At 66.6% G+C, this 55,399-nt stretch carries 54 protein-coding genes (2 of these 54 only partly in view); 22 read left to right on the forward strand and 32 right to left on the reverse strand.

Annotated features, from left to right (window positions below):
• Nucleotides 1–357, forward strand: partial view of an acetyl-CoA C-acetyltransferase gene (locus ACW179_RS16025; RefSeq protein ID WP_492060459.1) — the final stretch only. It extends 882 nt beyond the left edge of the window; the window shows 357 of its 1,239 coding nt (coding positions 883–1,239); the start codon falls outside the window, past its left edge; the stop codon is at nt 355–357.
• 98 nt (nt 358–455) lie between these two features.
• Here ACW179_RS16025 and cobA read toward each other — a convergent pair whose 3' ends face one another.
• The 13 genes from cobA to ACW179_RS16090 form a co-directional block, all read right to left on the reverse strand.
• Nucleotides 456–1,232: a uroporphyrinogen-III C-methyltransferase gene (gene cobA / locus ACW179_RS16030; RefSeq protein WP_492060460.1), complete on the reverse strand. Its 777-nt coding sequence runs from the start codon at nt 1,230–1,232 to the stop codon at nt 456–458.
• Nucleotides 1,222–3,912: a nitrate reductase gene (locus tag ACW179_RS16035; RefSeq protein ID WP_492060461.1), complete on the reverse strand. Its 2,691-nt coding sequence runs from the start codon at nt 3,910–3,912 to the stop codon at nt 1,222–1,224. The genes cobA and ACW179_RS16035 overlap by 11 nt, the downstream gene beginning before the upstream one ends.
• Nucleotides 3,913–3,916: 4 nt before the next feature.
• On the reverse strand, nt 3,917–4,270 hold the full coding sequence (gene nirD, locus ACW179_RS16040; RefSeq protein ID WP_492060462.1) for a nitrite reductase small subunit NirD: 354 nt from the start codon (nt 4,268–4,270) through the stop codon (nt 3,917–3,919).
• On the reverse strand, nt 4,267–6,753 hold the full coding sequence (nirB, locus tag ACW179_RS16045; protein ID WP_492060463.1) for a nitrite reductase large subunit NirB: 2,487 nt from the start codon (nt 6,751–6,753) through the stop codon (nt 4,267–4,269). The genes nirD and nirB overlap by 4 nt, the downstream gene beginning before the upstream one ends.
• Nucleotides 6,754–6,755: 2 nt before the next feature.
• A complete protein-coding gene (locus tag ACW179_RS16050; protein ID WP_492060464.1) occupies nt 6,756–7,541 on the reverse strand; it encodes an ABC transporter ATP-binding protein in 786 nt (261 codons plus the stop codon).
• 12 nt (nt 7,542–7,553) lie between these two features.
• Nucleotides 7,554–8,468: a nitrate ABC transporter permease gene (gene ntrB / locus ACW179_RS16055; RefSeq protein WP_492060465.1), complete on the reverse strand. Its 915-nt coding sequence runs from the start codon at nt 8,466–8,468 to the stop codon at nt 7,554–7,556.
• Nucleotides 8,469–8,482: 14 nt separating this feature from the next.
• Nucleotides 8,483–9,796: a CmpA/NrtA family ABC transporter substrate-binding protein gene (locus ACW179_RS16060; RefSeq protein WP_492060466.1), complete on the reverse strand. Its 1,314-nt coding sequence runs from the start codon at nt 9,794–9,796 to the stop codon at nt 8,483–8,485.
• Nucleotides 9,797–9,815: 19 nt separating this feature from the next.
• Entirely contained in the window at nt 9,816–11,234 is a 1,419-nt protein-coding gene (locus ACW179_RS16065; RefSeq protein ID WP_492060467.1) for an alginate export family protein, read from the reverse strand.
• A gap of 316 nt (nt 11,235–11,550) precedes the next feature.
• A complete protein-coding gene (locus tag ACW179_RS16070; protein ID WP_492060468.1) occupies nt 11,551–12,705 on the reverse strand; it encodes a CmpA/NrtA family ABC transporter substrate-binding protein in 1,155 nt (384 codons plus the stop codon).
• Complete coding sequence (locus ACW179_RS16075; RefSeq protein WP_492060469.1) at nt 12,702–13,280, reverse strand: ANTAR domain-containing response regulator; 579 nt, start codon at nt 13,278–13,280, stop codon at nt 12,702–12,704. The genes ACW179_RS16070 and ACW179_RS16075 overlap by 4 nt, the downstream gene beginning before the upstream one ends.
• A 106-nt stretch (nt 13,281–13,386) precedes the next feature.
• Nucleotides 13,387–14,319, reverse strand: a complete 933-nt coding sequence (locus ACW179_RS16080; RefSeq protein ID WP_492060470.1) for a hypothetical protein — start codon at nt 14,317–14,319, stop codon at nt 13,387–13,389.
• Nucleotides 14,316–15,233 (reverse strand): diacylglycerol/lipid kinase family protein, encoded by a 918-nt coding sequence (locus ACW179_RS16085; protein WP_492060471.1) that lies wholly within the window; start codon nt 15,231–15,233, stop codon nt 14,316–14,318. Before ACW179_RS16085 ends, ACW179_RS16080 begins: the two co-directional genes overlap by 4 nt.
• On the reverse strand, nt 15,230–16,279 hold the full coding sequence (locus ACW179_RS16090) for a CDP-alcohol phosphatidyltransferase family protein (RefSeq protein ID WP_492064336.1): 1,050 nt from the start codon (nt 16,277–16,279) through the stop codon (nt 15,230–15,232). The genes ACW179_RS16085 and ACW179_RS16090 overlap by 4 nt, the downstream gene beginning before the upstream one ends.
• A 158-nt stretch (nt 16,280–16,437) precedes the next feature.
• Between ACW179_RS16090 and ACW179_RS16095 the strand changes: the two genes are divergently transcribed.
• Nucleotides 16,438–17,331, forward strand: coding sequence for a metallophosphoesterase family protein (locus tag ACW179_RS16095; RefSeq protein WP_492060472.1), 894 nt, complete (start codon nt 16,438–16,440; stop codon nt 17,329–17,331).
• Nucleotides 17,332–17,338: 7 nt separating this feature from the next.
• Here ACW179_RS16095 and ACW179_RS16100 read toward each other — a convergent pair whose 3' ends face one another.
• Nucleotides 17,339–17,809 carry a DUF2141 domain-containing protein gene (locus ACW179_RS16100; protein WP_492060473.1) on the reverse strand — a complete coding sequence of 157 codons (471 nt, stop codon included), beginning with the start codon at nt 17,807–17,809 and terminating at the stop codon, nt 17,339–17,341.
• A 62-nt stretch (nt 17,810–17,871) separates the two neighbouring features.
• Here ACW179_RS16100 and ACW179_RS16105 point away from each other — a divergent pair, with 62 nt between their 5' ends.
• The 5 genes from ACW179_RS16105 to ACW179_RS16125 are packed head-to-tail and all read left to right on the forward strand — an operon-like array spanning nt 17,872 to nt 22,472.
• Nucleotides 17,872–18,309, forward strand: a complete 438-nt coding sequence (locus ACW179_RS16105; protein WP_492060474.1) for an HIT family protein — start codon at nt 17,872–17,874, stop codon at nt 18,307–18,309.
• On the forward strand, nt 18,294–19,514 hold the full coding sequence (locus ACW179_RS16110) for an LptF/LptG family permease (protein ID WP_492060475.1): 1,221 nt from the start codon (nt 18,294–18,296) through the stop codon (nt 19,512–19,514). Before ACW179_RS16105 ends, ACW179_RS16110 begins: the two co-directional genes overlap by 16 nt.
• A complete protein-coding gene (locus tag ACW179_RS16115; RefSeq protein ID WP_492060476.1) occupies nt 19,511–20,575 on the forward strand; it encodes an LptF/LptG family permease in 1,065 nt (354 codons plus the stop codon). The genes ACW179_RS16110 and ACW179_RS16115 overlap by 4 nt, the downstream gene beginning before the upstream one ends.
• On the forward strand, nt 20,575–21,720 hold the full coding sequence (locus ACW179_RS16120; protein ID WP_492060477.1) for a dATP pyrophosphohydrolase: 1,146 nt from the start codon (nt 20,575–20,577) through the stop codon (nt 21,718–21,720). The genes ACW179_RS16115 and ACW179_RS16120 overlap by 1 nt, the downstream gene beginning before the upstream one ends.
• Nucleotides 21,717–22,472 (forward strand): nucleotidyltransferase family protein, encoded by a 756-nt coding sequence (locus ACW179_RS16125; protein WP_492060478.1) that lies wholly within the window; start codon nt 21,717–21,719, stop codon nt 22,470–22,472. Before ACW179_RS16120 ends, ACW179_RS16125 begins: the two co-directional genes overlap by 4 nt.
• A gap of 119 nt (nt 22,473–22,591) precedes the next feature.
• On the opposite strand, the gene ACW179_RS16130 is transcribed toward ACW179_RS16125, so the two are convergent.
• Both ACW179_RS16130 and arsH read right to left on the reverse strand, forming a co-directional pair.
• On the reverse strand, nt 22,592–23,347 hold the full coding sequence (locus tag ACW179_RS16130) for a phosphocholine cytidylyltransferase family protein (protein WP_492064337.1): 756 nt from the start codon (nt 23,345–23,347) through the stop codon (nt 22,592–22,594).
• Between the two features lie 96 nt (nt 23,348–23,443).
• Complete coding sequence (gene arsH / locus ACW179_RS16135) at nt 23,444–24,163, reverse strand: arsenical resistance protein ArsH (RefSeq protein ID WP_492060479.1); 720 nt, start codon at nt 24,161–24,163, stop codon at nt 23,444–23,446.
• Between the two features lie 67 nt (nt 24,164–24,230).
• On the opposite strand from arsH, the gene ACW179_RS16140 reads away from it, so the two are divergent.
• The 5 genes from ACW179_RS16140 to ACW179_RS16160 all read left to right on the forward strand — a co-directional run bounded on the left by ACW179_RS16140 (nt 24,231) and on the right by ACW179_RS16160 (nt 27,369).
• Nucleotides 24,231–24,599 (forward strand): ArsR/SmtB family transcription factor, encoded by a 369-nt coding sequence (locus tag ACW179_RS16140; RefSeq protein ID WP_492060480.1) that lies wholly within the window; start codon nt 24,231–24,233, stop codon nt 24,597–24,599.
• Complete coding sequence (locus ACW179_RS16145; RefSeq protein WP_492060481.1) at nt 24,596–25,114, forward strand: arsenate reductase ArsC; 519 nt, start codon at nt 24,596–24,598, stop codon at nt 25,112–25,114. The genes ACW179_RS16140 and ACW179_RS16145 overlap by 4 nt, the downstream gene beginning before the upstream one ends.
• 4 nt (nt 25,115–25,118) lie before the next feature.
• Nucleotides 25,119–25,802: an aquaporin gene (locus ACW179_RS16150; protein WP_492060482.1), complete on the forward strand. Its 684-nt coding sequence runs from the start codon at nt 25,119–25,121 to the stop codon at nt 25,800–25,802.
• Nucleotides 25,789–26,205 carry an arsenate reductase (glutaredoxin) gene (arsC, locus tag ACW179_RS16155; protein ID WP_492060483.1) on the forward strand — a complete coding sequence of 139 codons (417 nt, stop codon included), beginning with the start codon at nt 25,789–25,791 and terminating at the stop codon, nt 26,203–26,205. The genes ACW179_RS16150 and arsC overlap by 14 nt, the downstream gene beginning before the upstream one ends.
• A 123-nt stretch (nt 26,206–26,328) precedes the next feature.
• A complete protein-coding gene (locus ACW179_RS16160; protein ID WP_492060484.1) occupies nt 26,329–27,369 on the forward strand; it encodes a substrate-binding domain-containing protein in 1,041 nt (346 codons plus the stop codon).
• A 200-nt stretch (nt 27,370–27,569) separates the two neighbouring features.
• On the opposite strand, the gene ACW179_RS16165 is transcribed toward ACW179_RS16160, so the two are convergent.
• The 3 genes from ACW179_RS16165 to ACW179_RS16175 all read right to left on the reverse strand — a co-directional run bounded on the left by ACW179_RS16165 (nt 27,570) and on the right by ACW179_RS16175 (nt 30,201).
• Nucleotides 27,570–27,914: a hypothetical protein gene (locus ACW179_RS16165; RefSeq protein ID WP_492060485.1), complete on the reverse strand. Its 345-nt coding sequence runs from the start codon at nt 27,912–27,914 to the stop codon at nt 27,570–27,572.
• 123 nt (nt 27,915–28,037) lie between these two features.
• The gene (mepK, locus tag ACW179_RS16170) at nt 28,038–28,658 is read right to left on the reverse strand and encodes a peptidoglycan L,D-endopeptidase MepK (protein WP_492060486.1); all 621 of its coding nucleotides are present in this window, start codon (nt 28,656–28,658) and stop codon (nt 28,038–28,040) included.
• A 55-nt stretch (nt 28,659–28,713) separates the two neighbouring features.
• Nucleotides 28,714–30,201 carry a L,D-transpeptidase family protein gene (locus ACW179_RS16175; RefSeq protein ID WP_492060487.1) on the reverse strand — a complete coding sequence of 496 codons (1,488 nt, stop codon included), beginning with the start codon at nt 30,199–30,201 and terminating at the stop codon, nt 28,714–28,716.
• Between the two features lie 244 nt (nt 30,202–30,445).
• Here ACW179_RS16175 and ACW179_RS16180 point away from each other — a divergent pair, with 244 nt between their 5' ends.
• The 3 genes from ACW179_RS16180 to ACW179_RS16190 all read left to right on the forward strand — a co-directional run bounded on the left by ACW179_RS16180 (nt 30,446) and on the right by ACW179_RS16190 (nt 34,544).
• The gene (locus ACW179_RS16180; protein WP_492060488.1) at nt 30,446–32,242 is read left to right on the forward strand and encodes a glycoside hydrolase family 15 protein; all 1,797 of its coding nucleotides are present in this window, start codon (nt 30,446–30,448) and stop codon (nt 32,240–32,242) included.
• 89 nt (nt 32,243–32,331) lie between these two features.
• Nucleotides 32,332–33,099, forward strand: a complete 768-nt coding sequence (gene otsB, locus ACW179_RS16185; protein WP_492060489.1) for a trehalose-phosphatase — start codon at nt 32,332–32,334, stop codon at nt 33,097–33,099.
• Complete coding sequence (locus ACW179_RS16190) at nt 33,096–34,544, forward strand: alpha,alpha-trehalose-phosphate synthase (UDP-forming) (RefSeq protein WP_492060490.1); 1,449 nt, start codon at nt 33,096–33,098, stop codon at nt 34,542–34,544. The genes otsB and ACW179_RS16190 overlap by 4 nt, the downstream gene beginning before the upstream one ends.
• A gap of 12 nt (nt 34,545–34,556) precedes the next feature.
• Here the strand turns inward: ACW179_RS16190 and ACW179_RS16195 are convergent, their stop codons facing one another.
• Together ACW179_RS16195 and ACW179_RS16200 are read right to left on the reverse strand one after the other, a co-directional pair.
• The gene (locus ACW179_RS16195; protein WP_492060491.1) at nt 34,557–35,240 is read right to left on the reverse strand and encodes an HTTM domain-containing protein; all 684 of its coding nucleotides are present in this window, start codon (nt 35,238–35,240) and stop codon (nt 34,557–34,559) included.
• Nucleotides 35,237–35,668: a hypothetical protein gene (locus tag ACW179_RS16200; RefSeq protein ID WP_492060492.1), complete on the reverse strand. Its 432-nt coding sequence runs from the start codon at nt 35,666–35,668 to the stop codon at nt 35,237–35,239. The genes ACW179_RS16195 and ACW179_RS16200 overlap by 4 nt, the downstream gene beginning before the upstream one ends.
• Nucleotides 35,669–35,939: 271 nt before the next feature.
• Between ACW179_RS16200 and ACW179_RS16205 the strand changes: the two genes are divergently transcribed.
• Nucleotides 35,940–36,437, forward strand: a complete 498-nt coding sequence (locus ACW179_RS16205; RefSeq protein WP_492060493.1) for a hypothetical protein — start codon at nt 35,940–35,942, stop codon at nt 36,435–36,437.
• Between the two features lie 9 nt (nt 36,438–36,446).
• Here ACW179_RS16205 and ACW179_RS16210 read toward each other — a convergent pair whose 3' ends face one another.
• Entirely contained in the window at nt 36,447–37,343 is an 897-nt protein-coding gene (locus tag ACW179_RS16210; RefSeq protein ID WP_492060494.1) for a M56 family metallopeptidase, read from the reverse strand.
• Nucleotides 37,333–37,701 (reverse strand): BlaI/MecI/CopY family transcriptional regulator, encoded by a 369-nt coding sequence (locus ACW179_RS16215; protein WP_492060495.1) that lies wholly within the window; start codon nt 37,699–37,701, stop codon nt 37,333–37,335. The genes ACW179_RS16210 and ACW179_RS16215 overlap by 11 nt, the downstream gene beginning before the upstream one ends.
• Before the next feature lie 157 nt (nt 37,702–37,858).
• Here ACW179_RS16215 and ACW179_RS16220 point away from each other — a divergent pair, with 157 nt between their 5' ends.
• The 3 genes from ACW179_RS16220 (at nt 37,859) to ACW179_RS16230 (ending at nt 41,154) form a co-directional block, all read left to right on the forward strand.
• Nucleotides 37,859–38,683 carry a 2-keto-4-pentenoate hydratase gene (locus ACW179_RS16220; protein WP_492060496.1) on the forward strand — a complete coding sequence of 275 codons (825 nt, stop codon included), beginning with the start codon at nt 37,859–37,861 and terminating at the stop codon, nt 38,681–38,683.
• A 30-nt stretch (nt 38,684–38,713) separates the two neighbouring features.
• Nucleotides 38,714–39,988, forward strand: a complete 1,275-nt coding sequence (locus ACW179_RS16225; protein WP_492060498.1) for an MFS transporter — start codon at nt 38,714–38,716, stop codon at nt 39,986–39,988.
• 128 nt (nt 39,989–40,116) lie between these two features.
• Entirely contained in the window at nt 40,117–41,154 is a 1,038-nt protein-coding gene (locus tag ACW179_RS16230) for an oxidoreductase (protein ID WP_492060499.1), read from the forward strand.
• Nucleotides 41,155–41,253: 99 nt separating this feature from the next.
• Here ACW179_RS16230 and ACW179_RS16235 read toward each other — a convergent pair whose 3' ends face one another.
• Nucleotides 41,254–41,565: a PilZ domain-containing protein gene (locus tag ACW179_RS16235; RefSeq protein WP_492060500.1), complete on the reverse strand. Its 312-nt coding sequence runs from the start codon at nt 41,563–41,565 to the stop codon at nt 41,254–41,256.
• A 130-nt stretch (nt 41,566–41,695) separates the two neighbouring features.
• Here ACW179_RS16235 and ACW179_RS16240 point away from each other — a divergent pair, with 130 nt between their 5' ends.
• Nucleotides 41,696–42,922 (forward strand): PQQ-dependent sugar dehydrogenase, encoded by a 1,227-nt coding sequence (locus ACW179_RS16240; RefSeq protein ID WP_492060501.1) that lies wholly within the window; start codon nt 41,696–41,698, stop codon nt 42,920–42,922.
• Nucleotides 42,923–43,088: 166 nt separating this feature from the next.
• On the opposite strand, the gene ACW179_RS16245 is transcribed toward ACW179_RS16240, so the two are convergent.
• Nucleotides 43,089–44,213, reverse strand: coding sequence for an IS481 family transposase (locus ACW179_RS16245; protein ID WP_492059470.1), 1,125 nt, complete (start codon nt 44,211–44,213; stop codon nt 43,089–43,091).
• A 249-nt stretch (nt 44,214–44,462) separates the two neighbouring features.
• Here ACW179_RS16245 and ACW179_RS16250 point away from each other — a divergent pair, with 249 nt between their 5' ends.
• Entirely contained in the window at nt 44,463–45,002 is a 540-nt protein-coding gene (locus ACW179_RS16250; protein WP_492060502.1) for a hypothetical protein, read from the forward strand.
• Nucleotides 45,003–45,666: 664 nt separating this feature from the next.
• Nucleotides 45,667–45,963: a hypothetical protein gene (locus tag ACW179_RS16255; protein ID WP_492060503.1), complete on the forward strand. Its 297-nt coding sequence runs from the start codon at nt 45,667–45,669 to the stop codon at nt 45,961–45,963.
• On the opposite strand, the gene ACW179_RS16260 is transcribed toward ACW179_RS16255, so the two are convergent.
• The 7 genes from ACW179_RS16260 to ACW179_RS16290 all read right to left on the reverse strand — a co-directional run.
• The gene (locus ACW179_RS16260) at nt 45,960–47,066 is read right to left on the reverse strand and encodes a PfkB family carbohydrate kinase (protein ID WP_492060504.1); all 1,107 of its coding nucleotides are present in this window, start codon (nt 47,064–47,066) and stop codon (nt 45,960–45,962) included. The genes ACW179_RS16255 and ACW179_RS16260 overlap by 4 nt on opposite strands.
• Nucleotides 47,067–47,741 (reverse strand): bifunctional 4-hydroxy-2-oxoglutarate aldolase/2-dehydro-3-deoxy-phosphogluconate aldolase, encoded by a 675-nt coding sequence (locus tag ACW179_RS16265; RefSeq protein WP_492060505.1) that lies wholly within the window; start codon nt 47,739–47,741, stop codon nt 47,067–47,069.
• Nucleotides 47,742–48,196: 455 nt separating this feature from the next.
• Entirely contained in the window at nt 48,197–50,923 is a 2,727-nt protein-coding gene (gene ppc / locus ACW179_RS16270; protein ID WP_492060506.1) for a phosphoenolpyruvate carboxylase, read from the reverse strand.
• Nucleotides 50,924–51,093: 170 nt separating this feature from the next.
• Nucleotides 51,094–51,864, reverse strand: a complete 771-nt coding sequence (kduD, locus tag ACW179_RS16275; protein WP_492060507.1) for a 2-dehydro-3-deoxy-D-gluconate 5-dehydrogenase KduD — start codon at nt 51,862–51,864, stop codon at nt 51,094–51,096.
• 147 nt (nt 51,865–52,011) lie between these two features.
• A complete protein-coding gene (gene kduI / locus ACW179_RS16280; RefSeq protein ID WP_492060508.1) occupies nt 52,012–52,860 on the reverse strand; it encodes a 5-dehydro-4-deoxy-D-glucuronate isomerase in 849 nt (282 codons plus the stop codon).
• Nucleotides 52,861–52,878: 18 nt separating this feature from the next.
• Entirely contained in the window at nt 52,879–54,333 is a 1,455-nt protein-coding gene (gene uxaC, locus ACW179_RS16285; RefSeq protein WP_492060509.1) for a glucuronate isomerase, read from the reverse strand.
• 111 nt (nt 54,334–54,444) lie between these two features.
• Nucleotides 54,445–55,399: the 3' portion of a LacI family DNA-binding transcriptional regulator gene (locus ACW179_RS16290; RefSeq protein WP_492060510.1), read on the reverse strand. Its footprint extends 128 nt past the window's final position; only the last 955 of its 1,083 coding nucleotides appear in the window; its start codon lies off the right edge, out of view; the stop codon is at nt 54,445–54,447.

The raw sequence follows: 55,399 nt of genomic DNA on the forward strand, positions 1-55,399 counted from the left end.
GTGCTGGCCATGGCCAATATCGGCGACAGCCCGACCCTGATGCTGAACGCCCCTGTTCCTGCCGCCCGCAAGGTCCTGGCCAAGGCAGGGCTGACCGTGGACGACATCGACCTGTGGGAAATCAACGAGGCCTTCGCTGTGGTGGCCGAGAAGTTCATCCGCGACCTCAAGCTCGACCGCGACAAGGTCAACGTCAATGGCGGGGCCATGGCCCTGGGTCATCCGATCGGGGCCACTGGCTCGATCCTGATCGGCACGATCCTGGATGAACTGGAACGTCGCGACCTCAAGCGAGGCCTCGTCACCATGTGCGCCGCCGGCGGCATGGCCCCGGCGATCATCATCGAGCGGATCTAAAGCATCGCGCGGAAAAGTGGCCGCCGGTTTTCCGTAAAAGCGATGCGCAAACAAAAAGCTAGAGCAAGGCGTGTGATGCCTGCATCGCGCACCTTGCTCTAGGCGCGAAGGACCAGCGCCACGTCGTCGCTGTCGATCTCGACGGCGGTGGCGCGGCCGGCCACCTCACCGATCACGATCAGCACCGGCCCGTCACCCTTGTCGGCCAGGCGGGCCGGAAGCGTCTCCAGCGTACCGCGATAGAGGCGGGCGTCGGTGCCGCCGGCCTTCTCGATCGCAATGGCGGGGGTCGCGGGCGACCGGCCTGCGGCTATGGAGTGCGCGCAAAGCTCGCCCACCACTTCAGAGCCCATATAGACCGCCAGGGTCGCCTGCGGATCAGCCGCCGCGCTCCAGTCGCCGCAGAGGGCACCGGCCTCCAGGCGGGCGGTGGTGAAGACCACGCGGCGCGCCGCGCCCCGATGGGTCAGGGGAAAGTTGAACTGGGCGGCGGCGGCGCAGGCAGCCGTGACCCCGGGCACGACCTCGGTCGAGACTCCGTGCAGGGCCAGATAGTCCACCTCTTCCCCCACCCGGCCAAAAACAGACGGATCACCGCTCTTGAGCCGCACCACCCGCAGGCCCTTGCGGGCCAGACGCAGGGTCAGCCGGTTGATGGCGTCCTGCTGCATGCTGGGCCGGCCAGAGCGCTTGCCGGTTTCGATGCGGATGCAGCCAGGCGGTGCCAGGGCGATGGCCTCGACCGAGATCAGGGCGTCGTACAGCAGGGCCTGGGCGCTCTCGACCGCGCGAACAGCGCGCAGGGTCATCAGATCGACGGGGCCGGGCCCCGCCCCCACCAGCAGGACATGGCCGGCTTTCGGTTCATGCGGCATCGACCGTCTCCCTGGCGAGTCTGGCGCTCTGTGCGATCATCCGGGCGATTTCGGGCCGGCAGGACCCGCAATTGGTCCCGGCCCCGGTCGCTGTGCCCACGGCGTCAGGATCGCCGGCGCCGGCGGTGATGGCGGCCTGAACGGCCCTGGTGCCCACCTTCAGGCAGGCGCAGACCGTGGGCCCCTTGTCGATCAGCGCGCCGGGCGGGCGGCCAAACAGCAGGGCCGAGCGGGCCTCTGCGCTCAGCACCGGCATGGCGAACAGGTCGGCCAGCCACTCGCGCTGCGGCAGCCGACCGCTGGCGGTCATGAACAGCACCGCCACCAGCTTGCCGTCACGCACCCAGGCCTCGCGGCGCGAGCCGGAGCCGGCGTCCTCATAAGCCACGAGTTCGCCGACCAGCCCCCTGGACAGGGCCTTGCGGACCGCTTCGCGCTGGGCCTGATCGCCGCGCCCGGCGAACTCGTGCTGCTGGCAGGCCTCCTGCGGAATCCGGCGCCAGACAAGCTCCTGGCCGTCTGGCGCTGCAAGGATGGCGCGCGACAGGAAGAACCCTTTCCAGGTCTCGCGATAGGCGCGGATGCGGGCAGGAGTGTGCTTGAACTCCGGCTGGCCCGAGACAGGATCGATATTGGGCGCAATCAGCGAATTGGAGCGCCCCGACGGCGCAAAGGCGTCGGTCCAGTGCATGGGCATGAACAGGCCGCCGGGACGCTGCCGATCGGTGACCTTGGCCAGGACGACGGCCTCGCCCCGCGTGGTCAGCACACGCGTCAAGGCGCCGTCCTTGACGCCTGCGGCCTCTGCGTCAGCCGGGTGCATCTCGACGAAGGGCTCGGAGGCGTGGCGGCACAGGTCAGCGGCCAGGCCCGTGCGGGTCATGGTGTGCCACTGGTCACGGATGCGGCCGGTGTTGAGCGATAGCGGATAGGCGTCACTGACCGCTTCGGCCGGCCCCATGGGACGGGTCGGGACCATGCGCGCGCGGCCGTCAGGCGTCTGGAAGCGGGCGTCGACGAACAGGCGCGGCGTGCCCTTTCCGTCCGCCTTGACCGGCCATTGCACCGGCTTGAGGTCCGCATAGCCGTCTGTGCCCAGCTGGGTCAGGCCAGACAGGTTCAACAGGCGGCTCTGGTTCTCATAGGCCGTCAGGCGGGCCCATTCGCGGAACACACTGGCCGCGCTGGACCAGCCAAAGCCGTCGAACCCCATGGCAACGGCGACATCGGCGATGATCTTCCAGTCGGCGCGCGCCTGGCCCGGCGCGCGAAACAGGGCCCGCTGGCGCGTGATGCTGCGCTCGGAATTGGTGACCGTGCCGTCCTTCTCACCCCAGGCCAGGGCCGGCAGCTTCACGTGGGCGAAGGCGGTGGTGTCGGTGTCGGCGATGCAGTCCGACACCACCACGAAGGGGCACCTGGCCAGGGCCTCGCGCACCCGGCTCGCGTCCGGCATCGAAACCGCCGGATTGGTGGCCATCACCCAGATCGCCTTGATGCGGCCGTCGTGCACGGCCTCGAACATGTCGACGGCCTTCAGGCCGGGCTTGCGGGTCGTGCCTGGCGCGCCCCAGAAGCGGGCCACGCGATCTCTGTCGGCGGGCTCGAAGTCCATATGGCCGGCCAGGGTGTTGGCCATGCCACCGGTCTCGCGTCCGCCCATGGCGTTGGGCTGGCCGGTGATCGAAAACGGACAGGCACCCGGCTTGCCGATGCGGCCCGTCGCCAGGTGCACATTGAGGATCGACAGGCCCTTGGCCACGCCCTGGGCCGACTGGTTGGCGCCCATCGAGAACAGGCTGACCGTCCTGGGGTTCGCCGCGAACAGGTCGTAAAAGGCCAGCAGGTCTTTGAGCGCGATGCCGCAGTCAGCGGCTACGGCGGCGGGCGATTGGTCCAGCTCGGCCAGGGCCGCCTCGACAGCATCAAAGCCGCTGACATGCCGGGCCATATAGCCCCGGTCGATGGCGTGGCGGCGGATCAGGTCGGCCAGCAGTCCGTTCCACAGCCGCACGTCGCTCTGCGGCGCGATGGCCAGATGCAGGTCAGCACCCTGCGCGGTGTCGGTGCGGCGCGGATCGATGACCACATGCTTCTGGCCGCGCGCCCTGGCCGCCTCCATGCGACGAAAGAGGACGGGGTGGGTCCAGGCGGCGTTGTGACCGCTGAACACCACCAGGTCGGCGAGATCCAGATCCTCATAACAGCCCGGCACCAGATCCGCGCCGAAAGCCTGCTTGTGAGCCGAGACGGCCGAGGCCATGCAGAGGCGGCTGTTGGTGTCGATATTGCCCGAACCGATGAAGCCCTTCATCAGCTTGTTGGCGACGTAATAGTCCTCGGTCAGAAGCTGGCCCGAAACATAGAAGGCGACGCTGTCCGGCCCGTGCCTGGCGATGGTGTCGGCAAAGCGCTTGGCCACAAGGGCGGTGGCCTCCGTCCAACTGGCGACGCGACCGCCGATGGTCGGTTCCAGCAGCCGGCCCTGTAGCCCCACGGTTGCGCCCAAAGCCGTGCCCTTGGAGCAAAGCCGGCCCAGATTGGCCGGGTGCTGGGCATCGCCGACGACCGACACCGCCCGCCCCTCGCCCTGGGCGCCGACGGCGGCGGTGACGCCGCAGCCGACGCCGCAGTAGGGACAGGCGGTCTTGATGGTCAGCGCGCCCGAGCCGTCGGCCATGCGATCAGCTTCCGGCCGTCGGGGCCGCCAGCAGCACCCGGCCGTCGCGAATGCTGACCGGAACGGTCGGCGCGCAGCCCTTGCCGGCATCGGCCCCGGTCAGTTCGCCCGACGCCAGGTCGATGACCATGGCGTGCAGCGGACAGGTCACCGAATGGCCATGGACGATACCCTGGCTGAGCGGACCGTGTTTGTGCGGGCAGCGGTCGATCAGCGCGAAGACCTTGCCGTCGCCGGTGCGGAACACGGCCACGTCGCCCTGGGCGGTGGAGACGCGGCGGGCACCGCGCTCGGGGATGTCGTCCACGGCCCCGATATCGTGCCAGGCGTGTTCGATATGCAGCGGGTGAACGGTCATTGCGCAGCCATCCCCATCGGCAGTTGCGCCATCGGCCTGAACTCCTGGGCCTCGACGCCGCCAGTGGCCCGCTGCGCCCACGGATCGATCTGGGCGGTCTCCTGCGAGATCATGAAGCGCGAATGCAGCGCCACGCGGTTGGCCTCGTCGTCGACCACGGCCGCCTTGATGGCGTCCAGGCCGATGCGGGCCATCCATTTGTAGATCCGCTCCAGATACCAGCCGTCCTCACGATAGAACTGCAGGACAGCGGCGATGACTTCCATCGCTTCAGATTCGGTCGCGACGTGTGTCATCACCTGGGTGCCCTGGATGTGCAGACCGGCGGCTCCGCCCAGATGAATCTCGTAGCCGCTGTCGACGCAGATCACGCCGATGTCCTTGCAGGTGGCCTCGGCGCAATTGCGCGGGCAGCCGGAGACCGCCAGCTTGACCTTGGCCGGTGCCCATGACCCCCACAGCGCCTTTTCCAGCTTGATGCCCAGGCCCGTGGAATCCTGGGTTCCGAACCGGCACCAGTCGGTGCCCACGCAGGTCTTCACCGTGCGCAGGCCCTTGGCATAGGCGTGGCCGCTGACCATGCCGGCGGCGTTGAGATCGGCCCAGACGGCCGGCAGGTCATCCTTCTTGACACCCAACAGGTCGATGCGCTGACCGCCCGTGACCTTGACCGCCGGGATGGAGAACTTGTCGGCGACATCGGCGATGGCGCGCAGTTCGTCAGGCGTGGTCATGCCGCCCCACATGCGCGGAACGACGCTATAGGTGCCGTCCTTCTGGATGTTGGCGTGAACACGTTCGTTGATGTAGCGCGACTGGGCGTCGTCCTTGTAGGCACCGGGCCAGGCGCACAGCAGGTAGTAGTTAAGGGCCGGCCGGCACGAGGCGCAGCCGTCGGGCGTGGTCCATTCCAGGGCCTGGAACACCGCCGGCATCGACCTCAGCCCCTCGGCGACAAGGGTCTTGCGGACGATGTCATGGCCATGGTGCGTGCATTTGCACATCGGCTTGGGACCGGTCTGGGCCTTGAAGTCATCGCCCAGGGTCAGTTTCAGCACCTGCTCGACCAGCGGCGTACACGAGCCGCACGAGGCCGAGGCCTTGGTCACCGCCCGCACGTCGTCGAGGCTGGTCAGCCCTTGCCCCGTGATGGCCGAAACAATCGAACCCTTGCAGACACCGTTGCAGCCGCAGATTTCCTGCGTATCGGGCATGGCCGCAACGGCCGCATTAGGGTCCAGGCCAGACAGCCCCTCCGTGATGGCCTGGCCGAAGATGAGAGTGTCACGGATTTCCGCCACATCCGTCCCGGCCCGCATCAGGTCGAAGTACCAGCCGCCGTCGGCGGCGTCGCCAAACAGCACGCTGCCGACGACCTTGCCGTCCTCGATGACGACCCGCTTGTAGACGCCGCGTCCGGCGTCACGGAACACGATGTCCTCACAGCCCTCGCCGCCGGCGAACTTGCCGGCCGAGAACACATCAACTCCTGAGACCTTCAGGCGGGTCGAAAGCACCGAGCCCTCATAGCCGCCCTCGCCGTCGGTCAGGCTTTGGGCCAGGGCCCGGCACATCTCCCAGATCGGGGCCACCAGGCCATAGCACTGACCCCGGTGCTCGACGCATTCTCCCACGGCGAAGACGGCGGGGTCCGATGTGGCCAGGCCGTCATCAACCACCACACCGCGGTTGACGGCCAGGCCGGCGGCGCGGGCCAGCGAGGAATTGGGGCGGATGCCAACCGCCATGACCAGCAGGTCACAAGGCAGGACGCGACCATCCTTCAGCTTCAGGCCGGCCACCTGGCCGTCTTCGCCGACGATCTCTTCGGAGTGGGCACCCAGGACGGTCTCGACGCCGCGCTCCAGCAGGGCCTCGCGCAGCAGGAAGCCGGCGCTTTCGTCCAGTTGGCGCTCCATCAGCACGTCCATCAGGTGGACGACAGTGGCACCCATACCCCGGCGAGCCAGGCCATAGGCGGCTTCCAGCCCCAGCAGGCCGCCGCCGATCACCACGGCGCGCGCGCCGGGCTTGGCCGAGGCGGCGACCATAGCCTCGACATCGTCGAGATCGCGGAAGGTCACCACGCCCTTCAGATCCGATCCCGGCAGGGGCAGTCGGAAGGGATCAGAGCCCGTCGCCAGGATCAGCTTGTCGTAGCCCAGCTCAAAACCGTCCTCGGCCTGGACAGTCCTGCCCTCCAGATCGATGCGGGTGACGGCGCGGCCCGCATGCAGGGCGATGCCGTTGTCGCGGTACCAGGCCTCGTCATTGATCACGATTTCGGCGAACGACTTCTCGCCCGCCAACACCGGCGACAGCATGATGCGGTTGTAGTTGACGCGGGGCTCGGTTCCGAAGATCGCGATCTCGTAGCGATCCGGATCGCGCTTGAGAACTTCCTCGACCGCCCGGCAGCCGGCCATGCCGTTGCCGATGACGACCAGTCTTTCCTTGCCCGGGATGGGGACTGGCGCGCTCATCATCAGGCCGCCCGGCGCGCATAGAGGAATTCGATCACGGCGGCTCGCGCGTGCATGTAGGCCGGGCTTTCGGCGAGACCCAGCCTGTCGCGCGGTCGCTCCAGATCCGGCTGCAAAATGTGCCCTATGGTGGCGCGCGGACCATTGGTCATCATCACGATGCGATCCGACAGCAAGACCGCCTCATCGACATCGTGCGTTATCATCAGCACGGTGTTATTCAGCGTCGCCTGGATCTCCATGACGCTGTCCTGCAGGTGGGCGCGGGTCAGGGCGTCCAGGGCGCCGAACGGCTCGTCCAGCAGCAGGACCTTGGGCTGCATGGCCAGGGCGCGGGCGATGCCGACCCGCTGCTTCATGCCCCCCGAGATTTCCGACGGACGCTTGTCCATGGCGTGGGTCATCTTGACCAGATCGAGATTGTGCTCAGTCCACGCCTTGCGCTCGGCAGCGGACTTCACCCCCCGGAACACCTTGTCGACGGCCAGGCTGACGTTTTCCCGCACCGACAGCCAGGGCAGCAGCGAGTGGTTCTGAAACACCACGGCCCGCTCTGGTCCCGGGGCCTCGACCGCCTCACGGTCCAGGATCACCGCCCCTGTCGTCACGGGGATCAGCCCCGCGACGACGTTGAGCAGAGTGGATTTTCCGCAGCCCGAATGGCCGATGATCGAGACGAATTCGCCCTGATCAACCTGCAGATTGATGTCGCGCAGCACTTCCGAGCGGGCCGAGCCCTTCTGGAAAGTGACGCCGACGCCTTCGATGGAAAGATAGGCCTTGCCCATGGTCGTGTTCCTTCAGCTCAGCGCGCTGCCGCGCGAGACGATGCGCCCGGCAAGGGCGACGATGCGATCGAGGAAAAAGCCGGTCAGACCAACCCAGGCCAGGGCCACGACGATGTCGGAGATGCGGCCGGAATTGTACTGATCCCAGATGAAAAAGCCGACGCCGACGCCGCCCAGCAGCATCTCGGAGGCGACGATGGCCAGCCAGCTCATGCCGATACCGATGCGCAGGCCCGTGAAGATGTAGGGCGTGGTGGCCGGCAGCAGGATCTTGAAGAAGTACTCCGTCGGCGACAGCCGCAGCACCCGGGCGACGTTTCGATAGTCGTCGGGAATGTTGCGTACGCCCACGGCGGTGTTGATGATGATCGGCCAGATCGAGGTGATGAAGATCACGAACAGGGCCGAAGGTTGGGCTTGCTGGAACGCGGCCAGCGAGATCGGCAGCCAGGCCAGGGGCGGCACGGTGCGCAACACCTGGAAGATCGGATCCAGGCCGCGATGGGCCCAAAGGTTGGCACCGATCAGAACGCCCAGCAGCACGCCACAAACCGCCGAAAGCGAGAAGCCGACCCCAACCCGGCTCAGGCTGGTCAGCACGTGCCAGAACAGGCCCTTGTCGACCCCGCCCCGATCAAAGAACGGGTCGGTGATCAGGTCTTTCGACTCCGTCCAGATGCGCAGCGGCGACGGCACGCCGGTATAGGAATCACCCGCCGCCACCTGCCACAGCACCATCAGCACCAGCAGCGTGATGGCGGGCGGCAGGACGGCCGCCGCCGCAGCCCGGCTATGGCGGCCCAGTTCCGAAAGTCGCGAGGCGCGAGGTTCTGCGGCCGGTGGCAAGGATGCCGCCGAGGGCTGGACAGCCTTCACCGGCGCGGCCACCGGCTCTGCCTCTGAAAACGAGGGCTTGGGAAAGGTCATGATCGCGCCCTCCCCTAGACCAGCTTCTTGATCGGCTGGCTGGCCAGGTAGGCGCCCGGATTGGCCGGGTCGAACACCTTGCCGTCGAAGAACCGCTCGACGCCCCGGCTGTCGCCGGCCGGGCCCGACTGGCCAATCGACTTGGCCGCCGCGCGCCAGATGTCCGAGCGGTTGACCTTGTTGACGAGCGCCTGGGTGTTGGTCTTCTGCGGTAGCACGCCCCAGCGAATGTCCTCGGTCAGGAACCACAGGTCATGCGATTTGTAGGGGAAGCTGGCGTTGTCGGCCCAGAACTTCATCCGGTGCGGCGAGTTCTTCAGGGCGCGGCCGTCGCCATAGTCCACCGTGCCCTGCAGGCGGGGCAGGATATCGCCCATCGGCACGTTGACGTACTGGCGCCCCGAGACGATCGAGCACATGGCCGGCAGGTTGCTGGCCTTGTCGCACCACATCTGCGCCTCCTGGACGGCCGCAGTGATGGCCTGTGCGGCGCGCGGATACTTGTCGACCCAGGCCGCGCGCATCCCCAGCGCCTTTTCCGGGTGGTTCATCCAGAGCTCGGACGTCAGACAGGCGGTGTAGCCGACCTTCTGGTTGACCAGTTGGCCGTTCCAGGGCTCGCCCACGCAGAACACATCCTGAGTGCCGGCCTTCATGTTGGCCACCATCTGGGGCGGCGGGATGACGATGGTCGAAACGTCGGTTTCGGGATTGATCCCGCCTGCCGCCAGCCAGTAACGAACCCACAGGTCATGGGTCCCGCCCCGGAAGGTCATGGCCACCTTGGCCATGTTTCCTGAAGCCTTCAGCTGGGCGAACTTGGCCTTGGCCCCGGCGCTGTTCAGGCCGACCTTGACGGCCTTCAGGTCGTTGCCGACCGAGATGCCCTGGCCGTTGGTGTTGAGGCGGGCCAGAATGTACATCGGCGTCGGCGCGCCGCCGGTGATCGCCCCGGTGCTCATCAGATAGGGCATGGGCGACAGGATGTGGGCTCCGTCGATGCCGCCCCGGTCAGAACCCAGCACCAGGTTGTCTCGGGTAGCGCCCCACGAAGCCTGCTTGAGCACCTCGACATCGGGCATGCCGTGCTTGGCGAACAGCCCCCGCTCCTTGGCGATGATCACGGCTGCGGAGTCGGTCAGGGCGATGAAGCCCAGACGCGCCTTGGCGGTTTCAGGACCCGCACCGGCGGCGTGGGCTCCGGCCGGGAACGCGGCCTTGACGGCGGCCAGGGTGGCAGCCGTGGCGAAGATGGCGTTGCGGCGCGTCAGCCCCTCGGACGAGGACGACGCGGCGGCGACGGTCGGGGTCTTGTCGGTCTTGGACATGATCTGGGATCCCGTCTGATCAGAGCTTGTATTCGAGGGTGAACCAGGCCTTCGAGCGCGAGGCCGGTGGCGTCAGCGTGCCGAGCGGAACCGTCTTCTCGCGCTCGAAATCGGCATATTTGAACTGGATCGAGAACCGGGTGGTGACGGCTGCGCTTAGCTGCAAGCCCCACTCATGGCCGAGGTCAGCGCCGGTCTTCTGGTCGTTGAAGTCGTGGTAGCGAACCAGGATGTCGGTGTTGAAGAAGTAGGTCTTCCTCAGGCGCGGCTTGACGTTGAAGCTGACATTCAGGTCTTCCAGGCCATCGGCGAAGCCTTTGTTGCCGCCTGCCGTCACGAAGGCGTCGGACCAGCCGTTGAAGGCGTGGACGGTGGCCAGGGGTGTGGTGAAGCCTCGCGTTCCGTTGCCCTCTAGGGACTCGTAGGCAAGCTTGGCGGTGTAGATGTCGAAGGTGCCTGCGACGTCGCCGCCGAAATAGTCGAGGTCATAGGGTGCCGTGTTGCCGTGATACTCGCTCTGGCGGGCATAGGTGGCGTTGTAGGCCAGTTGATAGAGCCCCACCCAGGTCTTGCCGGAAGCTTTCCCGCCCTTGGTGATCGACGAGTTGATCGCCGAGTTGCCGAAATCCAGAGCGTAGACGAAGCCTTGCAGGCGCAGGGCCTCTGCAGGCGACCAGGTGACGTTCAGCAGATGGCTGTCTGAATCCCAGTCGCGCAGCTCGCCCAGGATGCGGTTGACGTGGGTGATATAGGCGTAGGTTCCCTTGACGCGACCGACGGCGAAATCAGCCCGCACGCCGTCAAAGGTTTGCTCGTCCTGGCGCCAGACCACATTGCCGACAAAGCGGTGGTCATCCAGCACAATGCGTTGCCGGCCCGCCGTGACCTGCAGCGCCGCGCTGGGCGTCCAAACCAGTTGCAGGCGGTTCAGCTCCGTGACGTCCGGGTCGTTGACCACGGGGTAGCGGGCCTTGTCAGCGCCGTTCAAGGGCGCGGTCGTCGCGCCGGGAACGTTGACGGCGTAGTGCTCCTGGCCGGCCTGGCGGACGTCCTCGAACTCGACAAGACCCTTGAGGCCCTTGAACTCGGCCGTCTCCCAGCCCAGGCGGGTCCGAACGGTCAGGGCCGAGGCCTTGTCCTTCAGGGTGGCGGTGCGGGTCTGGTCGACACCTTCGTAGCGGGCGCGAACCTCCAGGATAATCTTGCCGGCGGCGATCTGGTCGCTGACGGTCGGCGGAGGCGGCGGCGGAGCGGGCGGCTCGACAGCTTCGGGCACCTCGACGGGGCCGGTCTGCGCCGGCTCGGCTTCACTCGAGGCCGCGGCTTCAACTGCGGGCGTCGGAACCGGGTCTGGAACGGTCTGCGCGCTGGCGGCCCCGACCCAGATCAGGCTGGCGGCTCCGGCCAGCAGAGCCAGCTTGGTGTGCGTTGTTCTCATGCCCTCATCCCCCAAGGCCAAAAAAAAACGCCCGGCGAGACCGCGTGTGCGATCTCTCCGGACGTCGTTGTCCAATCCATACCGACGATTGCGTCACCGTCGGCGGCCCTCTCGGGCCAGCGCGGAACTTCGTTGCCCCGCGTGTCGCTGTTAGGAGGCGCCGCCCTCCGATCTGGCGCAATTGAAAAACACCGTTATCGGGGGCGATCATCTGTAATCGGCGCGATATTGCACAGCAGCACAGCAGATCTTGACGCGACCTTGCTCGAATTTCGCGCGTTCCCGCAGCCGCAAACAGCTCGCAAGCCCTTGCCCGTCAGGACTTCAGGCGGGTGATCGGAAAGCCGGCGGCGTACAGTTCGGCCGCGTCAGGGTCGAAAGCCGCCCCGTCAAACAGCGCGGACGGCGGATCCTTCGCTGCATCCGCGAAGGCCATGGCCGGATTGATGACCGGCCCCAGCGAGCCGGCAGCCGCCTGGAAGAGGTCGGGGCGATAGACAGCGTCGGCCACCTGACCAAGGTCCTGGCCCGCCTCAACCTGGCCCCATCGCACCATCTGCGACAGGAACCACAGCGCGTGCTCACGATGCGGCAAACCTGCGGCGTTGTCGTGGAAGACGATCTCGTCCTTCAGCGCCCAGGCGATGGCCTGGGCGGACGCACCGATATGCTCAGGGGCGGACAGCAGGTCGACCAGGGTTTCGCGGTTGGCGGGATCATCAGCCCAGGCCGAGGCCCGGATCATGGCCCGCAGGGCGGCGCGCAGTTCATCGGGATAGGTATCGGCCCACTGCGCCTTGACCCCGAACACCTTGTCGGGCGAGCCAGGCCAGAACTCCGAGGCGCGGATCAGCACCTCGCCCAGGCCTTCCTGTACGGCTACCGCATTCCAGGGCGCGCCGACGCAGAAGCCGTCGATGCCGCCCAGGCGCAGTTGCTCGACCATGCGCGGCGGCGGCGTCACCACCAGCCGGACATCCTGATCGGGATCTATCCCGGCCTGGGCCATCCAGTACCGCAGCTCGTAGGCGTGCATGGAATAGGTGAAGACCACGGCAAAGGTCAGCAGCGGCTCGCCCCGCGCCCGGCGCTGCTCCAGCAATCGCGCCAGGGGCCGGGCGGTGATCGGGCGCTGGACCATCCCCTCGGGATCGATTTCGCGCAAGGCGTCGGCCAGGGCGCTGGAGACGGTAATGGCGCTGCCGTTCAGGTTCAGGGCCATGGGCGCAATCATCGGCACAGCGTCACCCGCTGCGCCCAGGGTCGAGGCCAGGGCCATGGGTGCCAGCATATGGGCCCCGTCCAGGGCGCCCACCGTGACCTTGTCGCGAATGGTCGCCCACGAGGCTTCGCGGCTCAGGGCGACGTCGAGCCCCTCCTCTGCGAAGAAGCCCAGGGCCTTGGCGACGACCAGCGGCGCACAGTCGGTCAAGGCGATAAAACCCAGGCGCAGATCGACGAGACCGCTCACGAGGCCTCTCCTTTCAGAATGCCCGCGAAGGCGATCAGGTCGGCGGCCACCGATCCGATCGGTCGCCCCTTGTCCATCGCCAGTTTGCGCAGGAGCCGGTAGGCACCGTCCTCGTCCAGACCGCGCTCCTTCATCAGCAGGCCCTTGGCGCGCTCGACGGTCTTGCGCGATTCCAGGTCGGCCTTGGCCTTGGCCAGGTCGCCGCGCAGTTGCTGGGTCAGGGCAAACCGGCTCATCGCGACGTCCAGGATGGGCCGCACCCGCGCCGGAGACAGGCCATCGACGATATAGGCCGCCACCCCGGCCCGCACCGCCTGCTCGGCCAGGCCGGGCTCGGAGCGGTCGACGAACATCACCACGGGGCGCGGATTGATGTGGCTGGACTCGCGCAGGCTCTCCAGCGTGTCGCGGTCGGGACTGTCGGCGGCGATCACCACGACATCGGGCGCAAAGGCCGCAGCCTCGCGCTCGTCGAACAGCGTGGCCTGGCGCACTTCAAGCGGCTGAATGCCTTGCAGCCCTTCGGCCACCAGGGCGGCGCGCGCGGGATCGGGATCAATGACGAGGACGCGCATACCCTCCGCCCTAGGCCTCGGCATCCCGGGCTGGAAACGCCCGTTGCTGGACTGGCGAACTTTTTAGGCGCAACGCCCGAATTTTAGGCGCCCTCACGGCGCTTCCCTAGGCACCCCCGCGCTTTCGGGCCTGTTGCAGCCGCCACAGACGCCACAAAACGCCCGGCGCGGCCAGCACAGGATGTCGCTCGCGCCATGGCGTCAGGGGAACTGCGATCCCGGTGTGGCGCTCGATCTTCCAGGTGGCGTAGCGCGCCGCGCCCTCAAAGGTGAAGGCCGCCTTGACCAATCGGGCCAGATTCAGCGGCTTGCCCATCCGGCGGCGCTTGCGCCAGGCGGCGGCGAAACGGTCGCGAGCCTCATAGGTCATGTTGGGCTGCACCGCGCCGCGCGAAACAATATCAAGCAGCCCCTGCTCGCGCCAGCAGGCCACCAGAAGGCGGTCGTAGCGCGCGGGCTCGAAGGCCAGGATCGAGCGCTCACGCCCGCCCTTCTCCACCCGAAACTCGGCCTTGTAGGTCTGCTGGAACAGCGCCGCCCAAAAGGCGTCGGGCGCGCCCTCGGGCGGGCCGAGCGCCGCTGCGAACCGCGCCGCCGAGTGAGCCGCCTCGGCCACGGCGTCAATGACCACAGGCTCGATCTGGGGGTCGGAAGACCAGACCAGCGCCGAGGGCTGGACGAAGCGCGTCCAGATGGTGGTGTCCATCTCGCCTCCCCGCGCCGCCAGGGCGAACTGGTCCAGGGTCATGCTGGCGACCTTGGCGCGCAGCATCCGGCCGTCATGCTCGATCTCGTGATAGCTGACATCGGGCCACAGCGCCCTGCCCACCACGCCACGCCAGCCTTTTCGCGGCTGGCCCGTCAGGACGTAGAAGTCCATCACCCCGTCAAGGTCGCCGGTGCGCAGAACCGAGCCATAGAAGAGCACCGCCACGGGGCTGTCGAACGCACTGATCAGCCGGGAGGCGAAGGCCACCGCGTGGGGCGGTGCGGGGGCGCGAAGTTCATCCCCCACCAGATCGATCACACTGGCGCTCAAGACGCGAGAAACCCCAGAGCCGGGCCGAGCGTCACGCTCAGTCCCCCTGCGCCGTCATAGATTTCGCCGTCGAGCACGAAGGGTTCGGCCGTCTGCACCCGCAGGGTCCGGGCGTCGCCCCGGCGATAGCCCGAGCGGGCCAGCCAGGCGGCGTCGCGGCCGCCCAGCAGGATGGTCAGGGCGGCCAGCAAACGCCGGGGCGGGGCCATCACATCCAGGGCCTTCAGGCCCTCGCGCGGCGGGCCAAACGGCTTGAGCCCCAAGGGCAGGCGCTTGAGGGTGGTGGCCAAAAGCAGGAAGCGCGCCCCCTCGGGCGTAGCCTCGCCATCGATCGACAGGTCCAGCACTACTCCGGCGCGCCAGTGGTCGCGTGCGCCGCCCATCAGGGCACCGAGCGCTGCGCCTGCCACCGTCAGGGCCACCGACAGTCCCTGGAACGCGCCCAGGCGATTGACGCTCTTGGACATCTGCGTGCCGCGCACGAAGGCCCCGAGCCCGAAGACGAAGCCACGCTGGGTCGGGCGGCCGTCGTCCCAGGCCACCTCCAGAGGCGACCGCTGCTTGATCACGGCGTTGGGCGAGCGGGCCGCGATCAGGGTTTCCTGCAAGGTGCGGCCCAGCGGCACGCCCAGGTCGATGGCCAGCACATTGGTCTTGCCCGACGGCAGCAAGCCAATCAGAGGCGCGGCCTCGCCAAAGGTGCTCGGCAGCAGGCTCAGCACGTCGCGGATTGTGCCGTCACCGCCGTCGATGACCAGCAGCTCCACGCCTCGGGCGGCGAAGGCGTGCAGGTCCACCTCCAGCGCCTCACGGGTGGTGGGTCGAACCAGAATGACGTCGTCCGGCGCCCAGGCGTCCGCGCTGCGCCCGACATTGGCGTGGCTGCGCGGATTGTGGACGACGCCGACCTTCATCCGCGCGCCAGCCAGGAGGTGACGCCGCCCTTGGGCGTCGCCAGGCCCTGGAGGATCTGCACGCCGTGAACCACCAGGCAGATCGCCGTCCAGATCGCCACCAGCGCAAAGCCGATGTCGGGCCGGCCAACCAGGGTCGCGGCGGTCAGGAAGATCAGGTTGGGGTTACGGCGCGCGGTGATCAGCCGGAAGAAGCTGTCGAACGGCCGCCAGGCATGCATCTCGACCTTGAACAGGGCCAGGAAGATCCCCTCCTCCACCCGCTGGAACACATAGCCGCCCACGATGACGGCCAGCATCAGGCCGCCGTGAGGCAGGGTAAAGCCCAGCGCGCCCAGGCCCACGAACCACGCCCACCACCAGAACGGCGGGTGGATCAGGTCGATGCCGTGGTCGAAGACATTGCCCCACTTGGACGAAGTCAGGGTCACGCGGGCCAGCTTGCCGTCGACCGTGTCGAGGAAGGTCATGATCCAGGCGCAGACCAGGCCCAGGCCATACTGGCCCGTCCAGAACAGCCAGAACGCTGCCAGCACCATCAGGAAGCTGGCGAAGGTCACCATGTTGGGCGTCAGCTTGGCCAGGGCGCACCAGCGGGTGACCACCCGGGCGGGCGCAGGCCACACATACTTGGTCACCAGATCGGTGACGCCCTTGTAGGAGCCCTTGAACAGGCGCTTTTCGACGGCATCCACGGTCTGCGGCGTCAGACGTTCCAGAACCGGCGGCTCGCGCTTGCGCAGGGCGTGGTTATAGGCCGAGCCCAGCTCCATCACCGTCAGGCGCGGCGCGGCGCCGGCCAGGACCGACAAGTCTTCAGCGGCCGCCACGGCACGATCGACCGGCAGGTTCAGCGCCACCACGCGGCCGCTTTCGTCCACGAGGGCCACGCCGGGGCGGTCGGACAGGGCCTTGATCAGGGATTCGTCGAACACCCAGCCCGCATCCACGACCACGACATCGCCCGAGGGCGGAACCTGTCCCGCAGCGAGCTCGACCACGCCGATACGGCCATAGATCCGCGACAGGCGCTGGGCAGAGGTCATGCCCCAGATGCGACTGGTCGCCTCGCCCACCGTCACGGCCGCCGGCCGGGCGGCGGCGCGCTGATCATTTCCGTGCGTCAAAGTACGAGAACCTCTTGAAACCCGGGGCGATTGATAAGCAGCTTCGGGCGCTTATGACCAGAATCCGCAGCGCTCCCGTGTCGATATTCCGCCTGGCCCACCTGTCCGACCCGCATCTGCCCCCGCCCCGGGGCGCTTTTGGCTGGCGGGACGTGGTCTCCAAGCGGCTGCTCAGCCGAATCGCCTGGCGGCGCAAACACAGGGAGCATCAGCCCGACGTGCTGGCCGCCCTGGTCGCCGACATCAAGACCTATGCCCCGGATCACATCGCCCTGACCGGCGACCTGACCAATTTCGCCGCCGGGGTCGAGGTGCAGGCCGCCCGGGTCTGGCTGGAAAACCTGGGCCCGCCCGACACAGTCACGCTCAGCCCCGGCAATCACGACGCCCTGGTCGGCGCAGCCGACGCCACGCGCTTCTCCGCCTGGGCCCCATGGCTGGGCGACGACGGCGAAGCGGCCTTCCCGCAGGTTCGCCGGCGCGGCGATCTGGCGATCTTCAACCTGTGCTCAGCCGTGCCCACCGCCCCGCATCTGGCCACCGGGCGTCTGGGCCAGGCGCAACTGTCCGCGTTCGAGGCCCTGCTGGCCGATCCCGCCCATCGCGACGCCTTTCGCGTGGTGCTGATTCATCACCCGCCGACCCGAGGCGCGGTCTCCAGGCGCAAGGCGCTGGAGGACCAGCCCGCCCTCGCGGCGGTTCTCAAGCGCCGGGGCGCTGATCTTGTGCTGCACGGCCATGCGCATGAGCCGCTGGTGGGCAGCCTGCCCGGCCCTGACGCGACCACCATTCCTGTGCTGGGGGTTCCCTCGGCCTCGGCTGTCGGCGAAGGCAAGCATCCCGCCGCCCGCTGGCACGCCATTGAGGTCGAACGCGACGCGGACGGTCAGTCGATGATCCGCGTCATCGCCCGGGGCCTGGACGCGCAGAGCCGCCAGCCGGTCGAGCTGGGCCGCTACCTGCTGGCCTGACGCTGCCCTATTTGCTGTAGCGCATCTTGATTCGCTGCACGGTCTCGCCCGCCTTGGCCGCAAAACGCGCCGCGTCGAACGACGGCACGCCAAAGCGTGTCGGGGCGTCGTTGGAAAAGCCAAAGCCCTCTGTGGGCAGGCCTACGCGGTTGCGGTCGAAATCCCGGTTGGCGTTGGCGTCGTGATAGACGGCCACGGCATAGATGTCGGGCCTGGGCAGGTTAAAACACACCCGCGTCACTGGTGCCGAGGCCTTGACGCGCACCCGCAAGAGCTTGCCGCTGGGGGCCAGGAACTTGCGAGGATCCGACGGATAGACCGTCACCGCCACCTCGCCGACACCCGACCTGAGTGACGAGATCTGCACCACCAGCCGGGTCGAACCCTGGCCTTCGCAATCTTCGCGAGCCAAGGCTGGCGAGGTGGCCAGGCAAAGAACCATCGCGGCGATGGGCAACAGCGCGGATCGTGCTTCCATGGAAAAGGCCGGGTCCCTATTGTGACTGAGTGGCGTCAAACGCCTCGAAGGCGAGCCTGTTCATGATCAATTCCACCGCGCAGGCCTTTGGCGATCCACTCACGCGGGTCGCGGAAACTGATCACTGGCTGGTTCTGGTGCGGCCCAAGCAGCCGACATTTGGGTCACTGGTGCTGATATGCAAGGAAAAGGCGGACGCCTTCTCGCAATTGAGTCCGCAGGCCTTCAGTGATCTGAAGGTGGCCGTCGCGGGAATCGAGCGACTGCTGGGCCAGGTCGTGGCCTATGAGAAGATCAATTACCTGATGCTGATGATGGTCGACCGCGACGTGCACTTCCATGTGATCCCCCGCTATGCCGGCGAGCGCGTCCACGGCGGTCGCACCTTCGTCGACGCTGGTTGGCCCGCCGCCCCGGCCCTGGGAACGACCGTCGACCTTGATCCCGAAACCGCCGCCGCCCTGGCCGCAGAACTGGCCGCGCAATGGACAGCGGCGTGAGCCATCGCTTGCCAGGCCTGCGTCTGATCGACCGCTACATGCTTCGCCTGGTGGCCTGGCCCATGGTCGGATGCCTGGGCGTCACCGTGGTGGCCCTGCTGCTGGAGCGCGTCCTGCGTCTGCTGGACGCCCTGTCGCAAAGCAGTGCCCGCTTTGACTATGTCACCCAGCTGGCCGCCAATCTGGTGCCGCACTATCTGGGCCTGGCCTTGCCGGTGGCGTTCTTCGTGGCGCTGTTCATCGTCATCACCAAACTGTCGGACGGCTCGGAGATCGACGCCCTGTTGGCCAGCGGCCAGTCGCTGAGCCGCATCGTCGTGCCCTTCGTCTGCGTGGGTCTGGCCCTGACCGCCTTCAGCATCGCCCTGTTCGGCTACAGCCAGCCCTATAGCCGCTATGCCTATCGCTCGGTGATGCATGCGGCGGTCAATGCCGGCTGGAACGGCAAGCTGTCGGGCGGGGCCTTTATCGACGAAGACAATCTGCTGATGACCGCCGACGACGCCGACGCGGCCGGCCAGAAGCTTACGCGGGTCTTTATCCGCCGCCTGGACGACAAGGGCCGCGAAGAGGTGATCACCGCCGCCACCGCCGATCTCAGTCCTGAGGCGAAGGGCGACAAGGTCATCCTGCTGCTGAAGACCGGCCAGCGTGTCGCCGCCGACGGCCAGGGCGGCTATCGCATCCTGGCCTTCGACCAGTTCGTCACCGAAATGCCCCTGGCCGGCGCTGCCACCCTGCTGCGGGCGCGCGGCGGCGACGAGCGCGAACTGACCCTGGGCGAGCTGGCCCGCTACGCCGCCGAGGGTCATGCCACCCTGTCCAAGGCCACACTGCTGGCCGAGCTGTATGGACGCCTGGCCCGCGCCGCCTTCCTGCCCTTCCTGCCGCTGCTGGCCTTTCCGCTGGGCCTGGCCGCCAAACGCGGCAATCGCACGCCCGGCCTGATCGTGGCGGGCGTGCTGCTGCTGGCCTTCCAGCACAGCCTGTTGCTGGGCCAGAGCCTGGCTGAAGCGGGCAAGGCCCCCGCACTTCTGGCCATCTGGGGACCGTTCGCGCTGTTCACGGGGTTCAGCGTCTGGATGTTCATGGGCAGTCGCCAGCGGCCCGGCGAGACCCCGATCAGCCGCGTCGTCCAGGCCTTCGGCGACGCCATCAAGCACACCATCCGCAAGGTCACGCCGGCCCGGGGGGCCGCAGCATGAGGCGGCTTCAGCTCTACGTTCTCAAGGTCACCGCCACGCGCATCCTGGGCGCGGCGGCCGTGCTGATGGGTATCCTGCAGGTTCTGGACCTGCTGGAAGTGACCACCGACATCCTCGACCGGGGCCTGGGCGTGGCGGGGGTGCTGTACTATGCCGCCCTGCGCGCGCCGCGCCTGATCGAACAGATCGCCCCGATCAGCGTGCTGGCCGGCGGCCTGTTTGCCTTTTCGCAACTGGCCCGTGAGAGCGCGATCATCGCCATGCGTGCCGCCGGCATCTCGGCCTATCGCATCCTGGCCATGGCCGCCCCGGCGGCGGCGGCGATGATGCTGCTGGATTTCACTTGCGCCCAGGTCATCGCCCCGCGCACCGACCCGATCCTCGACGCCTGGTGGCGCGCCACCACGCCGGCCGCCGAGCAGAAGGAAGAAGGTCCCCGCAGCTTCCGGGTGGGCGATGATCTGGTGATCGCCGCCGCCAGCAGCCCTGACGGTGCCACCCTGACTGCGGTGAAGATCTATCGCCGCAACCAGGCCGGGCGGCTGGTGGAGCGTATCGAGGCGCCGAGCGCAACCTTCAGCGCCAAGGGCTGGGTGCTGAGCGGCGCGGTCTCAACCCGTTTCGAGGGCGAGGTAGCCAAGTCGGTCTCAACCTCCAGCCTGACCTGGCCCTCCAGCCTGGGGCCACGCGACGTCCAGGCCCTGTTTTCGGACAATCCCGCCCCCTCGGCCAGCTCAGCGCGCCGCGCGCTGCTGAAGGGGGGTGCCGACCGCCCGGCCAGCTACTACGAAACCCGCCTGCTCAGCGCCTTCGCGGGGCCGTTCGGCGCGCTGGTCATGCTGCTCCTCAGCGCGCCGGTGGCCCTGGCCAACTTCCGTAGCAGCCAGGGGGCGGTGCTGCTGACCTCGGGCCTGGCTGCGGGTCTGGTCTTCCTGGTGGTGGACGGCCTGTTGTCGGCCCTGGGCGAAAGCGGTGCGATCTCGCCGATCCTCGCCGTCTGGGGCGGGCCGGTCGTCTTCAGCGCCCTGGCGCTCTACGCCCTCGTCACCCTGGAGGGCTGATGCCGCTCGACGCCCAAGACCTCAAGATCGTTCCGGTTCAGTCCAAGGCCCAGCTGGCGCGGTTCATCGCCCTGCCCGCGCGCCTGAACGCTCGCGATCCCAACTGGATCACGCCCCTGACCATGGAGCGGACCGAGGCTCTGACGCCCAAGACAAACCCGTTCTTCGATCACGCCGAGGTGCAGCTGTGGCTGGCGATGCGCCGCGGCAAGGCGGTCGGCCGGATCAGCGCCCAGATCGACGCCCTGGCTCCCCAGGCGCCGGGGCGCAAGACCGGCAGTTTCGGCTTGATCGCGGCGCAGGACGAGACGGCAATCTTCCAGGCCCTGTTCGCCACGGCCGAGGACTGGCTGCGGGCGCGTGGCTGCGACACCGCCCAGGGGCCGTTCAACCTGTCGGTCAATGAGGAGGTCGGCCTGCTGGTCGACGGCTTCGACACCCCGCCGATGGTGATGATGGGCCACGATCCGGCCTATGCCGGCCAGCGGGTCGAGGAGCAGGGCTACGTCAAGGCCAAGGACGTCTATGCCTATGTCTGCGATCCGACGGCCGACCTGCCCGAGATCGTGGTGCGCCGCGTGCGCCGGGGCCTTCCTGCGGGAGTCACCCTGCGCGAGCTGGATATGAGCCGTTATGACGAAGAGGTGGTCTCGCTGACCGCCATCCTCAACGACGCCTGGGCCGGCAACTGGGGCTTCACCCCCACGACCGAGGCCGAGACCCGGCAACTGGCCAAGGCCCTCAAGCCCGTCATCGAGAAGAAGATGACCCTGTTCGCCGAGATCGACGGCGAGCCGGCGGGCTTCATCGTGCTGCTGCCCAATATCAATGAGGCCATCGCCGACCTGAAGGGCAAGCTGCTGCCGTTCGGCTGGGCCAAGCTCTTGTGGCGGCTGAAGGTCAGGGGCCTGAAGTCGGCGCGGGTGCCGCTGATGGGCGTCAAGCGCAAGTTCGCCGACACCATGCGTGGCCAGCTGCTGCCGTTCCACCTGATGAACGCCGGGCGTAACGCGTCGCTGGCCCTGGGCTACACCAAGTTCGAGTTCTCCTGGGTGCTGGAGGAGAACATGCCGATGCGCCGGATTTCCGAGGCCATGGGCGCGACCATCTACAAGACCTATCGCATCTACGAGAAGGCGCTGTGAAGCCGTTCCAGGCCCTGGTGCTGGCCGGCTCGCGCGGTGGTATCGACCCTGTCGCCGACTATGCCGGGGTCAGCCACAAGGGGCTGATCACGCTGGGCGGCCAGACCCTGCTGGCGCGGGTGCTGGGGGCGCTGGACAAGGCCGGGGCGACACGGATCGGGGTCTCGACCTCCGACATCGCCATCGTCGATGCCCTGACCGGCTTCGAGACCGCCAGCCCCCTGCCCGCCGCCGGCGGTCCCAGCCAGAGCGTCCACGACGCCGCCAGCCTGATGGGCACGCCCCTGCTGGTCACCACGGTTGACCACGCCCTGCTCCAGCCCGAATGGATCAGCGAGTTCCTCGCCAGGGCCCCGGCCGACTCCGACATCGCCATTCTGCTGGCGCCCGAAGCAGTGGTCCGCGCCGCTGCCCCGGAAACAAAGCGCACCTATTGGCGGTTCAAGGACGGCGGCTATTCGGGCTGCAACCTCTTCCTGCTGCGCAATGACACCGCCCTGAACGCCGTGGACTTCTGGCGCAAGGCCGAGGCCCTGCGCAAACAGCCCTGGCGCATCGCCGCTCTGCTGGGCCCGGTGATGCTGGTCCGCTATGCGCTGGGTTTGATGACCCTGGACGAAACGCTGGAGCGTCTGGGCCGCGCGGCGGGTGTGCGGGCTGCGGCGGTGCGCTCGTCCTACGGCCTGGCAGCGGTGGACGTGGACAAGCCGGCGGATCTGGATCTGGTGCGGGGGTTGGTGGAAACCCCTTAGATCCTCCCCCTTTTGGGGGAGGTGGCCCGGAGGGCCGGAGGGGGACGGCGCGGCGAACGCGCAGATGGCCCCCTCAGTCGCTTCGCGACAGCTCCCCCAGAGGGGGAGCATCCAAAAACCTAAGCCCCCACCAGCTCCGCCACCCAGGACGCCGCCAGCTCGCGATTGCGCGGCAGGTCTTCGGGGAAGTCCATCTCGGCCCAGTCCAGGCCTTGGATCGACTGGACGCGGACCACGTCGTGGTCCTGGGCGATCTGGTTGATGACGCTGAGATACCAGCGCTTGAGGCCTTCGGGCGTGCGCATGATCTGGTCGATCACGCGGGTGAACAGGGCCGCGCCCTCGGGGTTGAAGCGCAGGAAGCCGATCGACTCGGCGTCATAGGCCTCGATGGTCTTGCCGATGGCCCGCAGGGCGTCGCCGTCGGTCAGCACCTTCATGTCGTCGGCGTCATAGCCGCCCTTGCGGTCGATGGTGACGGTGATCGGGGCCGGCGGCGCGGCGATCAGGCGCTGCGCGATGGCGGGCTCGAACAGGGTGTCGCCGTTCAGCAGCAGGAAGTCACCGACCATCTCGCCGCGCGCCAGCCAGCAGGTGGCCAGGTTGTCGGTCAGGCCAAAGAACGGGTTGAACAGGGTCCGCACGGTCAGGCCGGGCAGGTCGAGACCCGCGATCTCGGCCTCCACCGTCTCAGCGGCGAAACCGGTGACCACGACGGCTTCGGTGATGCCCGCCGCGCGCAGGTGGCGCAGTTGCCAGTGCAGCACCGTGGTGCCCGACAGCTCGACCAGGCATTTGGGGCGGGTATCGGTCAGGGGCGACAGCCGCTTGCCCTGGCCGGCGCTGAGAATGATGGCTTTGGTCGGATGGCCCACAGCGGCTCGTTTCACGTCTGGCCGCACAGGTCGGCGTCTGAATCAGTGTTGGACCCTACAGGATAGACCCCGCCCCATACAGGGCCAGACATCGCGTCACTGCCCGGAGGTTACCGCCGTCGCCGCTTCATTGGCGGGCGCCGCGTCACCCCGCGCCTTCCGCTCGCTATAGCGGTCGACCAGATAGTCCGCATGGCCGCGGGTCAGCAGGGTGAACTTGACCAGCTCCTCCATCACATCGACGACGCGGTCGTAATAGGACGAGGGCTTCATGCGGTCGTTGTCGTCAAATTCCTTCCAGGCCATGGCGACAGACGACTGGTTGGGAATGGTGATCATCCGCATCCAGCGGCCCAGAAGGCGCAGGGTGTTGACTGCATTGAACGACTGCGAGCCGCCGCTGACCTGCATCACCGCCAGGGTCCGCCCCTGGGTGGGGCGCACGCTGCCCAGCTCCAGAGGGATCCAGTCGATCTGGCTCTTGATGACCCCGGTGATTGCCCCGTGGCGTTCAGGACTGCACCAGACCTGGCCCTCCGACCACAGCGACAGGGCCCGCAGTTCCTGCACCTTGGGATGGCTGGCGTCCTCGGCGTCCGGCAGGGGCAGGCCGCGCGGATCGAAGATCTTCGTCTCGGCCCCCAGCGCCTGGAGGATGCGCGCGGCCTCCTCGACCAGCAGGCGGCTGAACGAGCGCTCCCGCAGCGAACCGTACAGCAGCAGTATGCGTGGCGGATGCCCGAGCGTAGCGGGCTCCAGGCGGGCCTGATCGGGCTGCTGCAGGTACGCGGCGTCGAGGGCGGGGAAATCGGTCACTGTGCCTCCAGGGCTCAGCGGGACTTGGCGTCTTCCCGCTGTCATATATTTCGACTATCCTCGAAATATGGAAATGACAACCGCCGTTGCAAGCCTGTCGGCCCTGGCCCACGCCGGACGCCTGTCGGCCTTCCGGATGCTGGTCCAGGCGGGCGCTGACGGCCTGCCGGCCGGCGAGATCGCCCGGCGGCTGGACATGCCGCCCAGCACCCTCTCCAGCCACTTGGCAATCCTCGACCATGCGGGCCTGACCCGCTCGCGCCGCGACGGCCGCTCGATCATCTACACGGCAGACTACGGTGCCATGCAGGGCCTGCTGGGCTTTCTGCTGGAAGACTGCTGCGGCGGCGCGCCCGAGATCTGCCGCCCACTGGGCGACATGCTGGCCAAGGCCGCCTGCGACGGAACCTGCCTCACAGAACTGGAGACCGCATGACCCAAGCCAGCCCCCCACTGCTGAACGTCCTCTTCCTGTGCACCCACAACTCGGCCCGGTCCGTGCTGGCCGAGTCGATCATGAACCGGGTCGGCGCCGGCCGCTTCCGGGCGTTTTCGGCGGGCTCCATGCCCAGCGGCAAGATCAATCCACACGCCATCGCCCTGCTGCAGCACCTGAACTACAAGACCGACGACCTGCGCTCCAAGGCCTGGGATGAGTTCGCCAAGGCCAACAACCCCGACGCGCCGGACCTCGATTTTGTCTTCACCGTCTGCGACAACGCCGCCGGCGAAGTTTGTCCGATCTGGCCCGGCCAGCCCATGACCGCCCATTGGGGCGTTCCCGACCCGTCGAGCGTCACCGGCACGGAGGCCGAGGTCGCCCTGGCCTTCGCCGAGGCCTACCGCCAGCTGAACAACCGCATCACCCTGTTCTGCGCCCCGCCCCTGCAGTCCATCGACCGTCTGTCGCTGCAAAACCGGCTCAACGAGATCGGCAAGACCAAAGACTGACCCGATGTTGAGCCATTCCCTCTCCCGCCGCCTGGCTGCCGAAGCCCTTGGAACCGCCCTCCTGCTGACCGTCGTGGTGGGCTCGGGGATCATGGGCCAGCGCCTGTCGGCCGGAAACGACGCCATCGCCCTGCTGGGCAACACCCTGTCGACCGGGGCCGCCCTCGTCGTGCTGATCAGCGTGCTGGGCCCGATCAGCGGCGCGCACTTCAATCCCGTCGTGACACTGGTCATGGCCGCGCGCCGTGACCTGTCACCGGGTATCGCGACCCTGTATGTCGGCATACAGACGATGGGTGCCGTGCTCGGAGTCGTCCTGGCTCACGCCATGTTCGGCGAGCCGCTGATCCAGGTATCTGAAAAGCTGCGCAACGGCCCCGCCCAGACCCTGTCAGAAGCCGTCGCAACCTTTGGCCTGGTAGCCACCATCCTGGGCGTTTCGCGGTTCAGACCGGACTTCACCCCCATGGCCGTGGGACTTTACATTACGTCCGCCTACTGGTTCACCGCCTCGACCTCCTTCGCCAATCCGGCCGTGACCCTGGCCCGCAGCCTGACGGACACCTTTGCCGGCATTGCGCCGGTCTCGATGCCCGGCTTCCTGCTGGGTCAGGCCCTGGGCGCAGGCCTGGCCGCCGTCTTCATCCCCTGGCTTCTGACCGAGACCCCCGCCCATGAGCGCTCCTGAGTTTCCCGTCACCATCTTCCACAACCCCGCCTGCGGGACCTCGCGCAACACCGTGGCCATGGTACGCGAGGCGGGCTATGCGCCGGACGTCGTCGAATACCTGAAGGCAGGCTGGACGGCGTCGCAATTGCTCGACCTGTCGGCCCGCAGCGGTCATTCCTTGCGGGAGATGATGCGCGACAAGGGCACGCCCGCAGCGGAACTTGGCCTGCTGGAGCCCGGCGCGACGGACGAGGCGATCCTCGACGCCATGGTCGCTCACCCAATCCTGGTCAACCGCCCCATCGTGGTCACCCCCAAGGGCGTAGCCCTCTGCCGGCCGTCGGAAAAGGTGTTTCTGCTGTTGGACAAGACGCCGGAAACCTTCACCAAGGAAGACGGCGAGGTCGTCAAACCAAGCTGAGGGCGCTAAGGTGAAGCTAAATCCGCTCACGGATTATGTGTCGCAAAAAGGTTGCCAAGCTGTGACAGGGTCCCGCCTACCGAGGGGTCTCTTTCCGTCAACCGACAAAACGGGATTCAAGCCATGAACAAACTTCTGGGCGCGACCGCCGCCATCGGGCTGCTGGCCTGCGCCGATAACGCCTATGCCGCCCGCGACTATGTCTGGGCCGCCGGGTCGTCGACCGTCTTCCCGTTCTCGACCCGCGTGGCCGAGAACTACGCCAAGAAAACCGGCAAGAAGTCGCCCAAGGTCGAGAGCCTGGGCACGGGCGGCGGCATCAAGATGTTCTGCGGCGGCATGGGCGAGAAGTATCCCGACATCGCCAACGCCTCGCGCCCGATGAAGAAATCCGAGTTCGAGGCCTGTAAGAAGGCCGGCGTCAAGGACATCATCGAGCTGAAGATCGGCTTCGACGGTATCGTCGTGGCCATGGACAAGAAGTCTCCTGACTACAACTTCAAGCTTGAGCACCTGTATCTGGGCCTGGCCGACCAGACCCTGCGCGGTGGCCAGCTGGTCAAGAACCCCTACAAGACCTGGTCCGAGGTCGCCCCCGGCCTGCCCAAGACCCGCATCCTGGTCTATGGCCCGCCGCCCACCTCGGGCACCCGCGACGCCTGGATCGAACTGGGCATCGAAGGCGGCGCCGGCAAGCTGCCCACCCTGGCCAAGCTGCGGGCCGACGACGAGAAGGCCTTCAAGGCCAAGGTCTCGCCGATGCGCACCGACGGCGGCTGGATCGACGCCGGCGAGAACGACAACGCCATCATCGGCACCATCCAGAAGACGCCCAACGCCATCGGCGTGTTCGGCTATTCGTTCCTTGAGCAGAACGGCAACACCATCAAGGCCGCCAGCATCAACGGGGTGAAGCCCACGATCCAGACGATCACGAGCGGTGCCTATCCGATCTCGCGATCGCTCTACATCTACGTCAAGAAAAGCCAGATCGGCGTGACCCCCGGCCTGAAGGAGTTCGTGGGCGAGTTCGTCAGCGACGCCGCCACCGGTCGGGGCGGCTATCTGCAGTCGCGCGGCCTGATCCCCCTGCCGCCCCAGCAGCATGAGGCCAACAAGGCCAAGTCCAAGACCCTGCCGGCCATGCCAGCGCCGAAGTCCTGATCGGCCTCGCCTGAACGGAAGAACGGCCCCGGGTTCACACCTGGGGCCGTTTTCATTAGAGCGCGTTCCGAAAAGTGGGAACCGGTTTTCGGAATGAAACGCGCGTGAAAACAGAAGACTAGAGCGGGTGATCTGATTCCGTCAGATCACCCGCTCTAGGGCTTTCCCACCGGCTCAGACCAGGGGCACACTGCAATGACCTATTGGCCGGGGGGCTGATCCGGCGTCGCGCGCGAGGTCATGCCCGCCGCAGCAGCGTCTTCGGCCACCTGAGGATCAAGCGATGCCGGCGTGGCGGGACTGGCCGCGACCGGAGCGGAAACGGCAGGTGCCTCGATCTTACGCGGTGGTGGCGCGGCGGCGATGGGAGCCTCCAGAGTCTCAGAGGCGGCGTCATCGGCGACCGTGCGCGTCTCCGGTACTTCATCGCCATAGTCGGCGTCGCCGGAAGTCACCAGGAGGATGGCCCCGAAGGTCGCCAGCACCCCGGCGACGAAGCCCAGCACGATCCATCCGAAGGGATTGCCGCGATGGTCCTGGGCCATGGAAAACTCCCCGCCCCTGCGGGCTTAGAGCGCGTTCCGAAAAGTGGGAACCGGTTTTCGGAATGAAACGCGCGTAAAACAAAAGACTAGAGCGGGTGATCTGATTCCATCAGATCACCCGCTCTAGGATCCTCGCCAGCGCCGGACAGGGCCGACGTCGACATGCACAAACCTCGAGTCGGGATAGTAACCGACCCCGCCCATGCCCAGTTCCTGCGCAGCGGCGCGGAGTCGGTCCAGAGCGACGTCTTCCAGATAGATGTCCATCGCCTTGCCGTCCATGTGCAGGCTGCGCTTGGCAACTTCGCCGCTGCGCTCGGCCAGCAGGCGGTTGGTGGCGGGCGAGCGATAGCCCGAGATCACCTGGAAGGGCTGGCGGCTGCCTGTCGTGGCCGACAGATCGCCCAGCAGGTCGAACAGCTTCAGGTTCATCGGGGCCACATCGCCGGTGCGATAGTCGCGCAGGACGTGGTTGAGGGCATCGACAGCGTCGGGGACATAGGCCCCGTTCTCCCAATAGACAGCCTCCAGCTTTTCAGCGGTGTGCAGGTTGTTCAGCGACAGCACGCGCGGCGGCGAGGCGGCGACGGACTGGTCGATCAGCGCCCCGATCAGGTCGTCCTGCGACGCAACGACCGCCTCGGCCGCGACCGGAGGCAGGGCCTGAGCCTGGGCCGACGGCCCGGCAAAGCTGGCGCCCAACACGCCCAGTCCCAACTGCAAAAGCCTGCGCCGTTCGACCACTACGCTATCCCTCGACCCGGTGAGGTCGTGAGGACACCCCAGCCGGGCCGGAAGGTCAAGCTGAGCTGGAGGCGCCTGCGGCGATACGCTGCACAAGCACGCGATCCCAGCCATAGGGATCGTCGCGGAAATTGACCTGCCCGTCAGGGGTCACATAGGCGGTCCAGTACAGCAGGAAGACCGCGATGGATTGCTTCAACGAGGCCCGCACCGTCTTGCCGGCCGCGATGGTCTCGTCGATCACTTGCGGCGTCCAGGCGGGGTCGCCCGCAAAGATGGCGTGCGCCAGGGCCGACGGCTTTTCCAGCCGAACACAGCCATGGCTGGCCAGCCGGCTGAAGCTGGCGAACCTGGCCCGGCTGGGGGTGTCATGCAGGTAGACGCCGTAAGGATTGGCGAAATCGAACTTGATCAGGCCCAGGGCGGCCTTGGGGCCGGCCTTCTGCTGCAGGCGCGAGCCACCGTCACCGGTGGGGATGATCACGAAGTCATTGCGCGCGAAATAGCCGGGATTGGCCTTTTCCTTGGGCCACAGCTCCTTGGCGGCGATCGAGGACGGCACGTTCCAGGGCGGGTTCAGAACGATGCTGTGGATCCTGGACTCCAGCATCGGCGTCTCATCGCCGGGACGGCCGGTAACGGCGCGCATGGTCAGGGTCGGCACGTCGGCTTGAAACAGCGACAGCACGGCAGCGGCGATGTTCACCTGGATCCGGTCGGCCGGCAGGGTCTGGGGCAGCCAGCGCCAGCGCTCCATATTGGCCAGGATCTGGTCGATGCGAAGGTCTACCGGGGTATCCAGCGCCGCCAGGGTGCGTGCGCCCAGCACGCCGTCAGGCAGCAGGCCAAAACGCTTCTGGGCGCGCTTGACGGCCGTCAGCAGGGTCTCGTCCAGCACCGCCGGGCCTTGCAACGAGACGCTGACGTCCTCGGCGGCCAGGCGGGTGCGCAGGGCTTCGACGCGCGGCCCAACATCGCCAGGCTTCAGTTCGGGGCCGACGCCCAGCGCGGTCCAGCCGCCGCGCTCGGCGATGGCGCGATAGGTGGTCAGCCCCCGGCGCAGGGTCTGATAGCCGGTATAGGGCGGCGGCAGGCTCTCCAGCCACGGCCCAAGGCGGTCCTCGGCAATGGCCTGCACGAACTCCGGGCCCGGGTCATAGGCGGCCGGTCGCAGGCCCCATTCGGTGTCGAAGTCCGCGACCGCAAGCCGACCCGAGCGCACCGCCTGGGCATAGGCCAGGGTCAGGGCGATCAGTTGCTCCTGCCCCGCCAGCCGCGAGGCCGGATCGCGCGCGCCCATCAGGGCGACGGCGGTGTCTGGCCCATAGGCCCCGACCTCGAAACCGTGGGTATGGGCCGTGTCGAGGACGCGCCGCAGCTGCTCGACCTGATCAGGACGCAGCGTGACAGCAAAGGGATTAACCGGGGCTGCGACTACAGAGGGCTGACCCTGCACGGGGCGAGCCCCGACCTGGGCCGGACGCTGTGACTGGGCATGGGCGGCGACCGCGCTCGACAGCCATATCGCGCCCGTCGACAGCATCCAGGTTCGTCTCGAAAAGCCGCTCACTGCTGATGAATCTCGCCGTCAACTGTTGGCGCAGAAGGGCCGCGCCGTCCCAGATGGCCGGTTGAGCCACACCACGTCAACGCGCCTGCAGCGAAGATCGACGACGAGGCCCGTGCCCGACCCTAGTTTTCCGGGCGCAGGAACCCGGAAGCCACACCGGCGGTTTGCACTCGGATCGCACGACCGATCCCCGGTCACGCCCGGCTCCGGATCCCGTTTGACCCAGACCCTCGACCTTTTTCCCATCGGCAACTGCGCCGTCAGCGCCCTGATCGACCGCACCGGCCGCTTTGTCTGGGGCTGCGCGCCACGCGTGGACTCCGATCCGGTGTTCAGCACCCTGCTGGACGGAGCAGATCCGGCCGGCCCCGGGGCCAGAGGTCTGTGGGATGTCGTGGTGGATGGCACCGTTTCCATCACGCAGGCCTATCTGCGCAACACGCCCATCCTGCGTACCGAGATCACCGACGCCGACGGCGCGCGGATCGAGATCCTCGACTTTGCGCCCCGCTATCGCCAGTTCGGTCGCGCGTTCCGCCCCACCGCCTTCATCCGGCTGGTCAGGCCTCTGGCGGGCACGGCCCGAGTCACGATCCGGCTGCGCCCTGCCGCCCAGTGGGGCGCGCGCCTGGCCGAGAAGACCTCGGGCTCCAACCACATTCGCTATCTCTGCTCGGACGTCACCCTGCGCCTGACCACCGATTGCCCTGTCTCGCACGTGATGGAAGAGCGCGCCTTCCGGCTGGAGCAGCCCATCGCCCTGTTCCTGGGCCCCGATGAGGGCTTCGAGGCCAATGTCGGCCCGACCTGCGAACGGATGCTGCGCGAGACCACCGCCTACTGGACCACCTGGGTGCGGGGCCTGGCCGTGCCGCTGGACTGGCAGGCCGCCGTGATCCGCGCCGCCATCACCCTGAAGCTGTGCGTCCACGAGGAGACGGGGGCCATCGTCGCGGCCCTGACCACCTCGATCCCCGAACACGCCGACAGCGGCCGCAACTGGGACTACCGCTACTGCTGGCTGCGCGACGCCTATTACGTGGTCCAGGCGCTGAATCGGCTGGGGGCGGTGGATATCCTGGAGGACTATCTGGGCTATCTGCGCAACATCGTCGACCGCGCGGCCGGCGGTCACATCCAGCCCCTGTTCGGCGTCGGCTATGAGCCGCAGCTGACCGAGCGGTTTGCCCCCGCCCTGCCCGGCTATCGCGGCATGGGGCCCGTGCGGATCGGCAATCAGGCGTTCGAGCACCAGCAGCACGACGTCTATGGCCAGATCGTGCTTTCGACCACCCAGGCCTTCTTCGACGAGCGCCTGCTGCGGCCCGCCACGGTCGCCGACTTCGAGGCGCTGGAACCGGTGGGCGAGCGCGCCTTTCAACTGCATGACACCCCCGACGCCAGCCTCTGGGAGTTTCGCGGCCGGGCCAATGTCCACACCTATTCGGCGGTGATGTGCTGGGCGGCCTGCGACCGGCTGGGCAATGCGGCCCAGAAGCTGGGCCTTCGCGAACGCGCGGTGTTCTGGAACAGTCGCGCCGCCCAGGTGCGCGCCACGATCGACGACAAGGCCTGGAACGCCGAGCTTGGCCGCTTCGCCGCGACGTTCGGCGGTGACGAGCTGGACGCCAGCCTGCTGCAACTGGTCGACCTTCGGTTCCTGAAAGCCGATGATCCGCGCAATGTCGCCACCGTGGCGGCGGTCGAACAGGGCCTGCGCAAGGGCTCCTATCTCCAGCGCTACGCCATTCCCGACGACTTTGGCGAGCCCAAGACCGCCTTCAACATCTGTACGTTCTGGCTGATCGAGGCGATGTACCTGGCTGGACGTGTCGAAGAGGCCCGCGCCCTTTTCGAGGACATGCTGACCCGCCGCACCGCCGCAGGTCTTCTGTCGGAAGACATCGGCTTTTCCGACGGCGAGCTCTGGGGAAACTACCCTCAAACCTATTCTCTGGTCGGCCTGATCAACTGTGCGGTGCTGTTGAGCCGCCCCTGGACCTCGGTTCGGTAGGGCGCGGTTTTCGGGATCGATAAGGCGACACGGGCGTTTGCTCCGTCATGTTTGAGTTGCATGAGGGGCGCCGCACCATGACCGCTTTGATGTCCGCCACGAGACACCAGACCGCTGAACTTCCCCCGCCACCCGTCGACCTGCCACCCCGCTGCGCGCTGTTCCTGGACCTGGACGGCACGCTGGCGGCCATCCGCTCCACCCCCGGCGAGGTGGGCCCCGAGCCCCGTCGCCAGGCCCTTCTGGCCCAGCTGAGTCACGCCCTGGATGGTCGTGTGGCGGTGGTCAGCGGCCGCGAGCTGCACGACCTGGATCGCATTCTTTCGCGGGGCGTCACCCCGATCGCCGCCGTCCACGGCCTGGTGCGGCGCGACGCCGGCGGCGTCGTGGTCGCCTTCCCCGCCCATGACGGCGTCGAGCAGGCGCGCGACACCCTGCGCGATCTGGCGCGCTGCGACCACGGACTGCTCTTCGAAGACAAGGGGCTCAGCGTCGCCCTGCACTATCGCAACGCGCCCGGCGCCGCCGACGCGGTGATCGAAGCCGCCGAGCGCCTGTCGCGCGCCACCGGCCTGGTGCTCCAGCTGGGCGACATGGTGGCCGAGCTGCGAACGCCCGGTCAGGACAAGGGCCAGTCCGTCACCGCCTTCCTGCGCGAGCAGCCCTTCCGGGGCGCGACACCGGTGTTCGTCGGCGACGACCTGACCGACGAGGACGGCTTTGCCGCCGCTGCGCAGCTCGGCGGCTTTGGCGTCCTGGTCGGCGCCCAGCGTCCCACCGCCGCCGCCTATCGGCTGGACGATGTATCGGCAGTCATGAGCTGGCTGGAGGGCGTCAGCGCGCCTTTGCCCGCATGAGCCGCCTGATCGTCGTTTCCAATCGGGTCAACCCGCCGCCGGCTCCCGACAAGACCGGCGATGGCGAGGGCAGCGTCGGCGGCCTGGCCATGGCCCTGGCGGCGGCCTTGCGTGAATATTCCGGCATCTGGTTCGGCTGGAGCGGCAAGACCACGCCACAGTTCACCGGCCAGCTGGCCATGCAACGGGTCGACGGCGTGACCACGGCCACGGTCGATCTCGAGGAAGGCGACTACCAGGAATATTACAACGGCTATGCCAACAAGACCCTGTGGCCGCTGTTCCATTACCGCGTCGACCTGACGGCCTATGACCGTTCGTTCGGCGAGGGCTATGACCGGGTCAACAAGCGCTTTGCCGAGACCCTGCTGCCGCTGATCGAGCCCGATGATGTGATCTGGGTACACGACTATCACCTGATCCCGATGGCCCGGGAACTGCGGCGGATGGGGGTGACCAACCGCATCGGCTTTTTTCTGCACATCCCCTGGCCGGCCCACCAGCTGGTGGTCACCCTGCCCCGTCACCGGCCCTTGGTGGAGGCGATGTTCGACTATGACCTGATCGGCTTCCAGACCGAGGAATCCCGCCACGCCTTCGAGGGCTATGTCACCTCCGAGGTCAATGGATCGGTCGGACCGGCCGACGCCCTGAGCGCCTTTGGCAAGACCACACGCGCGGCGGTCTTTCCCATCGGCATCGACGCCGCCGACTTTGCCCGCATCACCGACAGCCCCCGCGCCCGCAAGGTCTATGACCGCATGCTGGCCCACAGCGTGTTTCGCAAGATGGTCGTGGGGGTGGATCGCCTGGACTATTCGAAGGGTCTGGAAGAGCGCCTGGTCGGCTTCGAACGCTTCCTGCATGACAATCCTGACCAGCGTCGGGAGGTCATGCTGCTGCAGATCGCACCGATCTCACGCGACGAGGTCGAGGCCTATCAGGACCTGCGCGGCCGGCTGGACGGCCTGATCGGCCGGATCAACGGTGCCTATGCCGAGATGGACTTTACGCCGATCCGCTATGTGAACCGATCCTATCGCCGCGACGAGCTGGCCGGGGTGTATCGCGCCGCCAAGGTGGGGCTGGTCACGCCGCTGCGCGACGGCATGAACCTGGTGGCCAAGGAATATGTCGCCGCCCAGGACCCCGACGATCCCGGCGTGCTGATCCTGTCGCGCTTCGCCGGCGCGGCACGGCAATTGTCGGACGCCCTGATCATCAATCCCAACAGCCCCGAAGAAATCTCTGACGCCCTGAGCCGGGCCCTGTCGATGGATCTTGCTGAGCGCAAGCGCCGTTGGCAGACCCTGTTCCACAACGTCCAGACCCAGGACGTGACCGCCTGGCGCGACAACTTCGTCCAGTCCCTCACGGCACCGGCCAAAACGGTTCCCAAGGCTGTCGCCCCAACGGTGCGGGCGCTGAGGTCGGGCGCGGCCTGACCCTCTGACGACCTATCCCAGAAGCCTGGCCTGCAGCCAGAGCAAGGCGGGATAGGTCGCCAGCCAGGTCCAGAAGAAGCGGTTGAGCCCAAACAGGCAGGCATTGGCCAGATGGAAGCTGGCCGCGATCACCAGTCCGACGATCAGGCTCTCACGCGACAACAGGGTCAGCGGAAAGGCCAGCTCGAAAAGCATGACCGCCCACGACATCACCATCAGCACGCGCGGCCGCGTAGCCCAGGCCCGCAGGTCCTCTGCGACCGGATAGGCCGAGAACCGGAACACATGGGCCAGGGCCCGGCCGCTGCGCCAGTCGGGGTTGATGATCTTCACCCCGCCCGACATCACGTAGGACAGGATCAACTGCGCGCCCAGATAGCCGAAAAACACCTCCTGCAAGGCCGGCGTCGGCATCAGCCGCGCCAGCATCAGGCACCACAGGGCCAGCAGCCCCATGCGGTCGCTGCCGCCGTTATAGGGCCCCTGGAAACGTTGCAGGATCAGCAGTGACAGCAGGGCCAGGCCCACCAGCGGCCAGGGTGATCCCACGCCCAGCGCCACCAGCACGCACAGCCCCGTTCGGGCCAGGAACAGCATCCGCTCATCGCGGAAGCGCGCCATGTGCTCCAGACTCTGCTGGATAAGGGCTAGGGCCAGCAGGATCTCGGTCAGGCGCAGGGCCAGCTGCAGGGTCATCGAACTGCGATCTCGCCCAGACGGCAAGGCGACGACTGGAACAGCACCTCACGCGCGATCTCGTCGCCCTCCAGGCTGACGAAGACCAGTCGAAAGCAAAGCCAGGGATTGCTCGCGGCCTCCGTCCCACCATCCAGATCGGCGGCGATACGCCTGAAGATCTCGCCCTGGCTGTGATCCGTCGGCTGATTGACCAGCCGCTCGGCGCAACTGACCAGGAACAGGCTCTCGTTCCATCGCGGATTCCACAGCAGGCGCCGCGCCATGGTCGCCAGCGACACCCTCTGGGGCCGGGGGCGAAACTCAAGCCATTCCACCGGAGTCTGGCTCGCCGAGTCCAGCAGACTAAATTCCACGCGGGGTGATGGCGCGATCACATCGAAGAAGTTCCACGACGGGACCAGCGCGGGAAGGAGCAGGCTGAACATGAACTCCCTCCGCAGGGCCGAGCGAATCGACGAGCATTCAGGCTGGCTTTAATGGCGATGCAACGCCACCGGCTTGCCCCAGCTGCGTCATCAGGCGGCGGCGAATAACATCGCCAGCCCCCCCGGGAGGAAGGCCTGGGACGGTTGAGGCTGCGGGCGCAGTTCGCGCGTTTAGCCAGATCCGGGGCAAACACTTGCGCCATCGCAATGTTGCCCCTCAACAGGCAGTGTAGACGCGTCGTCCCAGGCCTGACGTCACGGAGATTCGCCTATGAGTTCCCCCGCCACGAAGCCCCGTCGCCCATGGCTGACACCTCGGTTGCAGCGCGACCTGCATCTGTTCATCGCGATCCTTTTTGCGCCGAGCATCCTGTTCTTTTCAATCACCGGCGCCCTGCAGGAATTCTCGCTGCATGAGTCCGGCGATGGCTACACGCCGCCGCCCGTGATTGAAAAACTGGGCCAGGTGCATATCCATCAGCGCTATCAGATGAAGCCCAAGCGCCCGGCGCCTCCTGCCTCCACGGTGGCGACCACCAACAAGGCCGAAGCCGTGGCCGCCGCAAAGCCTGCGCCGGCAAAGGCCGAGCCGAAAAAGGGCTCGACGCTGGGAGCCAAGATCTTCTTCGCCGCGACGGCGATCGGACTAGCCCTGGCCTCGCTGCTCGGCTTGTGGATCGGCCTGACCCAGGGCCGCCTGCGCAAGCCGGCCCTGATCCTGACCCTGCTCGGTGTGGCGATCCCGATCCTGCTGATCGCCATCCAGTAGCCCAGTCCCCTACTCCTCTGAGGCGACCGACAGGTTCGCATAGATCACGACAGGCCAGGTCACCGGCTCGGCCTTCGGGGCCGGCGGCGCCAGGGGCTGGGCCGACCAGGCCCCGACGGCTGCGGTCACGCTCATAAGGGCGACGAGCGCGCCGCCGAACACTGCTCGCCGCAGGGTCGGCTCAGGGCGGGCCAGCATGGTGACGCGCTCTTCCAGTGGATGCGGCGCGGCGGCTGGCCAATGGCAGCCCAGCGGCAGGGCGCGTGCGCCCAACTGTGTCTTGAGCAGCGTCCGGGCATAGAGGCGGCGGTCGCGCGACATGTGCCCCATGACCCGCGCGTCGCAGGCCAGTTCCTGATCCTGGCGCGCCTCGCGAACGGCCAGATGAATTAGGGGATTGAACCAGCCCAGGCACTGGATCACGGCCATCAGCGCGTTGGCGCGCGGGTCGAGACGCTCGATATGGGCGCGCTCATGGGCGCGGATCACCGCGCGCTCGGCCTCGGTGAAGCGGGTCTGATAATCGGCGGGCACCACCATGCGTGGCGACAGGGCGCCGACTACGGCGGGACCGGCCTGTCCGGCCCGCGCCTTGGCCATGAACCGGGCCTGGCTCCAGGCCAGCAGGGCCACGCTCAGCACGGCACCCACGATCCAGAGGCCGGCCAGGACCGGGGCGTGGTCACCCGAGACGATGTAGCGATGGGCCGCCGCTTCGCCGGGTTGGGCGGCACGGGCCGGCAGCAGGGCCGCAAGGCCCGCGGCCAGGGGCAGCAACCACAGCAGATAGGCGACCTGGGCCCCAAACAGCGCCCGCACGGGCTTGCGCATGGCCAGCACCAGCAGAATCGCCACGCCAGCGAAAAGATTGCCGAACGCCAGGTGAGTCAGCAGGTCAGCGACCATCTTCCAGCTCCTCGATCAGGCGCTTGAGGCGGGCGATCTCTTCGGCCTTCAGCTCGCGATGCTGGGCGAAGTGGCTGATCATCGGGGCCAGTTGCCCCTCAAACAGACGGTCCAGCAGACCCTGGCTTTCGGCTTGGACATAGACGCTGCGGGCCACCAGAGGTCGATAGCCGTGCTTGCCCTCGGCCCGTTCGGACTTGATGGCCTTCTTCTTGAGCAGGCGGTTGATCAGGGTTTTCACCGTGGCCTCGCCCCACGACTGGGCAGCGCCGACTTCGGCCACCAGTTCGTCGGCGGTCAGCGGCTCGCGCCGCCACAGCGCTTCCATCACATGACTTTCGGCCGAGGTAATATGCATGGCTCATTACATCCGTAATTCATCCCTGACGCTATACCCCGATTGACATCTGTCAAGCGATCGCGCGCAGCCGCATTGTCAATGACACCGGTTTCCTTTAGAGACATCTTAGACCCGTCGAGCGGGCTGACGACAGTTATGTGGGAGGACTAGCGGCGTGACCGTTTCTTTGGCCGAGAGCGATGTGTTCGCACCGGCGTCCATTGCCCCACAATTCGTCCAGGCCCGACTGGCCGGTGTTTCCGTACCCGGCTATCCGGGCGACGTGATTCCCACGACCATGGCGCAGGGCTATGTCTGCCAGGACATCGCCATCGATCTCTGGCCCGACGAGCTTGTCGGCTGGAAGGTCGGCTATGTTCCGCCCCAGCATCAGGAGCGCCTCGGCGCCGAGCGCCTGGCCGGCTGCATCTTCAAAAAGAACCTGTGGGACGCGACCGACGCCCCGACCCCCTTCCGCGCCATCGCCGGCGGCTTCACGGCCGTTGAGGCCGAGTTCATCGTCCGTCTGGGCAAGGACGCGCCCGAGGGCAAGACCGAGTGGACCGCAGAAGAAGCCGGCGACTATGTCGGCGAACTGATTCTGGGCGTCGAGATCGCCGGAAGCCCCCTGGCCACCATCAACCTGCTGGGCCCGCCCGTCGTGGCGTCGGACTTCGGCAACAATGACGGCCAGATCCTGGGCCCTGTGCTGACCAACTGGCGCGACATCGCCTGGGAAGACATGGGCGTCGAGACCACCATCAACGGTGTCGTCGTCGGCAAGGGCACCGCAGCCTCGATCCCCGGCTCACCGCTGGCGGCCCTGGCCTTTCTGCTGGGACACGTCGCTTCGCGGGGCCGGCCGCTGAAGAAGGGCATGCTGGTTACCACCGGTGCCAGCACCGGCATCCACGATGTGGTTGCGGGCGACGCGGCGACGGTTAGCTTCGGCGCCTTGGGGCAGGTCCAGTGCGTGGCCGTTCCGGCCCAAGCCAACTAAAGACAAAAACTAGGGTAAGGAGACGTGTCCATGGTCATCCCAACTGCCCCAGAACCCTCCGAGAAAATCGGACGGTATCGCTGGGTAATCGTCACCCTGCTGTTCGTGGCGATGGTGATCAACTATGTCGACCGCCAGACGATTGGCATCCTGAAGTCGGACCTGTCCAAGGAGTTCGGCTGGAGCGAGGGCGACTATGCCGACCTCGTCTTCTATTTCCAGCTGTCCTACGCCGTGGCCTATCTGGTCTGGGGCAAGATCATGGACAAGATCGGGGCTCGCTGGGGCTTCGGTATCGCCTTCGCCATCTGGCAGGTGGCCCACATCGCCCATGCCGGGGCCAAGGGCCTGAACGGCTTCATCTTTGCCCGCATGGGTCTGGGCATCGGCGAGGCCGGCGGCTTCCCCGGCGGCATCAAGGCCGTGGCCGAGTGGTTCCCCAAGAAGGAACGCGCTTTCGCCACCGGCATCTTCAACGCCGGAACCAACATCGGCGCGATCGTCACGCCGCTGGTCGTGCCGGCCATCGTGCTGACCTGGGGCTGGCAGATGGCGTTCATCGTCACCGGCGTCGTCGGCCTGGTCTGGCTTCCCATCTGGCTGATCATGTACCGCACGCCGCGCGAGCACAAAAAGATCGGCGCCGCCGAACTGGCTCACATCGAGCAGGACGAAGCCGATCCCGTCGAGAAAATCGCTTGGGTCAAGCTTCTGACCAAGCGCGAAACCTGGGCCTATGCCATCGGCAAGTTCCTGATCGACCCGATCTGGTGGATGTTCCTGTTCTGGCTGCCCGACTTCCTGGGCAAGCGGTACGGGCTTGACCTCAAGACCTTCGGCCCGCCGCTGATCGCCATCTACCTGCTCAGCGATGTGGGCAGCGTCGGGGGCGGCTGGATGTCGTCCAAGTTCATGGGCATGGGCTGGAGCATCAACAAGGCCCGCAAGATCACCATGCTGATCTGCGCCCTTCTGGCCGTGCCGGTGATGTTCGCATCCTATGCCGACAGCGTCTGGCTGGCCGTGCTGATCATCGGCGTCGCCACCGCGGCCCACCAGGGCTTCTCGGCCAACCTCTACACCCTGCCGTCGGACGTCTTCCCGCGCGGCGCGGTGGGGTCGGTCGTCGGGATCGGCGGGATGCTGGGTGCCGTCGGCGGCATGGTGTTCTCCAAGTACATCGGCAAGGTTCTGGAGGAGATCGGCACCTACACCCCGATCTTCATCATCGCCGGCAGTGCCTATCTGGTCGCCCTGCTGGTGGTTCACCTGCTGACCCCCAAGATGGAGCCGGTGAAGTTCTGATCCTTCGCCGCTTCTGACTAAACCAGGCCCCCGACGCCCCGCGCGTCGGGGGCTTTTTTCTGGCCGGAACAGGTGGCGGCGGCTATCGAGGCCGCAGGACAAGCTTCCCACCCTGCGAAAGGCGCCCGATGCCCCAGCCCCCTGTTTCAGTCGCGCTGGTCGGCTACGGCTATGTCGGCAAGACCTTTCACGCGCCGCTGATCGCCGCCACGCCGGGCCTTGAACTGGCCGTCGTGGTTTCCAGCGACGCCGCCAAGGTCCAGGCAGACTGGCCGAAGGTTGCGGTCGTCGCCACGCTGGAAGCGGCCCTGGCCGACCCGTCAGTGGAACTGGTGGTGATCGCCACCCCCGACGCCCTGCACGCCGGGCAGGCCCACGCAGCCCTGGCCGCCGGCAAGCACGTGGTGGTCGACAAGCCCTTTACCGTCACCCTCGACGAGGCCCGCGCCGTGGCCGACCACGCCCGGCAGGCCGGCAAGCTGGTCAGCGTGTTCCAGAACCGCCGCTGGGACAGTGACTTCCTGACGCTCCAAGCCCTGATCGCCAACGGCCACCTGGGCGAGGTCGTCCAGTACGAAAGCCACTTCGACCGCTTCCGCCCGCTGGTCCGCGACCGCTGGCGCGAAAAGCCCGGCGCCGGCGTTCTGCTGGATCTGGGGCCCCATCTGGTCGATCAGGCCCTGCTGCTGTTTGGCATGCCGCAGGCCGTGTTCGCCGACATTGCCGTGCAGAAGGACGGCGGCCAGACCGGCGACTATTTTCATCTGCTGCTGCGCTATCCGCGCCTTAGGGTGCTGCTGCACGCCAGCCAGATGATCCAGGCCAGCAATCTGCGGATGGCCGTTCACGGCACCGGCGGCAGCTTCATCAAGAGTGGCCTGGACGCCCAGGAAGACCACCTGAAGGCGGGGGTGTCCCCCGGGGCGCCGGGCTACGGCGAGGACCAGCGTCCCGGCGTGCTGATCCAACTGGAGGACGGTGAACCGGTCAGCACGGCTGTCCGGCCCTTGCCCGCCGACTACCGCGCCTATTACGGCGCCCTGCGTGATGCGATCCGCGACGGTGCCCCCTGCCCGGTCACCGTCGATGAGGCCATCGCGGTGATGACTGTGCTCGACGCCGCCCAGCGCAGCCACGCCGCCCGCGCCGAGGTGGTCCTCGGCTAGAGCGCGTTCCGAAAAGTGGGAACCGGTTTTCGGAATGAAACGCGCGTGAAAACAAAAGACTAGAGCGGACGACCTGATTCCATCAGATCGCAACCCGCTCTAGTGAGGCGTGTCCGACGCGTCCTGGCGTCCCGACAGGCCCAGTCCGACATCCAGGCCGCTGCGCCACAGAATCTCGGCGGCATAGCTGACGGAACCCTCCATCAGGTCAAGGCGCAGGGTCAGGGTCGTGGGGAGCAGCGCCGCACGACGCAGAGCCACGCGAGCGCCTTCGCCCGTCAGGTCCAGAACGGCCACCGGGGTCGTCCGTCCATCGGCGGAGACGAGATCGCCGCGCAGCAGACAGGCCCGCCGGTGGCTGGACCGACGTTCGACTGGGCGCTTGAGAAAGGCGTCATCCACATCCGACATGGGGCAAGCTTAAGCGCCAGCCTCTCTAGGAACCGTTGGCGAAGGTGGTGAGCAAGAGGTGAAGGCCCCAAATCGGGTGCCACACCATCGGGGCTTCCAAACCCTGCGGAAGCACGGCTACTGTAGCGCCATGCGTGATCGTCTCATCCCCCTCCTGGCCCTCGCCCTCTGCGCCTGCGGCCCTGCCCCCGATGCGGTATCGCAAGACGCCGCCGGTTCCGTTGAAACGCGCGCGCCGAACGCGCCCGATCAAAAGCCTGCCGTCGCCGGCCAGACCCGCGCGCCGCTCAAGGCGGCCGGGGTGGCCTATACGGTCGAGACCCTGGCCAGCAATCTGGATCACCCGTGGGGCCTGGCCTTCCTGCCCGACGGCTCCAAGCTGATCACCGAGCGCGTCGGCCGCCTGCGCGTGATGGGCGCGGACAATACACTCTCGCCCCCGGTCGCCGGACTGCCGCCTGTCGATGCGCGCGGCCAGGGCGGCCTGCTGGACGTGGCGATCGACCCCGACTTCGCCCGCAACGGGCTGATCTACTGGACCTATTCAGAGCCGGGCGACGGCGGAACCAATGGCACCTCCGCCGCGCGCGGCAAGCTGGTTCCCGGCCCGTCTCCCCGCGTCGAGGCCGTGCAGGTGATCTGGCGCCAGACGCCGAAACTGGACTCGACCCTGCACTTTGGCGGCCGCTTGGTCTTCGCCCCCGACGGCAAGCTGTTCATCACCACCGGCGAGCGCTCCACCCAGGAAGGCCGCATGCAGGCCCAGCGGCTGGACGGCACCCTGGGCAAGGTGATCCGCATCAATGCCGACGGTTCGATCCCCGCCGATAATCCCTATGTCGGCAAGCCGGGGATCAAGCCCGAGATCTGGTCGGCCGGCCACCGCAACCTGCAAGCCGCCGCCATAGACCCGGCCACCGGCAAGCTGTGGACCGTCGAGCACGGTGCCAAGGGTGGCGACGAGCTGAACCATCCTGAGGCCGGCAAGGACTATGGCTGGCCCAGCATCACCTATGGCGAGGAATATTCCGGCCGCCCGATCGGCGAGGGCATCACCGCCAAGGCCGGACTGGAGCAGCCGGTCTATTACTGGGACCCGGTGATCGCTCCCTCCGGCATGGCCTTCTATACCGCCGACCTGTTCCCCGCCTGGAAGGGCAGCCTGGTGGTCGGTGCCCTGCGCGGCCAGCACGTGGCCCGCCTGACGCTCGAGAATGGCAAGGTGGTCGGCGAAGAGCGCCTGTTCACCGAACTGGAAGAGCGCGTCCGCGACGTGAAGGTCGGCCCTGACGGCGCGGTCTGGCTGCTGATCGACACCGACCACGGCAAGGTGCTGCGGGTGACGCCCAAGCGGTAGCGCCGGGTCAGGGCTGGCGGGTCGTTATCGACAATGAGCCCGCCGGCCGAAACCGGACATCGCGAATGTCTGAGACGGGTGGTGAACGGACATGACTCCCTCTCCCTGTTTGGACCGGGGACATCCGTGACAGGTGTTCGGAGACATCCGTGACAGGTTGAGGATGCTATTTTGCGGTCCTCAGGTCGATGGTTTTGAGACGTTGGGTCTGGAAGAAGACGTCGAAGACGCCATCGGTCTGGGTGGCTCGCAGGGCGACAGCTTTTCCAGCGAAGGCTTTTGGGACCTTGAGCGGACGGTTGGCAAAACTGAGATGGCCCCCTTGCTGGACCCGGCGAACCTGGTCGTCGGGTCCGTACTCGAAGGGCGGGATGACGGGCTGGTAGGGCCTTGGACTGTGTCGGTAGCGATCGACGGGAACCGCCATGTCCAGGGCCTGGTGAGGCCGGACCAGATTGTAGATGTCGCGCCAGTGATCGAGCGCGCGGGCCGCATGGTCGAGGGTCTCGAAGGGGGTGCTCAGGGCCTCGGCCTTTAGGGTGCGATGGAAGCGCTCGTCCTTGCCCAAGGTCTGGGGATGATAGGGCCGGGAGTGGCTGATGCGCACGCCCAGCTCGATCAGCCACACGCCCAGCGGGGTGTAGGGATCGCCGGGGCCGTTGCCCCAGGGCGAGCCGTTGTCGGTGGCGATGCGCCAGGGCAGACCATAGCGCGTAAAGGCCTGGATCAGTTGATCCTTGACGGTCTGGGTCTTCTGGTTGGCGCAGGCGGCCAAGACCACGGCAAACCTCGAGTGGTCGTCCAGCACCGTCAGGGGATGCAGTCGCCCTGAGCCCAGGGCCACGTGGCCCTTGAAGTCCATCTGCCACAGATCGTTGGGCTGGGGATGCTCGAAGCGGATGAAAGGCTGAGCGCCGCCGCCTTCACCGCCCAGCGCCACACCACCCCGGCGCAGGATCTGGGTTACCGTCGAGGGGGCTGGAGCCTCAAGCCCCTCACGCCGCAGCACCGCCGCGATCTTGCGGCCACCCCAGGCCGGATGCTCCGCACGGACCTGAAGCGTCGCATCCTCAACCGCCGTCTCCGTGCGCCGGGGCGAGGTCCGCGGTCGGCGAGATCGCGCCTCAAGGCCCGCATCGCCTTGCTCCCGATAGCGCGCCATGAGCCGGTAGCCCAGCGTCGCGCTGACCCCGAACCGCCGGCAAAGCTCCCGCCTGTTACAGCCTTCAACCAAGGCCAGCCGTACAAACTCCCGTTTGCGATCCATCGCAGACACCCCCGTGAACGGCATCCCGACCTCCCTCTGAGATCGGAAAATGTGTCACGGATGTCTCCGAACACCTGTCACGGATGTCCCCGGTCCAAACACCCTCAAGGAGAGGGACCATGAGCGTCCGCTCAGGGTCGGATGCAGGAATTGGTGGCGTGCCTGAAACCGGACCTTGGTCGGCTTGCCGGAGAGCGGACGGGGTGAAGGTCTGTTCGGGGTGGAAAGCAGACCTTCCCAAGGTTAGGTTCTCGGCCGGCGCGAGTGTGATCAATGAGCGAGTTTTCCATCATCTCTCGCTTTGGCGAGATACGTATCGTCGACGAGCCCACTTACTCCCTTCGCTCGACTGACAATGTCCATGCGTACCCCAGGCACATCATCTTGGGCGAGGAAGGCGCGTCGAGCTTCCACGGCGTACTATTAGATGGAGCGCCCCGAGTTCTTGTAGCGGCCGGTGGCGGCGCGACAAGGGTTCATGCCCATTCCGCCGTGGTGCGTGATGATCGCTTGCTTTTAGCAGTAGGGGATAGCGTGCTCTGCCTATCGCTGCCGCTAGCGGAAACACAGTGGACGACTAAAGTAGACCTCGCCACCTGCTTCGGTATTCACCTTTCATCAGACGGGCAAACCCTAATCTCTCACGGGGAGATTTCAATAAGTCGGCTTTCTGACAACGGTGACGTTGTCTGGGAGCGGTCCGGACGAGACATCTTCACCGGGCAATTCGAGATGCAGACAACGTCAGTTCAGGTTCGCGACTTTGACGACCAATCCTACCGATTTGACCTCACCACTGGTGCCGAGGCTTAGCTGTTCCCAACGCAATGTCCGCAACGGATCGGGAGCGGAAATTCAGGCCTCGCCCGAAACCGGACCTTCAATCACCGCGGCCGGATTCCGCCCCGCGAAATTTCGAACACGCCCCTCGCCCCGCCCCTATCCCCTTGAAATCCCTCGCCCCGGCACCGCGAACGCCGCCGCTGTCCCAACCGGCCCTATCCTGTCTTCACTTCAGGGCGATGGGGAGGGCGCAAGGCCAGCGACCTTCGCGGTCCTGGAGGGCGATCGAGCCGGGAGTGCTCGTCGATGCGATCAGGCTTCCGCGTGGGGCCTGGAGCAACCTCCATCCCTCTGGCGGCGGTCGGCCGTGGATCACAGAAACGACGTGGGGTGACAGGGTCGACGGGAGCGGCAGGCAGGCAGAGATGCCTGCGGTCCGGGACGGGCTTCGCGGCCTGCCCGCCGGTCGGCGGCCTAGACGACCTGGCGTCAATAGCGCCGAAGGGTCGGATGCCGTCGAAAAACGGTCGCGCGGAGCGTCTGATCTTCGTCGAAACGGTATTTTCTAAAACAACTCCGGGCGAGGCCCGGACGCTCCGCCCCCTCCCCGACCGTTGCAGCCTCCAGCGCGACGCCGAGATCGTGCGCCTTGAGTCTTCCTGAAGAAAACCAACACACGCCAGAAAGGACCCCCATGCCTCGCAGCAGAACCCGCGCCCGCATCCGCACCATCGACAAGTCCGCCGACCCGGCCTGGCCCAAGGCGCGCCGAGCCCAACTCTATCGCGAGGTCATTCGGCGGTTGAAAATTCTGTACCGCCACAAGCGTAAGGCCAAGCCAATCGAAAAAGCCCCCGATCCTGAGACCGGGGGCTTCTCTGATCCGGCAATCCTGGCCCAGGAGCCGCGTTGGCCTGAAACACAAGGGCAGGCCGAGGTGTCGGTTCGGCGCGGTGAGCGCCGGACCGGGGTGACCGTCCTGAACGACTAGCGGATGACCCGCGCGCCCTTGCCCTTCATCACGGCTTCGACTTCGGCCTGGCGCACCATCGAGGTGTCGCCGGGCGTGGTCATGGCCAGGGCGCCGTGAGCCGCGCCGTATTCGACGGCGGCCTGGGGGCCCTTGCCTTCCATGAAGCCGAACGCCAGGCCCGAGGCGAAGCCGTCGCCGCCGCCGACGCGGTCATAGATCTCGAGGTTCTCACGCATCATCGAGGCGTAGAACTCGCCACCGGCGTACAGGATCGCCGACCAGTCATTGACCGAGGCGGTCTTGGCGTTGCGCAGGGTGGTGGCGGCGACCTTGAAGTTCGGGAACTGCTTTACGGCAGTCTCGATCATCTTCTTGAAGTTGGCCGGGTCGATCGAGCTGATGTGCTCGTCCAGGCCTTCGACTTCAAAGCCCAGGCAGGCGGTGAAGTCTTCTTCGTTGCCGATCATCACATCCACATACTGGGCGATGTGCCGGTTGACCTTCTGGGCCCCTTCCTTGCCGCCCTGCGACTTCCACAGCGAGGCGCGGTAGTTCAGGTCGTAGGAGATCACGGTGCCATACTTGCGGGCCACTTCCACCGCTTCGATCACGGCTTCGGCGGTGTTGCTGGCCAGGGCCGCGAAGATGCCGCCGGTGTGGAACCAGCGCACGCCTTCCTCGCCGAACAGCTTTTCCCAGTTCACTTCGCCGGGACGGATCTGCGAGGCGGCCGAGTGACCCCGGTCGCTGCAGCCCAGGGCCGGACGAACGCCGAAACCCTTTTCGGTGAAGTTCAGGCCGACGCGGGTGTTGCGGCCCAGGCCGTCAAAGTCGCGCCAGATGATGTGGGAGGTGTCGACACCGCCCTGCATCATCAGATCCTCGACAAGCCACCCCAGGTCGTTCACCGGCAGGGCGGTGACGGCGGTCGAGCGCTTGCCCCAGCACTTCTTGAAGGCGCGGGCGACATTGTATTCGCCGCCGCCTTCCCAGACGTTGAACTGGCGAGCGTTGCGAACCCGGCCAAAACCGGGGTCGAAGCGCAGCATCACTTCACCGAAGGACGCGCAATCCCACTTCGTTTCCGAAGCCGGGCGGATGTTGAGGATATTGTCGGTCATTTAGGCCTTCCCACGAACCTTCTTGATGAGTTCAACCGTCTCGCGGACCTTGGCGGTGATGCCCGCATAGTCGCCCGCGTCGAGCAGTTCCTGCGTGATGAGCTTGGAGCCCATGCCGGCGGCGACGATGCCCGCGCCGAACCACTTCTTGACCGAGGCTTCGTCGGGATCGACGCCGCCGGTCGGCATGATGCGGGTCCAGGGCATCGGGCCCAGCACCGCCTTGACGAAATCGGGGCCGCCGACCGACGAGCCGGGGAACACCTTGACGATCTCGCAGCCCAGCTCTTCCGCATAGGAGATTTCCGAGGCCGAACCGCAGCCCGGCGAATAGGGGATCTTGCGGCGGTTGCAGACCTTGGCCACGTCGGCATTGAGGATCGGGCCGACGATGAACTTGGCACCGTTGGCGATATAGATGCCGGCGGTCGGCGCATCGACGATCGAGCCCACGCCCATGATCACGCGCGGATCGGCTTCGGCGAAGTGCTTGGTGACGTCGTAGAAGACGTGGCTGGCGAAATCGCCGCGATTGGTGAACTCGATGCAGGGCGCGCCGCCGTCGGCGCAGGCCTGGATGACCTTTTTGCAGACCTCTGCGTCGGGATGATAGAAAACCGGGATCACACCCTGGTCCATCATGGCGGTCAGAACCGCCATACGATCTTTCACCATCACATAGTCCTCCATAAGCATCGTTCTTGCGCGCCACCCCCGATGAGGCCGCGGCGCGGGGAAGATTTCGCCGGTATTGGCTCAGGGCGACCGTTTAGACCGCGCCGCAGCCGGACGCCACTGTGGGCTTGCCGCTGCGGCAAACAAAGGCGCGTTTGCGCCGGTTGCTTCCTTCCCCAATGTCTCTTCGTGTCGCCCTGGCTCAAAAGTGGGGGCGCCGAGTGAAACCCGACGCCCCGAAGTTTGCGCAGGAGCGAGCTCAAAGAGCCGCAAACGAGACGGTCCGACCAGGTCGATCCGAAACGTTTTGATACCGGTGTCATGAACGGGGTAGGCCGCAATGATACCGGTGTCATTCGAGAGATAACCAGAAAGCTGCAGTGTGCGCAAGCGGTTCCGCAAACCGATGCTACGGCGCTAGCCCCTTGGAAAGGATGGCTTTTCTCCGACGGAGATCAACCCGTGTTGCGAAGGCCCGCCGCAATACCCGCCACGGTCAGCTGGATGGCCAGTCGAACAGCCTCATCCTGGTCCCCGCCCCGGCGCCGCGACAGCAGTTCCAGCTGCAGGTGGTTGAGCGGATCGACCGACAGGCCGGCCAGGGCGACCGACTCGGCCAACTCGGGCTGGTTGTCGAGAAGCGAGGTCCCGCCCCGCACGGCCAGGGCCAGGCCCGAGGCCGCCTCATGTTCGCGCTGGATGGTGGCGAAGATCCGGCTGGCGTTGGTCGGATCCTGCGACAGGGCCATGTAGCGCGCCGCGATGCCCATGTGGCTCTGGGCCAGGGCCAGCTCCATGTTCGACAACAGGGAGGCGAAGAAGTCGAACCCGCCCGCCAGGTCCTGCAGCTGGCCGACCGACAGCCCTGCCCGCTCGACGCCCGAGGCAAAGCCGTACCAGCCCGGCAGCATGAACCGCGCCTGCGACCAGGAGAACACCCAGGGGATGGCCCGCAGGTCCTCGATCTTGCGGCTGGCGGTGCGGCTGGCGGGACGCGAACCGATGTTCAGGCCGACGATCTCGCCGATCGGCGTCGCCGACCAGAAAAAGTCCTCAAAGGCCGGATCGTCATAGACCAGCGCCCGATAGCCCTCGAACGAGGCCTGGGCCAGGGCGGTCATGGCCGCCTCAACCTTGGGATCAGGACGCACGGCCGGCCGGTCGCTGGCCATCAGCACCGCGGCGGCCAGACCGTCCAGATTGCGGCGGGCCGTGGGCTGGTCACCGAACCGGCGGGCGATCATCTCGCCCTGCTCGGTCATGCGGATGCGGCCCTGAACCGTGCCGGCCGGCTGGGCCAGCACCGCCTCAGCGGCCGGCCCCCCGCCCCGTCCGACGCTGCCGCCCCGGCCGTGGAAGAGCTGCAGACCAACGCCCATCCGGTCGGCCTCAAACGCCAGGGCCGAAGCGCCCCGAGCCACCCCGCGCCGCGACGCGACATAGCCGCCGTCCTTGTTGCTGTCGGAATAGCCGAGCATGATCTCCTGAACCGGCTTGTCGCCCAGGATCGTGCGGCTGATCGGCAGTTCCAGCCACTGGCGCAGAACCCGGGGCCCCTGCTCCAGGTCCTCGATGGTCTCGAACAGCGGGCTGATCTTGACCGAAGCGCGCGGCGCGGCCCCGCCCCAGACCAGACCCACCTGCTTGAGCAAAACCAGCGGCTCGAGGATGTCCGACAGGGTCGCCGACTTGGAGATCACATAGGCGCCCAGGCAGCCATGGCCATAGTCGCGAACCGCCTGAGCCGCCGCCTCCATGGTGGCCAGCTCCTTGGTCGTTTCCTCGCCATAGGCGGTGAACGGCGAGACAAGGGGCCGCTGGTGCGACAGCTCGTCGATCAGGACCTTGCAGCGCCCGGCTTCGTCGAGATCGAGATAGCGGATGTTGGTGCCGGCCCGCTGGAACAGCTCATGGACGGTGCGTTCGTGAACGTCGGCGTTCTGGCGCAGGTCCAGGCTCATCAGATGGAAGCCACAGGCCTTGGCGACCTCGACCAGGGTGCGCAGAGCATTGCCAACAAGCCGCTCGCCGCCGTTGCGCTCCAGGCTGTCGATGACCACCGACAGGTCAGCGACGAAGGCGTCAGGATGAGCATAGGGCTCGACGTCGGTCCGGCCGTTGGCGAAGGCGACCCACTGGTTGGTCAGCTTCTGCGACACGGCAGACAGGCGATCAAAAACCAGTTCCAGCGCCAAACGATAGGGTTCGTCGATGCGATGCACCGACGGGTCCTTGGCCTGCCCGGCCAGGGCCATAAGTTCGTCAGACACTGGCGTATAGGCCGTCGAGATGGCCAGGTTGGACCACAGCTTGCGAACCTCGGCGGCGTACCAGTCGAGGATCACCCGCGACTGCGAGGCCAGGGCCAGCTTGAGCGTCTCGCCATTGACGCCGGGGTGACCGTCGCGGTCCCCGCCCAGCCACGAGCCCATCTTCAGCAGCGGTGCCAGTTCGGCATTGTGGGCAATCTGGGCGGTCCAGTCGCCATACAGGTCGATGATCGCCGGCAGGATCGAGGTGCGGACGATCGACAGGGCGTTGCGGATCTCGTCCTTCACGGTGATCCGCTCGGGACGATAAAGGCGGGTCCGCCACATCAGGGCGATCTCGCGGAACAGGCGCTCGCGGATCTCGCTGTCCAGGTCGGCCGGGAGATGGTGACGGCGCAGGGCCATCAGCCGCGTGATCTCGGTCTCGCGGTCCACCATGCTGCGGCGGCGCACCTCGGTGGGGTGAGCTGTCAGCACGGGCACCACGTTCATGGCCGCGAAGGTGCGGGCGATGTCGGCGTCCGTCTTGCCACCAGCCTTCAGCGCCTTGACCGCATCAACCAGCGTGCGGGGGCGCTCGTCACCCGGACGGGCATCGGCCTCGGCATGGCGACGGCGGCCGGCAACGTCTTCACCGATGTTGGCCAGCAGGGAATTGCTGGCAAAGGCCCGGGCCAGGAAGACGGCCTGATCGTTCGACAGATCGGCGAACAAGTGGTCGAGACCGGGAACCTCGCCATCGACGGCTTCCGGCGAGGCAGCCTTGCGGGCGCTGGCCACCAGGGCGGCAGCCTCCTCGCCCTCCAGATAGGCGATGGCTTCGGACAGCAGATCACTCAGCAGGGACGCATTCTGGCGGACGTGGCGGCTGGTAGGACGATCACCGCCGAGCGACAGGGCCGGGTTACGCATAAGCGAGCTCCGCTGACGCCGCCAAGGGCGCCTCTTCAGAAGAATGGACGTTTGCGCCCTGCCCGCCTGCGGACTGACGCAACGGCGCCCTTAGCGCGCTTTGCCGCTACGCGAAACCCGAGCCGCAAGATGGTTGCGCTAACATCAGAAAGTGACGCTGAATTGTGCCGCTAGCGCGCCAGCCAGCCGCCATCCACGGGCAAGGTGATCCCCTGAACATAGTCCGCAGCCGGAGACGCCAGGAACACGGCCGCGCCGCCCAGGTCGCTCGGCTTGCCCCAGCGCGCGGCCGGGATGCGGGCCAGGATCGAGGCATTGCGGTCGGCATCATTGCGCAAGGCTTCGGTATTGTTGGTGTCGAAATAGCCCGGCGCGATAGCGTTGACGTTGATGCCCTTGGTCGCCCACTCGTTGGCGAGGATCTTGGTCAGGCCGGCCAAACCGCTTTTCGACGCCGTGTACGACGGCACGCGGATGCCGCCCTGGAACGACAGCAGCGAGGCGATATTGATCACCTTGCCCGCCACGCCGTCAACCGGACCCTGCTTCAGGGCCTGCTTGGCAAACGCCTGGGTCAGGAAGAAGACGACCTTGAGGTTGGTGTCCATCACCGCGTCCCAGTCGGCTTCGGAGAACTCGATGGAGTCCGCGCGACGGATGATGCCGGCGTTGTTGACCAGGATGTCGACCTTGCCGAACGCCGCGACGGTCTCGTCGATCACGCGCTGCACGGGCTCGATCGAGCCAAAGTCGGCCTTGATCGACAGGAACTTGCGACCGGTCGCCTCGACGGCAGCCCTGGTTTCGACGGGCTCGCTGCGGCCGGCGGCGGCGATGTCGGCGCCGGCCTCGGCCAGGGCAACAGCGATGGCCTGACCCAGACCGGTATTGGCGCCGGTAACCAGCGCGACCTTGCCTTCGAGGCTGAACGGATTGGCCATGGTGTGTTCCTGTTCAAAAATCTTGTCATCCCGGACGGCCCGAAAGGCCGATCCGGGACCACCGCAAACGCAAGCGCTTGTGGCGGTCCCGGCTGTTCGCTTCGCTGCGGCCGGAATGACAACCGCAGAGAGATGAGCTCGAAAGCCCTACTTCAGCTGGCAGATGTCCAGCACGTTCATGTCGGTATAGTCGAGGTTCTCGCCGCCCATCGCCCAGATGAACGTGTAGTTCGAGGTGCCCGAACCCATGTGGATCGACCACGGCGGGCTCATGACAGCTTCCTCGTTGGCGATCACGATGTGACGCATCTCGTCCGGCTCGCCCATGTAGTGGAAGACCCGGTCGTTCGCGCCCAGATCGAAGTAGAAATAGGCCTCCGAACGACGGTCATGCAGGTGGGGCGGCATGGTGTTCCAGACGCTGCCCGGCTTCAGGACGGTCATGCCCAGCAGCAACTGCGCCGACTTGCAGGTGGTCGGCACGATGTACTGGTAGATGGTGCGCTCGTTGGAGGTCTCCAGCGCGCCGCGCTCCAGCGGAACGGCGTTGGCGAATTCCAGCTTCTTGGTTTCAAACGCGGCATGGGCCGGAAGGCTGGTCAGGTAGAAGCGCGCCGGGTTGGCGGCGTCGACGCTCTCGAACACAACATCCTTGGCGCCCATGGTCACGTAGATGCCGTCGCGCGGTGCGATGTCATAGACGACGCCGTCTACGGTCACCTTGCCTGCGCCGCTGCCGACATTGATGGCACCCAGTTCGCGGCGCTCCAGGAAGGGATGACCGGCGGCCGAGGCCGGCTCGGTCTGGTCGGGCAGCTTGACGCCTTTCGAGACAGGAGCCGCGCCGCCGACCACGAAACGCTCGGCGTGGTTATAGTGCAGAACAATGCCGTCTTCTTCGAACAGGCCGTCCATCAGGTAACGATCGCGCAGATCATCATTGCTGACCGAGAACATCATGTCCGGATGGGTGGCGTGATAGGTCTTGCTGAACATTGTGGTGCTCCGGAAATCTTATTGGGCGGCTTGGACCGACGAAGGCGTCGGCCGGGGTTGGTCGAGCTTGTAGGCGCGCTTGGGCAGGTTGTAGGTCAGGTCGACGATCAGCTCCTGGGCCTCGACGAGGTCCATGCGATGTTCGGCGACCATGCGGGCCAGGAACGAGGAGTCGACGCGGCGGGCCACATCGTGGCGAGCCGGGATCGACAGGAAAGCGCGGGTGTCGTCGTTGAAGCCGACGGTGTTGTAGAAGCCCGCCGTCTCGGTGACCTGCTCACGGAAGCGCATCATGCCTTCCGGGCTGTCGTGGAACCACCAGGACGGGCCCAGCTTCAGCACCGGATAGTGGCCGGCCAGCGGGGCCAGCTCACGGCTATAGCTGGTCTCGTCCAGGGTGAAGAGGATCACCGACAGACGCGGGTCGTTCCCGAACTTGCTGAGCAGCGGCTTCAGCGCCTTGACGTACTCGGTCTGCACCGGGATGTCGGCACCCTTGTCGCGACCGTGCGAGTTCAGCAGGCCGACATTGTGATTGCGATGCGAGCCGGGGTGGATCTGCATGACCAGCCCGTCCTCCAGACTCATCTTGGCCATCTCTGTCAGCATCTGAGCGCGGAACAACTCGGCCTTCTGCGGTGTGATGTCGCCTTTCAGCAGACTCAGGAACAGGGCCTCGCTCTCGGCGTCGGTCAAATCGGCAGTCGCGGCGGTTGGGTGGCCGTGGTCGCTCGAGGTCGCGCCCGCATCGATGAAGGCCCCACGACGAATGCGGTGGGCCTCCAGATAGCCCTTCCAGCTGTAGACGTCCTGCCCAGAGGTCTCGGCAAAGCGGCCAAAGGCGCGGTCGAACCGCTCGTCTTCGAAATCAATCACCGCATCAGGGCGATAGGCTGTGATCACATGGCCGCCCCAACCACTCTCGCGGATGGCATAGTGGTGCTTGAGGCTCTCGTGCGGCCCCTCTGTGGTGGCCAGGGTCTCGATATTGAAACGGTCAAACAGGGCTCGCGGACGGAACGCCTCGGTGGCCAGGGCTTCATTGATGGTGTCGAAATAGAGATCCGACGTCTCGGCGCAGAAGACCACCGACATGCTGAAAACCTGGCTGAACACGTGGTTGAGCCAGATCCAGGAGGGCGTTCCGCGAAACAGGTGAAAATTGCTGGCCAGCAGCCGCCAGGCCTCGCGCGGATCAGTGGCGGGAACCCCGTCCTTGGACCGCACCTTCAGGGAGTCGAGCGCGATCCCTTGGCTATAGAGCATGCGGAACAGATAGTGATCCGGTGCCAGCAGCAGGTCGGTGGCATCCTGGAAAGGGTCGTTGGTCGCAAACCAGGCTGGATCGGTGTGGCCGTGCGGGCTGATGATCGGCAGATTTCGCACGGATCCGTACAGTTCGCGCGCGATCGACCGCGTGCGTTCGTCGGCCGGAAACAGGCGATCCTCATGGAAAATCAGGGGCCTGGCCATGGGTTTTTCCTGTTTCCTCTCCAGCCGGCGGCTTCACGGTCGGCCACTTTTGACCCGTGCTTGGTAACCGGTGTCATCGCGAGATGCAAGGGACGCAGAGACCTCTGCGCCTCACCTTACAGCAGCCTTGGCGGAAGACTCCCGAACCACAAGATGTGGAATAGTGATGGCGGGGTCACGCTTCTCTCGCGACTCGATGCCGATCAGCTTCTCGGCGGCCATCCGGCCGACCTCCCGCGTAGGGATGTGAATGGTGGTCAGGGGCGGCCAGACGGCCTGAGCGATCTGGAAATCGTCAAAACCCACCACCGTCAGGTCGCGCGGCACATCCAGACCCGCACGGCGCGCGGCCTGCAAAACCCCGGCCGCCATTTCGTCATTGCCGGCGAAGATCGCAGTCGGACGCGGTGTCTTGGCCAGCAGCACCTCTGCACAGGCCAGGCCGGACTCGAAAGTGTAGGCACCCTCGACCACGTAGTCTTCATCCAGCTTCAGTCCGGCCTTGGACAGGGCGTCCTCGAACCCCCCTCGCCGCTCGTGCGAGGATCGAAAGCTGGGCAGGCCGCTGATGAATCCGATCTGGCTATGACCCAGTTCAATCAGATGCGCGCCCATCGCCTCCCCGCCCAGACGGTCGTGGCCGACAATCATGTGCTCGGGCTTGTCCAGCTCGACCGAAGCGATGCGGATATACTCACAGCCGATCTCGCCAAGCAGTTTTGCCACCCGCTCGTCTTCCGAAACCGATGGCGGCAGCACGACGCCGTACAGCTTCTGACGCTCCACGAAGGTGCGAATATCGGTCAGGAAGGTCGGGCTGCTTCGATTACAGGGATGGACGACCAGTTCAAAGCCAGACCCTCTCATGCCGTCCAGCAGACCAAGCTGCATGTTCACGACATATTGCGGGTTGGGGTTGTCGTAGATCATGCCGATCAGAAAAGAGCGGCGGAACGCCAATCCCCGCGCCTGCGGATCAGGGGCATAGCCCCACTCGGCGATCACAGCCTCGATGCGTTCGCGCGTCTCGTCGCGAACGAACGGCGACTGGTTGATCACGCGGGAC

The sequence above is a fragment of the Caulobacter sp. AVps18 genome, from assembly GCF_058681425.1.

What these genes read in the sequence shown, in the direction of transcription:
- cobA (WP_492060460.1), bottom strand. Translation starts at nt 1,232, where the DNA reads ATGCCGCATGAACCGAAAGCCGGCCATGTCCTGCTGGTGGGGGCGGGG.
- ACW179_RS16035 (WP_492060461.1), bottom strand. Translation starts at nt 3,912, where the DNA reads ATGGCCGACGGCTCGGGCGCGCTGACCATCAAGACCGCCTGTCCCTAC.
- nirD (WP_492060462.1), bottom strand. Translation starts at nt 4,270, where the DNA reads ATGACCGTTCACCCGCTGCATATCGAACACGCCTGGCACGATATCGGG.
- nirB (WP_492060463.1), bottom strand. Translation starts at nt 6,753, where the DNA reads ATGAGCGCGCCAGTCCCCATCCCGGGCAAGGAAAGACTGGTCGTCATC.
- ACW179_RS16050 (WP_492060464.1), bottom strand. Translation starts at nt 7,541, where the DNA reads ATGGGCAAGGCCTATCTTTCCATCGAAGGCGTCGGCGTCACTTTCCAG.
- ntrB (WP_492060465.1), bottom strand. Translation starts at nt 8,468, where the DNA reads ATGACCTTTCCCAAGCCCTCGTTTTCAGAGGCAGAGCCGGTGGCCGCG.
- ACW179_RS16060 (WP_492060466.1), bottom strand. Translation starts at nt 9,796, where the DNA reads ATGTCCAAGACCGACAAGACCCCGACCGTCGCCGCCGCGTCGTCCTCG.
- ACW179_RS16065 (WP_492060467.1), bottom strand. Translation starts at nt 11,234, where the DNA reads ATGAGAACAACGCACACCAAGCTGGCTCTGCTGGCCGGAGCCGCCAGC.
- ACW179_RS16075 (WP_492060469.1), bottom strand. Translation starts at nt 13,280, where the DNA reads ATGCGCGTCCTCGTCATTGATCCCGATCCCGCGCGCGCCGCCCTGGTG.
- ACW179_RS16085 (WP_492060471.1), bottom strand. Translation starts at nt 15,233, where the DNA reads ATGAAGGTCGGCGTCGTCCACAATCCGCGCAGCCACGCCAATGTCGGG.
- ACW179_RS16090 (WP_492064336.1), bottom strand. Translation starts at nt 16,279, where the DNA reads ATGACCTCTGCCCAGCGCCTGTCGCGGATCTATGGCCGTATCGGCGTG.
- ACW179_RS16100 (WP_492060473.1), bottom strand. Translation starts at nt 17,809, where the DNA reads ATGGAAGCACGATCCGCGCTGTTGCCCATCGCCGCGATGGTTCTTTGC.
- ACW179_RS16105 (WP_492060474.1), top strand. Translation starts at nt 17,872, where the DNA reads ATGATCAATTCCACCGCGCAGGCCTTTGGCGATCCACTCACGCGGGTC.
- ACW179_RS16110 (WP_492060475.1), top strand. Translation starts at nt 18,294, where the DNA reads ATGGACAGCGGCGTGAGCCATCGCTTGCCAGGCCTGCGTCTGATCGAC.
- ACW179_RS16115 (WP_492060476.1), top strand. Translation starts at nt 19,511, where the DNA reads ATGAGGCGGCTTCAGCTCTACGTTCTCAAGGTCACCGCCACGCGCATC.
- ACW179_RS16120 (WP_492060477.1), top strand. Translation starts at nt 20,575, where the DNA reads ATGCCGCTCGACGCCCAAGACCTCAAGATCGTTCCGGTTCAGTCCAAG.
- ACW179_RS16140 (WP_492060480.1), top strand. Translation starts at nt 24,231, where the DNA reads ATGGAAATGACAACCGCCGTTGCAAGCCTGTCGGCCCTGGCCCACGCC.
- ACW179_RS16145 (WP_492060481.1), top strand. Translation starts at nt 24,596, where the DNA reads ATGACCCAAGCCAGCCCCCCACTGCTGAACGTCCTCTTCCTGTGCACC.
- ACW179_RS16150 (WP_492060482.1), top strand. Translation starts at nt 25,119, where the DNA reads ATGTTGAGCCATTCCCTCTCCCGCCGCCTGGCTGCCGAAGCCCTTGGA.
- arsC (WP_492060483.1), top strand. Translation starts at nt 25,789, where the DNA reads ATGAGCGCTCCTGAGTTTCCCGTCACCATCTTCCACAACCCCGCCTGC.
- ACW179_RS16160 (WP_492060484.1), top strand. Translation starts at nt 26,329, where the DNA reads ATGAACAAACTTCTGGGCGCGACCGCCGCCATCGGGCTGCTGGCCTGC.
- ACW179_RS16165 (WP_492060485.1), bottom strand. Translation starts at nt 27,914, where the DNA reads ATGGCCCAGGACCATCGCGGCAATCCCTTCGGATGGATCGTGCTGGGC.
- ACW179_RS16175 (WP_492060487.1), bottom strand. Translation starts at nt 30,201, where the DNA reads ATGCTGTCGACGGGCGCGATATGGCTGTCGAGCGCGGTCGCCGCCCAT.
- otsB (WP_492060489.1), top strand. Translation starts at nt 32,332, where the DNA reads ATGTCCGCCACGAGACACCAGACCGCTGAACTTCCCCCGCCACCCGTC.
- ACW179_RS16190 (WP_492060490.1), top strand. Translation starts at nt 33,096, where the DNA reads ATGAGCCGCCTGATCGTCGTTTCCAATCGGGTCAACCCGCCGCCGGCT.
- ACW179_RS16195 (WP_492060491.1), bottom strand. Translation starts at nt 35,240, where the DNA reads ATGACCCTGCAGCTGGCCCTGCGCCTGACCGAGATCCTGCTGGCCCTA.
- ACW179_RS16200 (WP_492060492.1), bottom strand. Translation starts at nt 35,668, where the DNA reads ATGTTCAGCCTGCTCCTTCCCGCGCTGGTCCCGTCGTGGAACTTCTTC.
- ACW179_RS16205 (WP_492060493.1), top strand. Translation starts at nt 35,940, where the DNA reads ATGAGTTCCCCCGCCACGAAGCCCCGTCGCCCATGGCTGACACCTCGG.
- ACW179_RS16210 (WP_492060494.1), bottom strand. Translation starts at nt 37,343, where the DNA reads ATGGTCGCTGACCTGCTGACTCACCTGGCGTTCGGCAATCTTTTCGCT.
- ACW179_RS16215 (WP_492060495.1), bottom strand. Translation starts at nt 37,701, where the DNA reads ATGCATATTACCTCGGCCGAAAGTCATGTGATGGAAGCGCTGTGGCGG.
- ACW179_RS16225 (WP_492060498.1), top strand. Translation starts at nt 38,714, where the DNA reads ATGGTCATCCCAACTGCCCCAGAACCCTCCGAGAAAATCGGACGGTAT.
- ACW179_RS16230 (WP_492060499.1), top strand. Translation starts at nt 40,117, where the DNA reads ATGCCCCAGCCCCCTGTTTCAGTCGCGCTGGTCGGCTACGGCTATGTC.
- ACW179_RS16235 (WP_492060500.1), bottom strand. Translation starts at nt 41,565, where the DNA reads ATGTCGGATGTGGATGACGCCTTTCTCAAGCGCCCAGTCGAACGTCGG.
- ACW179_RS16240 (WP_492060501.1), top strand. Translation starts at nt 41,696, where the DNA reads ATGCGTGATCGTCTCATCCCCCTCCTGGCCCTCGCCCTCTGCGCCTGC.
- ACW179_RS16245 (WP_492059470.1), bottom strand. Translation starts at nt 44,213, where the DNA reads ATGCCGTTCACGGGGGTGTCTGCGATGGATCGCAAACGGGAGTTTGTA.
- ACW179_RS16250 (WP_492060502.1), top strand. Translation starts at nt 44,463, where the DNA reads ATGAGCGAGTTTTCCATCATCTCTCGCTTTGGCGAGATACGTATCGTC.
- ACW179_RS16255 (WP_492060503.1), top strand. Translation starts at nt 45,667, where the DNA reads ATGCCTCGCAGCAGAACCCGCGCCCGCATCCGCACCATCGACAAGTCC.
- ACW179_RS16260 (WP_492060504.1), bottom strand. Translation starts at nt 47,066, where the DNA reads ATGACCGACAATATCCTCAACATCCGCCCGGCTTCGGAAACGAAGTGG.
- ACW179_RS16265 (WP_492060505.1), bottom strand. Translation starts at nt 47,741, where the DNA reads ATGGTGAAAGATCGTATGGCGGTTCTGACCGCCATGATGGACCAGGGT.
- ppc (WP_492060506.1), bottom strand. Translation starts at nt 50,923, where the DNA reads ATGCGTAACCCGGCCCTGTCGCTCGGCGGTGATCGTCCTACCAGCCGC.
- kduD (WP_492060507.1), bottom strand. Translation starts at nt 51,864, where the DNA reads ATGGCCAATCCGTTCAGCCTCGAAGGCAAGGTCGCGCTGGTTACCGGC.
- kduI (WP_492060508.1), bottom strand. Translation starts at nt 52,860, where the DNA reads ATGTTCAGCAAGACCTATCACGCCACCCATCCGGACATGATGTTCTCG.
- uxaC (WP_492060509.1), bottom strand. Translation starts at nt 54,333, where the DNA reads ATGGCCAGGCCCCTGATTTTCCATGAGGATCGCCTGTTTCCGGCCGAC.